The 57,531-nt window shown below is 72.0% G+C and carries 46 protein-coding genes, 1 tRNA gene and 1 riboswitch (2 of these 48 only partly in view); of the genes, 24 read left to right on the top strand and 23 right to left on the bottom strand.

Annotated elements, in window-relative coordinates; genetic code table 11:
• On the bottom strand, nucleotides 1-79 hold the 5' portion of the coding sequence (locus OG332_RS17805; protein WP_327414401.1) for a MarR family winged helix-turn-helix transcriptional regulator. Its footprint begins 419 nt before the window's first position; the window shows 79 of its 498 coding nt (coding positions 1-79); its start codon is at nucleotides 77-79; its stop codon lies beyond the left edge, outside the window.
• A gap of 161 nt (nucleotides 80-240) precedes the next feature.
• On the opposite strand from OG332_RS17805, the gene OG332_RS17800 reads away from it, so the two are divergent.
• On the top strand, nucleotides 241-1,098 hold the full coding sequence (locus tag OG332_RS17800) for a trans-aconitate 2-methyltransferase (RefSeq protein WP_327414400.1): 858 nt from the start codon (nucleotides 241-243) through the stop codon (nucleotides 1,096-1,098).
• Between the two features lie 2 nt (nucleotides 1,099-1,100).
• On the top strand, nucleotides 1,101-1,493 hold the full coding sequence (locus OG332_RS17795; RefSeq protein WP_327414399.1) for a VOC family protein: 393 nt from the start codon (nucleotides 1,101-1,103) through the stop codon (nucleotides 1,491-1,493).
• A 356-nt stretch (nucleotides 1,494-1,849) separates the two neighbouring features.
• Here the strand turns inward: OG332_RS17795 and OG332_RS17790 are convergent, their stop codons facing one another.
• Nucleotides 1,850-2,524, bottom strand: a complete 675-nt coding sequence (locus tag OG332_RS17790; RefSeq protein WP_184791550.1) for a TetR/AcrR family transcriptional regulator — start codon at nucleotides 2,522-2,524, stop codon at nucleotides 1,850-1,852.
• Nucleotides 2,521-3,501 carry an acyl-CoA desaturase gene (locus OG332_RS17785; protein WP_327414398.1) on the bottom strand — a complete coding sequence of 327 codons (981 nt, stop codon included), beginning with the start codon at nucleotides 3,499-3,501 and terminating at the stop codon, nucleotides 2,521-2,523. The genes OG332_RS17790 and OG332_RS17785 overlap by 4 nt, the downstream gene beginning before the upstream one ends.
• Before the next feature lie 347 nt (nucleotides 3,502-3,848).
• Between OG332_RS17785 and ppc the strand changes: the two genes are divergently transcribed.
• Nucleotides 3,849-6,611, top strand: coding sequence for a phosphoenolpyruvate carboxylase (gene ppc, locus OG332_RS17780; RefSeq protein ID WP_327414397.1), 2,763 nt, complete (start codon nucleotides 3,849-3,851; stop codon nucleotides 6,609-6,611).
• A gap of 76 nt (nucleotides 6,612-6,687) precedes the next feature.
• Here the strand turns inward: ppc and OG332_RS17775 are convergent, their stop codons facing one another.
• The 8 genes from OG332_RS17775 to OG332_RS17740 form a co-directional block, all read right to left on the bottom strand.
• A complete protein-coding gene (locus OG332_RS17775) occupies nucleotides 6,688-6,759 on the bottom strand; it encodes a hypothetical protein (protein ID WP_327419273.1) in 72 nt (23 codons plus the stop codon).
• A gap of 266 nt (nucleotides 6,760-7,025) precedes the next feature.
• A complete protein-coding gene (locus OG332_RS17770) occupies nucleotides 7,026-7,418 on the bottom strand; it encodes a hypothetical protein (protein ID WP_327414396.1) in 393 nt (130 codons plus the stop codon).
• Nucleotides 7,419-7,609: 191 nt separating this feature from the next.
• On the bottom strand, nucleotides 7,610-8,200 hold the full coding sequence (gene pth, locus OG332_RS17765; protein ID WP_327414395.1) for an aminoacyl-tRNA hydrolase: 591 nt from the start codon (nucleotides 8,198-8,200) through the stop codon (nucleotides 7,610-7,612).
• A 99-nt stretch (nucleotides 8,201-8,299) separates the two neighbouring features.
• Nucleotides 8,300-8,884: a 50S ribosomal protein L25/general stress protein Ctc gene (locus tag OG332_RS17760; protein WP_327414394.1), complete on the bottom strand. Its 585-nt coding sequence runs from the start codon at nucleotides 8,882-8,884 to the stop codon at nucleotides 8,300-8,302.
• A 181-nt stretch (nucleotides 8,885-9,065) separates the two neighbouring features.
• On the bottom strand, nucleotides 9,066-10,043 hold the full coding sequence (locus tag OG332_RS17755; RefSeq protein ID WP_030723354.1) for a ribose-phosphate diphosphokinase: 978 nt from the start codon (nucleotides 10,041-10,043) through the stop codon (nucleotides 9,066-9,068).
• 132 nt (nucleotides 10,044-10,175) lie between these two features.
• Nucleotides 10,176-11,621: a bifunctional UDP-N-acetylglucosamine diphosphorylase/glucosamine-1-phosphate N-acetyltransferase GlmU gene (glmU, locus tag OG332_RS17750; protein WP_327414393.1), complete on the bottom strand. Its 1,446-nt coding sequence runs from the start codon at nucleotides 11,619-11,621 to the stop codon at nucleotides 10,176-10,178.
• Nucleotides 11,622-11,731: 110 nt separating this feature from the next.
• A tRNA-Gln gene (locus tag OG332_RS17745) sits at nucleotides 11,732-11,803 on the bottom strand.
• Between the two features lie 10 nt (nucleotides 11,804-11,813).
• Nucleotides 11,814-12,725, bottom strand: a complete 912-nt coding sequence (locus OG332_RS17740) for a hypothetical protein (protein ID WP_327414392.1) — start codon at nucleotides 12,723-12,725, stop codon at nucleotides 11,814-11,816.
• Between the two features lie 131 nt (nucleotides 12,726-12,856).
• On the opposite strand from OG332_RS17740, the gene OG332_RS17735 reads away from it, so the two are divergent.
• Complete coding sequence (locus tag OG332_RS17735; protein ID WP_327414391.1) at nucleotides 12,857-14,143, top strand: sensor histidine kinase; 1,287 nt, start codon at nucleotides 12,857-12,859, stop codon at nucleotides 14,141-14,143.
• Between the two features lie 607 nt (nucleotides 14,144-14,750).
• On the opposite strand, the gene OG332_RS17730 is transcribed toward OG332_RS17735, so the two are convergent.
• Together OG332_RS17730 and OG332_RS17725 are read right to left on the bottom strand one after the other, a co-directional pair.
• Entirely contained in the window at nucleotides 14,751-15,260 is a 510-nt protein-coding gene (locus tag OG332_RS17730) for an SUKH-3 domain-containing protein (RefSeq protein WP_327414390.1), read from the bottom strand.
• A gap of 2 nt (nucleotides 15,261-15,262) precedes the next feature.
• Nucleotides 15,263-15,841, bottom strand: a complete 579-nt coding sequence (locus tag OG332_RS17725; RefSeq protein WP_327414389.1) for a YwqJ-related putative deaminase — start codon at nucleotides 15,839-15,841, stop codon at nucleotides 15,263-15,265.
• 230 nt (nucleotides 15,842-16,071) lie between these two features.
• Between OG332_RS17725 and OG332_RS17720 the strand changes: the two genes are divergently transcribed.
• From OG332_RS17720 to OG332_RS17710, 3 genes are all read left to right on the top strand, one after another.
• On the top strand, nucleotides 16,072-17,085 hold the full coding sequence (locus OG332_RS17720; protein ID WP_327414388.1) for an SMI1/KNR4 family protein: 1,014 nt from the start codon (nucleotides 16,072-16,074) through the stop codon (nucleotides 17,083-17,085).
• Between the two features lie 7 nt (nucleotides 17,086-17,092).
• Nucleotides 17,093-19,516 (top strand): SUKH-4 family immunity protein, encoded by a 2,424-nt coding sequence (locus OG332_RS17715; protein ID WP_327414387.1) that lies wholly within the window; start codon nucleotides 17,093-17,095, stop codon nucleotides 19,514-19,516.
• Between the two features lie 134 nt (nucleotides 19,517-19,650).
• On the top strand, nucleotides 19,651-20,523 hold the full coding sequence (locus OG332_RS17710; RefSeq protein ID WP_327414386.1) for a cellulose-binding protein: 873 nt from the start codon (nucleotides 19,651-19,653) through the stop codon (nucleotides 20,521-20,523).
• 207 nt (nucleotides 20,524-20,730) lie between these two features.
• Here the strand turns inward: OG332_RS17710 and OG332_RS17705 are convergent, their stop codons facing one another.
• Nucleotides 20,731-21,627, bottom strand: a complete 897-nt coding sequence (locus OG332_RS17705) for an alpha/beta fold hydrolase (protein WP_327414385.1) — start codon at nucleotides 21,625-21,627, stop codon at nucleotides 20,731-20,733.
• A gap of 81 nt (nucleotides 21,628-21,708) precedes the next feature.
• On the opposite strand from OG332_RS17705, the gene OG332_RS17700 reads away from it, so the two are divergent.
• Nucleotides 21,709-22,275 carry a CGNR zinc finger domain-containing protein gene (locus OG332_RS17700; RefSeq protein ID WP_327414384.1) on the top strand — a complete coding sequence of 189 codons (567 nt, stop codon included), beginning with the start codon at nucleotides 21,709-21,711 and terminating at the stop codon, nucleotides 22,273-22,275.
• On the opposite strand, the gene OG332_RS17695 is transcribed toward OG332_RS17700, so the two are convergent.
• From OG332_RS17695 to OG332_RS17680, 4 genes are all read right to left on the bottom strand, one after another.
• Nucleotides 22,248-22,823: a hypothetical protein gene (locus OG332_RS17695; protein ID WP_327414383.1), complete on the bottom strand. Its 576-nt coding sequence runs from the start codon at nucleotides 22,821-22,823 to the stop codon at nucleotides 22,248-22,250. The genes OG332_RS17700 and OG332_RS17695 overlap by 28 nt on opposite strands.
• A 3-nt stretch (nucleotides 22,824-22,826) precedes the next feature.
• Nucleotides 22,827-23,687: a hypothetical protein gene (locus OG332_RS17690; RefSeq protein ID WP_327414382.1), complete on the bottom strand. Its 861-nt coding sequence runs from the start codon at nucleotides 23,685-23,687 to the stop codon at nucleotides 22,827-22,829.
• Between the two features lie 127 nt (nucleotides 23,688-23,814).
• Nucleotides 23,815-25,272, bottom strand: coding sequence for an MFS transporter (locus OG332_RS17685; protein ID WP_327419272.1), 1,458 nt, complete (start codon nucleotides 25,270-25,272; stop codon nucleotides 23,815-23,817).
• Between the two features lie 473 nt (nucleotides 25,273-25,745).
• Complete coding sequence (locus OG332_RS17680; protein ID WP_327419120.1) at nucleotides 25,746-26,909, bottom strand: IS701 family transposase; 1,164 nt, start codon at nucleotides 26,907-26,909, stop codon at nucleotides 25,746-25,748.
• 355 nt (nucleotides 26,910-27,264) lie between these two features.
• On the opposite strand from OG332_RS17680, the gene OG332_RS17675 reads away from it, so the two are divergent.
• Nucleotides 27,265-28,041, top strand: a complete 777-nt coding sequence (locus OG332_RS17675) for an ABC transporter ATP-binding protein (protein ID WP_279399180.1) — start codon at nucleotides 27,265-27,267, stop codon at nucleotides 28,039-28,041.
• Complete coding sequence (locus OG332_RS17670) at nucleotides 28,038-30,623, top strand: ABC transporter permease (protein ID WP_327414381.1); 2,586 nt, start codon at nucleotides 28,038-28,040, stop codon at nucleotides 30,621-30,623. Before OG332_RS17675 ends, OG332_RS17670 begins: the two co-directional genes overlap by 4 nt.
• A 90-nt stretch (nucleotides 30,624-30,713) precedes the next feature.
• Here OG332_RS17670 and OG332_RS17665 read toward each other — a convergent pair whose 3' ends face one another.
• Nucleotides 30,714-32,165 (bottom strand): DUF2079 domain-containing protein, encoded by a 1,452-nt coding sequence (locus OG332_RS17665; protein WP_442816165.1) that lies wholly within the window; start codon nucleotides 32,163-32,165, stop codon nucleotides 30,714-30,716.
• A gap of 248 nt (nucleotides 32,166-32,413) precedes the next feature.
• Here OG332_RS17665 and mfd point away from each other — a divergent pair, with 248 nt between their 5' ends.
• From mfd to OG332_RS17650, 3 genes are all read left to right on the top strand, one after another.
• Nucleotides 32,414-35,968, top strand: a complete 3,555-nt coding sequence (gene mfd / locus OG332_RS17660) for a transcription-repair coupling factor (protein ID WP_327414380.1) — start codon at nucleotides 32,414-32,416, stop codon at nucleotides 35,966-35,968.
• Nucleotides 35,969-36,183: 215 nt separating this feature from the next.
• Nucleotides 36,184-36,810: a hypothetical protein gene (locus OG332_RS17655; RefSeq protein ID WP_327414379.1), complete on the top strand. Its 627-nt coding sequence runs from the start codon at nucleotides 36,184-36,186 to the stop codon at nucleotides 36,808-36,810.
• Entirely contained in the window at nucleotides 36,807-38,327 is a 1,521-nt protein-coding gene (locus tag OG332_RS17650; RefSeq protein WP_327414378.1) for a serine/threonine-protein kinase, read from the top strand. The genes OG332_RS17655 and OG332_RS17650 overlap by 4 nt, the downstream gene beginning before the upstream one ends.
• Here the strand turns inward: OG332_RS17650 and OG332_RS17645 are convergent.
• Complete coding sequence (locus OG332_RS17645; RefSeq protein ID WP_327414377.1) at nucleotides 38,315-40,669, bottom strand: YfhO family protein; 2,355 nt, start codon at nucleotides 40,667-40,669, stop codon at nucleotides 38,315-38,317. The two genes, OG332_RS17650 and OG332_RS17645, sit on opposite strands and share 13 nt — an antisense overlap.
• A 177-nt stretch (nucleotides 40,670-40,846) precedes the next feature.
• On the opposite strand from OG332_RS17645, the gene OG332_RS17640 reads away from it, so the two are divergent.
• Together OG332_RS17640 and OG332_RS17635 are read left to right on the top strand one after the other, a co-directional pair.
• Nucleotides 40,847-41,470 carry a SurA N-terminal domain-containing protein gene (locus tag OG332_RS17640; RefSeq protein WP_327414376.1) on the top strand — a complete coding sequence of 208 codons (624 nt, stop codon included), beginning with the start codon at nucleotides 40,847-40,849 and terminating at the stop codon, nucleotides 41,468-41,470.
• A gap of 28 nt (nucleotides 41,471-41,498) precedes the next feature.
• The gene (locus tag OG332_RS17635) at nucleotides 41,499-42,515 is read left to right on the top strand and encodes a nucleoside triphosphate pyrophosphohydrolase (protein WP_327414375.1); all 1,017 of its coding nucleotides are present in this window, start codon (nucleotides 41,499-41,501) and stop codon (nucleotides 42,513-42,515) included.
• Nucleotides 42,516-42,527: 12 nt separating this feature from the next.
• On the opposite strand, the gene OG332_RS17630 is transcribed toward OG332_RS17635, so the two are convergent.
• A complete protein-coding gene (locus tag OG332_RS17630; RefSeq protein WP_327414374.1) occupies nucleotides 42,528-43,748 on the bottom strand; it encodes a globin domain-containing protein in 1,221 nt (406 codons plus the stop codon).
• 121 nt (nucleotides 43,749-43,869) lie between these two features.
• Between OG332_RS17630 and OG332_RS17625 the strand changes: the two genes are divergently transcribed.
• The 9 genes from OG332_RS17625 to OG332_RS17585 all read left to right on the top strand — a co-directional run bounded on the left by OG332_RS17625 (nucleotide 43,870) and on the right by OG332_RS17585 (nucleotide 54,429).
• Nucleotides 43,870-45,177 carry a cytochrome P450 family protein gene (locus OG332_RS17625; protein WP_327414373.1) on the top strand — a complete coding sequence of 436 codons (1,308 nt, stop codon included), beginning with the start codon at nucleotides 43,870-43,872 and terminating at the stop codon, nucleotides 45,175-45,177.
• A gap of 70 nt (nucleotides 45,178-45,247) precedes the next feature.
• Nucleotides 45,248-46,252 (top strand): transglycosylase family protein, encoded by a 1,005-nt coding sequence (locus OG332_RS17620; protein WP_327414372.1) that lies wholly within the window; start codon nucleotides 45,248-45,250, stop codon nucleotides 46,250-46,252.
• 279 nt (nucleotides 46,253-46,531) lie between these two features.
• A riboswitch (cyclic di-AMP (ydaO/yuaA leader) is annotated at nucleotides 46,532-46,704 on the top strand.
• 3 nt (nucleotides 46,705-46,707) lie between these two features.
• Nucleotides 46,708-47,409, top strand: a complete 702-nt coding sequence (locus OG332_RS17615; protein ID WP_327414371.1) for a transglycosylase family protein — start codon at nucleotides 46,708-46,710, stop codon at nucleotides 47,407-47,409.
• A 273-nt stretch (nucleotides 47,410-47,682) separates the two neighbouring features.
• The gene (gene eno / locus OG332_RS17610; protein WP_327414370.1) at nucleotides 47,683-48,969 is read left to right on the top strand and encodes a phosphopyruvate hydratase; all 1,287 of its coding nucleotides are present in this window, start codon (nucleotides 47,683-47,685) and stop codon (nucleotides 48,967-48,969) included.
• A gap of 100 nt (nucleotides 48,970-49,069) precedes the next feature.
• On the top strand, nucleotides 49,070-49,558 hold the full coding sequence (locus tag OG332_RS17605) for an FtsB family cell division protein (protein ID WP_327414369.1): 489 nt from the start codon (nucleotides 49,070-49,072) through the stop codon (nucleotides 49,556-49,558).
• A gap of 80 nt (nucleotides 49,559-49,638) precedes the next feature.
• The gene (locus tag OG332_RS17600) at nucleotides 49,639-50,181 is read left to right on the top strand and encodes a DUF501 domain-containing protein (RefSeq protein ID WP_327414368.1); all 543 of its coding nucleotides are present in this window, start codon (nucleotides 49,639-49,641) and stop codon (nucleotides 50,179-50,181) included.
• Nucleotides 50,178-51,119, top strand: a complete 942-nt coding sequence (locus OG332_RS17595) for a Ppx/GppA phosphatase family protein (protein ID WP_327414367.1) — start codon at nucleotides 50,178-50,180, stop codon at nucleotides 51,117-51,119. The genes OG332_RS17600 and OG332_RS17595 overlap by 4 nt, the downstream gene beginning before the upstream one ends.
• A 390-nt stretch (nucleotides 51,120-51,509) precedes the next feature.
• Entirely contained in the window at nucleotides 51,510-52,886 is a 1,377-nt protein-coding gene (locus tag OG332_RS17590) for an NAD(P)/FAD-dependent oxidoreductase (RefSeq protein WP_327414366.1), read from the top strand.
• A gap of 145 nt (nucleotides 52,887-53,031) precedes the next feature.
• Nucleotides 53,032-54,429 carry a cyclopropane-fatty-acyl-phospholipid synthase family protein gene (locus OG332_RS17585; RefSeq protein ID WP_327414365.1) on the top strand — a complete coding sequence of 466 codons (1,398 nt, stop codon included), beginning with the start codon at nucleotides 53,032-53,034 and terminating at the stop codon, nucleotides 54,427-54,429.
• Between the two features lie 80 nt (nucleotides 54,430-54,509).
• Here the strand turns inward: OG332_RS17585 and OG332_RS17580 are convergent, their stop codons facing one another.
• On the bottom strand, nucleotides 54,510-57,059 hold the full coding sequence (locus OG332_RS17580; RefSeq protein WP_327414364.1) for an ABC transporter permease: 2,550 nt from the start codon (nucleotides 57,057-57,059) through the stop codon (nucleotides 54,510-54,512).
• Nucleotides 57,060-57,118: 59 nt separating this feature from the next.
• A protein-coding gene (locus OG332_RS17575) for an ABC transporter ATP-binding protein (protein WP_327419270.1) crosses the window boundary here: on the bottom strand, nucleotides 57,119-57,531 show its 3' portion. Its footprint extends 352 nt past the window's final position; the window shows 413 of its 765 coding nt (coding positions 353-765); its start codon lies off the right edge, out of view — the gene reads right to left on this strand; it ends in the stop codon at nucleotides 57,119-57,121.

The following is a 57,531-nucleotide window of genomic DNA, read 5'->3' as shown; positions in this document are numbered from 1 at the left end:
GTACCTCGAGCGGTTCCACGTCGAGGTCAGGGCGCTCCCGCCGCCATGCCGCCACCAGTCGGTCGACCTCGTCCTCCATGCGGATCAGTGTACGGGGTCTGTCGATGTGAAGTCTCTTCATAACGAGTATCTTGATCACGAGCATCTTGACGTCAAGATATAAACCGCGCGAGCATGGGGCATGGAGGGGGCCGGAACGGATTCCGCTTCCGACCGCCCCGCCAGCAGGGAGGCTCGAACATGTATTCCGATACCGCGCACTCCGGGACCCCCACGTCCACCGCGCCCTCCGCTCCCACCTGGGATCCCCAGCAGTACCTCCGGCACGCAGGCCACCGCACACGGCCCTTCCTGGACCTCCTCACCCGCATACCCGAGCTCCCCGACCGGCCCGCCCGCATCGCCGACCTCGGCTGCGGGCCCGGCAACGTCACCGCGCTCCTCGCCGACCGCTGGCCCGGCGCCCGCATCACCGGCTTCGACCTCTCCCCGGAGATGCTCCACCGCGCCACCCAGGAGCACGCCGGGCCCACCGCCGGCGGCGGCAGCCTCGACTTCCGCCACGGGGACCTCGCCGGCTGGCTCCCAGAGGAGCCCTACGACCTGATCGTGTCCAACGCCGCCCTGCAGTGGGTCCCCGGCCACGCCGGCTCCTTCGGCGCCTGGATCAACAGCCTGCGCCCCGGTGGCATCTTCGCCTTCCAGATCCCCGGCAACTTCACCGCCCCCAGCCACGCCCTGCTCGCCGAGCTGTGCGACACCCCGCGCTGGCGGGCCCGCCTCGCCGGCCACGGCGCCCGCTACATCCACATCCTCGAACCCGCCGAATACCTTGCCCGGTTCACCGCGCTCGGCTGCGCCGCCGACGTCTGGGAGACCACCTACCACCAACTGCTCCAAGGCCCCGACCCCGTACTCGACTGGGTCAAGGGCACCGCCCTGCGGCCCGTCCTGACCGCCCTCGGCGACGACAAGGACGCCGCGGACGCCTTCCTCACCGAATACCGCGACCGGCTGCGCGTGGCCTACCCGAGCGGGCCACGCGGAACCGTCTTCCCGTTCCGCCGCATCTTCGCCGTCGCCCGCAAGGAGGCCTGACCGTGCTCACCGCCGTCGACCACGTCCAACTCGCCGCGCCACCGGACTCGGAGGACCGGCTCCGCGCCTACTACACCGACGTACTCGGCATGACCGAGATCCCCAAACCGCCCGCCCTCGCCGCGCGCGGGGGCTGCTGGTTCGCCGCCGGGCCCGTACAGCTGCACCTCGGCATCGAGGAGGACTTCCGGCCCGCCCGCAAAGCCCATCCGGGACTGCGGGTGACCGGGATCGAGGCGTACGCGAGCAGACTGGAGGAGCGGGGGGCCAAGGTCGTCTGGGACGACGACCTGCCCGGCCACCGCCGCTTCTACTCCGAGGACCCCGTCGGCAACCGGCTCGAATTCCTTGAAGAGCACACCCTGGATCAGCAGGCCCTGGAAGAGTGCGGCTGACCCGGCCCGCACCACACGACGGCGCCCCGCCACCGAGGCGGCGGCATCACGGCGCCGGACTCCCGCAGCACGCAGCCGCTCGTACTCCGCCCGACCGGGGTGGCCGGGCCTGCGAGGCTTGCCGCGACCACGGACTCCGGCCCGGCGTGCCCACCCGAACGCCGTGTTGCGGTTCACTCCGACTGCACGAGCCGCAGCAGTGATGCTGCCGTTCTCCCTGTCCAGCGCCTCGAAGAACCTCGCCTTCAGCACCTCGAAATCCACGATCCCCGCAACTCCCTGAACTCCAGGGTGTTGCGTGGATCATTAGAACCCGCCGATCCGGTGACGGGGCGCCGTCGTACGCGCTGCGGTGCTCAGCTCTTGCGGCGGCCCACCAGCTGGGGCTTCGACTCCAGCCCGTCCAGCCCGTGCCAGGCCAGGTTCACCAGGTGCGCGGCCACCTCGGCCTTCTTCGGCTTGCGGACGTCCAGCCACCACTGCCCGGTCAGCGCCACCATCCCGACCAGCGCCTGCGCGTACAGCGGCGCCAGCTTGGGGTCGAAGCCCCGCGCCTTGAACTCCAGACCCAGGATGTCCTCGACCTGCGTGGCGATGTCGCTGATCAGCGAGGCGAAGGTGCCGGTCGACTGCGCCACGGGGGAGTCCCGGACCAGGATCCGGAAACCGTCCGTGTACGACTCGATGTAGTCCAGCAGGGCGAACGCCGCCTGCTCCAGCAGCTCCCGCGGATGCCCGGCCGTCAACGCCCCCGTCACCCCGTCCAGCAGCTGGCGCATCTCCCGGTCCACGACCACCGCGTACAGCCCCTCCTTGCCCCCGAAGTGCTCGTACACCACCGGCTTGGACACCCCGGCCTTCGCCGCGATCTCCTCCACCGACGTGCCTTCGAAGCCCTTCTCCGCGAACAGGGTCCGGCCGATGTCCAGCAGTTGCTGGCGCCGCTCCGCGCCCGTCATCCGGACCCGGCGGCCGCGCCTGGGCTTGTCGCTGCTGGAATTACTGCCGTCGATCGCCACGCCCCCCATCATGCCGCTTTCGCGTCGCTTTCCCTGCGCCGGGCGTCGATGCGGGCCGCCGACGGCCAGCGCACGTCCGTGGCCCAGCCCAGCTGCTCGAACCAGCGGATCAGCCGCGCGCTGGAGTCGATCTGGCCGCGCAGCACACCGTGCCGCGCCGAGGTCGGATCGGCGTGGTGCAGGTTGTGCCAGGACTCCCCGCAGGAGAGCACCGCCAGCCACCACACGTTGCCGCTGCGGTCCCGGGACTTGAACGGCCGCTTGCCCACCGCGTGGCAGATCGAGTTGATCGACCACGTCACGTGGTGCAGCAGCGCGACGCGCACCAGCGAGCCCCAGAAGAACGCCGTGAACGCACCCCACCAGGACATCGTCACCAGACCGCCCACCAGCGGCGGGATCGCCAGCGACAGCATCGTCCAGAAGACGAAGTCGCGCGAGATCCGCCGGATCGCCGGATCCTTGATCAGGTCGGGCGCGTACTTCTGCTGATCGGTCTGCTCCTCGTCGAAGAGCCAGCCGATGTGCGCCCACCACAGCCCCTTCATCAGAGCCGGCAGCGTCTCCCCGAACCGCCACGGCGAATGCGGGTCGCCCTCGTGGTCCGAGTACTTGTGGTGCTTGCGGTGATCCGCCACCCAGCGCACCAGCGGCCCCTCCACCGCCATCGAACCCATCACGGCCAAGGCGATCCGCAGCGGCCGCTTCGCCTTGAAGGAACCGTGCGTGAAGTAACGGTGGAAACCGATGGTGATCCCATGGCAGGCCAGGAAGTACATGAAGACCATCAGGCCCACGTCCAGCCAGCTCACCCCCCAGCCCCACGTCAGCGGGACGGCCGCCAGCAGGGCCACGAAGGGAACGGTGATGAACAGCAGCAGAGCGATCTGCTCGATGGACCGCTTGTTCTCGCCGCCGAGGGTCGCGGACGGCGCTGAGGAGTCGGAGGGCGCAGAGGCACCCTCGATCAGATCGGGACTGGTGGTCATGGGTGTCCCCTGGGGGGTGAGGGTGAGAGAAGTCGGCAGGCTCCCCGGTTACGAACCCTACGGACCCGTAACCTACGGCATCGTAAGTATGGCAAAGCCGGGTCGCGTGGCAAGAGGAGCGCGACCGGGGCACGACGCGCGCGCCGACCGCGCCGCCTGGTGAGACGTCTGCCCAGGCACACGCGCCGGACACCTATCCTGGTCCCGTCGGACAGCGCGGTCCGCACGGGCAGCCCGAGCTGCGCATCAGGAGCGACGATCCCCCGGACGAGTCCGCAGGGGCATCGGAGCGCGCGGCCGGCAGCCCACCGCCCAGTAGCGCTCGAACACTGCAAGGAGCCGCACCTGTGAGCAGTGCTGACCAGGCCCCCCAGGGCCAGGCCCCCGTCACCCCGGCCGCCACCGCCAACGCGGAACTGCGCGCGGACATCCGCCGCCTCGGCGACCTCCTCGGGGAGACCCTCGTACGCCAGGAGGGCCAGGAACTCCTCGACCTCGTCGAGAAGGTGCGCGCCCTCACCCGCACGGACGGCGAAGCCGCCGCCGAGCTGCTCGGCGACACCGACCTGGAGACCGCCGCCAAGCTCGTCCGCGCCTTCTCCACCTACTTCCACCTCGCCAACGTCACCGAGCAGGTGCACCGCGGCAAGGAACTGCGCGCCCACCGTGCCGCCGAGGGCGGGCTCCTCGCCCGCACCGCCGACATGCTGAAGGACGCCGACCCCGAACACCTGCGCGAGACGGTCAAGAACCTCAACGTCCGGCCCGTCTTCACCGCACACCCCACCGAGGCGGCCCGCCGCAGCGTCCTCAACAAGCTGCGCCGCATCGCCGCCCTCCTGGAGGAGCCCGTCACCGGCGCCGGCGACCGCCGCCGGCACGACCTGCGCCTCGCCGAGAACATCGACCTCGTCTGGCAGACCGACGAGCTGCGCGTGGTCCGCCCCGAGCCCGCCGACGAGGCCCGCAACGCCATCTACTACCTCGACGAGCTGCACGCCGGCGCCGTCGGCGACGTCCTCGAGGACCTCGCCGCCGAGCTCCAGCGCGTCGGCGTCGAGCTGCCCGCCGGCACCCGCCCGCTCACCTTCGGCACCTGGATCGGCGGCGACCGCGACGGCAACCCCAACGTCACCCCCGACGTCACCCGGGACGTGCTGATCCTCCAGCACGAGCACGGCATCACCGACGCACTCGAACTCATCGACTTCCTGCGCGGCCTGCTGTCCAACTCCATCCGCTACACCGGGGCCACCGAGGAGCTCCTGGCCTCCCTCCAGGCCGACCTCGAACGCCTCCCCGAGATCAGCCCGCGCTACAAGCGGCTGAACGCCGAGGAGCCGTACCGCCTCAAGGCCACCTGCATCCGCCAGAAGCTCCTCAACACCCGCGAGCGCCTCGCCAAGGGCACCCCGCACGAGGAGGGCCGCGACTACCTCGGCACCGCCGAGCTGCTCACCGACCTCACCCTCATCCAGACCTCCCTGCGCGAGCACCGCGGCGCCCTCTTCGCCGACGGCCGCATGGACCGCACCATCCGCACCCTGGCCGCCTTCGGCCTCCAGCTCGCCACCATGGACGTGCGCGAGCACGCGGACGCCCACCACCACGCGCTCGGGCAGCTCTTCGACCGGCTCGGCGAGGAGTCCTGGCGCTACGCCGACATGCCCCGCGACTACCGCGGCAAGCTCCTCGCCAAGGAACTGCGCTCGCGCCGCCCGCTGGCCCCCACCCCGGCGCCCCTCGACGCCGCCGGCCAGAAGACCCTCGGCGTCTTCCTCGCCATCAAGGACGCCTTCGAGAAGTTCGGACCCGAGGTCATCGAGTCCTACATCATCTCGATGTGCCAGGGCGCCGACGACGTGTTCGCCGCCGCGGTGCTGGCCCGCGAGGCCGGCCTCATCGACCTCCACACCGGCTGGGCCAAGATCGGCATCGTCCCGCTCCTGGAGACCACCGACGAGCTGCGCGCCGCCGACGTCATCCTCGACGAGATGCTCGCCGACCCCTCCTACCGGCGCCTCGTCTCCCTGCGCGGCGACGTCCAGGAGGTCATGCTCGGCTACTCCGACTCCTCCAAGTTCGGCGGCATCACCACCTCCCAGTGGGAGATCCACCGCGCCCAGCGGCGGCTGCGCGACGTCGCCCACCGCTACGGCGTCCGGCTGCGCCTCTTCCACGGCCGCGGCGGCACCGTCGGCCGCGGCGGCGGCCCCTCCCACGACGCGATCCTCGCCCAGCCCTGGGGCACCCTCGAGGGCGAGATCAAGGTCACCGAGCAGGGCGAGGTCATCTCCGACAAGTACCTCGTCCCGTCGCTGGCCCGCGAGAACCTCGAGCTGACCGTCGCGGCCACCCTGCAGGCCTCCGCCCTGCACACCGCGCCCCGCCAGTCCGACGAGGCCCTCGCCCGCTGGGACGCGGCCATGGACACCGTCTCCGACGCCGCCCACGCCGCGTACCGCGCACTCGTCGAGGACCCGGACCTCCCCGCGTACTTCTTCGCCGCGACCCCCGTCGACCAGCTGGCCGACCTCCACCTGGGCTCGCGTCCCTCCCGCCGCCCCGACTCGGGCGCCGGCCTCGACGGCCTGCGCGCCATCCCGTGGGTCTTCGGCTGGACCCAGTCCCGCCAGATCGTCCCCGGCTGGTACGGAGTCGGCTCCGGCCTCAAGGCCCTGCGCGAAGCCGGACAGCAGGACGCCCTCACCGAAATGGGCGAGCGCTGGCACTTCTTCCGCAACTTCCTGTCCAACGTCGAGATGACGCTGGCCAAGACCGACCTGCGGATCGCCCGCCACTACGTCGACACCCTCGTGCCCGACCACCTCAAGCACGTCTTCACCCGCATCGAGGCCGAGCACGAGCTCACCGTCAACGAGGTCCTGCGCATCACCGGCGGCAGCCGCCTCCTGGACTCCAACCCGGTCCTCCAGCAGACCTTCGCCGTCCGCGACGCCTACCTCGACCCCATCTCCTACCTCCAGGTCTCCCTCCTGGCCCGCCAGCGCGCAGCTGCCGCCCGCGGCGAGGAGGCCGACCCCCTCCTCGCCCGCGCCCTGCTGCTCACCGTCAACGGCGTCGCCGCGGGCCTGCGCAACACCGGCTGACAGCCGGCCGTACGTACGACAGGGGCCCCCGCACCACGATGGTGCGGGGGCCCCTGTCGTCGCGGAGCTACGGGGCTCAGCCCGCGGCGCCGGCCTTGCGGCGGCGGACCACCAGCACGGCGCCGGCGGCGATCAGCGCGGCCGACATCGTGGCGATCAGGCCGATCGGCGCGTCGGAACCGGTCTTCGCCAGGTCACCCCCGCCGGTGGAACCGCCGGCCGCGGCGGCCGAGCCGGACGGAGCCGGGGAGGAGGTCGAGCCGGACGGCGACGCGCTCGACGAAGCCGAGGCGGACGTGCTGGCGGAAGCCGACGCCGAGGTCGAGGCCGAAGCCGACGCCGAGGTCGAGGCCGAAGCGGACGTGGAGACCGAGGTGGACGGCGAGGCGGTCGTCGTCTTCGTCGGGCTCGGCGTCACGGTCGACGGGCAGGTGTGCGACAGTTGAACCACTCCAGCCCACCGCCCTTCACCTTGGCGACGGCCGAGGTGAGCTTGGCGCCGGGCTCGGAGGCGACGTACGCGTGGTTGTCGTTCGGCGGGCCGAAGGAAGTGATCACCTTCTGGCCGCCCGGCTCGAAGGTCACCGTCAGCTCCACGAAGGAGATCTCGTTGGGGTTGCCCGGAGCGATGAAGTGCCAGCCGTCCCGGGTCGACGGTATGTCAGCGCACTTCTTCTCCGTCGATCCGAAGGAGGCCGCGGTGATGGGCACCTGCTGGTGCAGCGGAACGGTGTACGCGTCGGTGGCGAGAGCGGGAGTCGCACCGGCGGCGAGGAGGAACGAGGTCGCGGTGACGGCGCATGCCATGCGGCGCATCCTGGAAGGGGACATGGAGTACCTCTGACACAGGAGAGGGAGATGGGCCGTGGGGCTGGCGCCGCTCAGCTTGCTGAGGGCGCCCCGCACCGGTCAAGAGGTACTCGTCAGTATGTGCGTGCTCTTGTACTCCTATGTGACGGTATGCCTGAAGTAACGATCGGCCTACGACCCCTGGTGACTCAGGAGTTGTAGGTGGACTGCGCGCGCTCCAGGCCCTCCTGGATCAGGCACTCCACCGAGTCGGCGGCCCGGTCCACGAACCAGTCCAGCTCCTTGCGCTCCGTGGACGAGAAGTCCTTCAGCACGAAGTCCGCGACCTGCATCCGGCCCGGCGGCCGGCCGATGCCGCAGCGGATCCGGTGGTAGTCCGGGCCCATCGACTTCGTCATCGACTTCAGACCGTTGTGGCCGTTGTCCCCGCCGCCCAGCTTCAGGCGCAGCGTCGGGTAGTCGATGTCCAGCTCGTCGTGGATCGCGACGATCCGGTCCAGCGGCACCTTGTAGAAATCGCGCAGGGCCGTCACCGGGCCGCCGGAGAGGTTCATGTACGTCATCGGCTTCGCCAGCACCACCCGGCGGTTCGCCGGTCCCGGCGCGCCGATGCGGCCCTCGACCACCTGGGCCCGGGCCTTGTGCGCCTTGAACTTCCCGCCGATCCGCTCCGCCAGCAGGTCGGCCACCATGAAGCCGATGTTGTGGCGGTTGCCCGCGTACTCCGGTCCGGGATTGCCGAGGCCGACGATCAGCCAGGGTGCCGCGTCGTCCGACATCAAAAGCTCCTTAAGGCCGTGAACGAAGACGACCGCCGTCCCGCTCCAGTGGAGCCGGACGGCGGTCGGTCAGCAACTGCTGAGGGGGGAAGGCGAGGCTCAGGCCTCGGTGCCCTCGGCGGCCTCGGCGGCCGGCTCCTCGGCCTGCGGGGCCACGACCTGCAGGACGGCGATGTCGCCGTCGACGGCCAGGGTGGTGCCCGCCGGGAGGACCAGGTCCTTGGCGTGGATGGTGGCGCCGGCCTCGAGGCCCGCGATGGAGACGGTGACCTCGGTCGGGATGTGGGTGGCCTCGGCCTCGACGGAGATCGTGTTCTGGAGGGTCTCCAGCATGTTGCCGCCGGCGGCCAGCTCGCCCTCGGTGACGATCGCGACGTCGACGGTGACCTTCTCGCCCTTCTTGACGATCAGGAAGTCGACGTGGGAGATCGAGCGCTTCAGCGGGTGCTTCTGCACGGCCTTCGGGATGACCAGCTCGGCGGCGTCGCCCTCGATGTCCAGGGAGATCAGGACGTTCGGGGTGCGGAGCGCCAGCTGCAGGGCGTGGGCGTCGACGTTGACGTGCTTCGGGTCGGTGCCGTGGCCGTAGATGACGGCGGGGGTCAGGGCGTCACGACGGGCCTGACGGGCGGCGCCCTTGCCGAAGTCGTTGCGGATCTTGGCGGCAAGCTTGATCTCGGACATGCTCACTCCTCGTGGGGTGACGGAAAGCGGACAGAGTCACCCGGCCGGAACGGCCTGCTACGAAGAGCGCGTCGATAACGGAGCGTCCGTACCGGAAACAGGTACGGCCTCCCTCGCCGAGCAACTCATGGAGTGTACCCGGCGGGGGAGGCCGTACCAAAAAGGATCTACCGCGGAGCGGTTACTGCTGCTCCTCGAAGAGGCTGGTGACCGAACCGTCCTCGAAGACCTCGCGCACCGCGCGCGCGATCATCGGGGCGATCGACAGCACCGTGATCTTGTCGAGCTCCAGGTCGGACGGGTCCGGCAGGGTGTTCGTGAACACGAACTCGCTGACCTTGGAGTTCTTCAGGCGGTCGGCGGCCGGGCCCGACAGGATGCCGTGCGTGGCCGTCACGATGACGTCCTCGGCGCCGTGCGCGAACAGCGCGTCGGCCGCGGCGCAGATGGTGCCACCGGTGTCGATCATGTCGTCGACCAGGACACAGACGCGGCCCTTGACCTCACCGACGACCTCGTGGACGGTCACCTGGTTGGCGACGTCCTTGTCGCGGCGCTTGTGCACGATGGCCAGCGGCGCGTCCAGACGGTCGCACCAGCGGTCGGCCACGCGCACGCGGCCGGCGTCCGGGGAGACGATCGTCAGCTTGGTGCGGTCCACCTTGGCGCCCACGTAGTCCGCGAGGACGTTCAGGGCGGAGAGGTGGTCCACCGGGCCGTCGAAGAAGCCCTGGATCTGGTCGGTGTGCAGGTCGACCGTGAGGATGCGGTCCGCACCCGAGGTCTTCAGCAGGTCCGCGACCAGGCGGGCCGAGATCGGCTCGCGGCCCTTGTGCTTCTTGTCCTGGCGGGCGTACCCGTAGGACGGGATGATCACGGTGATGGAACGCGCCGACGCGCGCTTCAGCGCGTCGATCATGATCAGCTGCTCCATGATCCACTTGTTGATCGGAGCCGTGTGGCTCTGGATCAGGAAGCAGTCCGCGCCACGAGCCGACTCCTGGAAGCGGACGTAGATCTCACCGTTCGCGAAGTCGAAAGCCTTGGTCGGCACGAGGCCGACTCCCAGCTGGTGCGCGACCTCCTCGGCCAGCTCGGGGTGGGCGCGGCCGGAGAAGAGCATCAGCTTCTTCTCGCCGGTCGTCTTGATCCCGGTCACAGCACTGTCTCCTCAGACGTGTTGAAGCTGCTCGCCCCCATGTGCGTCCGTCCCGCACACGGTGAGCCAGCCGAATTGCGTGCACTATCACGGTACGCCGTCGCGGGCGTACCTGTTTCCGGTCAGTTCACCTCAGTGGCGCTCGGAATCCTCCGAGGCCGCCGACTGCGCCGCCGTGGCGGCCGCGCTTCCCGGACGCTTGCGGGCCACCCAGCCCTCGATATTCCGCTGCTGGCCACGGGCCACGGCCAGCGCACCGGGCGGCACATCCTTGGTGATCACGGACCCGGCGGCCGTGTAGGCGCCGTCCCCGATCGTGACGGGAGCCACAAACATGTTGTCCGAGCCCGTCTTGCAGTGTGAGCCGACGGTGGTGTGGTGCTTGTGCTCACCGTCGTAGTTCACGAAGACGCTCGCGGCGCCGATGTTCGTGTACTCGCCGATCGTCGCGTCGCCCACGTAGGACAGGTGCGGCACCTTGGTGCCCTCGCCGATCGTCGCGTTCTTCATCTCGACGTACGTGCCGGCCTTGGCCTTCGCGCCGAGGTTCGTGCCCGGACGCAGGTACGCGAACGGCCCCACGGTCGCCTGCGGGCCCACGACCGCGCTCTCCGCGACGGTGTTGTCCACCCGGGCGCCCGCGCCCACGTGCGTGTCCTTCAGCCGGGTGTTGGGCCCGACCTCGGCACCCTCGGCGATGTGCGTGGCGCCCAGCAGCTGGGTGCCGGGGTGCACGATCGCGTCCTGCCCGAAGGTGACGGTCACGTCGACGAAGGTGCTCGCCGGGTCGACGACCGTCACGCCCGCGAGCATGGCCTGCTCCAGCAGGCGCGCGTTCAGCAGCGCGCGGGCCTCGGCCAGCTGGACGCGGTTGTTGATCCCGAGGATCTGGCGGTGGTCGCTGCCGACGGCCGCGCCGACGCGGTGCCCCGCCTCGCGCAGGATGCCGAGGACGTCGGTGAGGTACTCCTCGCCCTGGCTGTTGTCGGTGCGGACCTTGCCGAGCGCGTCGGCGAGCAGGGCCCCGTCGAAGGCGAAGACGCCGGAGTTGATCTCGCGGATCGCCCGCTGGGCGTCGGAGGCGTCCTTGTGCTCGACGATGGCGGTCACGGCGCCGCCGGCGTCCCGGACGATCCGCCCGTAGCCGGTGGAGTCCGGCACCTCGGCGGTGAGCACGGTGACGGCGTTGCCGTCGGCCTCGTGCGTCGCCGCCAGCTGCCGCAGCGTCTCCCCGGTCAGCAGCGGGGTGTCGCCGCAGACCACGATCACGGTCCCGTCGACCGGGCCGCCGAGCTCTTCGATGGCCATGCGGACGGCGTGCCCGGTGCCGTTCTGCTCGTACTGGACGGCGGTGCGGACGCCGGCGTCGACGTCGGCCAGGTGTGCGGTGACCTGCTCCCGGGCGTGCCCGACGACCACGACGAGGTGGGCGGGGTCCAGCTCACGGGAGGCGGCGACGACGTGACCGACGAGCGAGCGCCCGCAGATCTCGTGCAGGACCTTGGGAGTGGCCGACTTCATGCGGGTGCCTTCACCCGCTGCGAGTACGACGACGGCTGCCGGGCGGTTGGCGCTCACGGGGATGCCCTTCGGCTTCGGGGGTGGACCCGTGAAGGATACCGGGGCCCCAGTGCCCCCAAACGAACGCGGGTCCAGACCGTGACGGTCAGGACCCGAACGTGATTAAGCTCCCCCGCCAGGACTCGAACCCGGACATAAGGCACCAAAAGCCTCAGTGCTGCCAATTACACCACAGGGGATCATTATCGACTAAACCGGACATTGCGCCTTCGTGGTCGCGTCGACGGCATCTACTATGCCGCACCACCAGCCCTCAATGCGACGGTAAAGATCGGCGCCTTGGAGGACCCGCACTGCGAGGCAGCCGTTGTGCGTGTCGCCCGTCTTCTTGCGGTTCGTGCGCGGGTTGTTGCGCTTGAGTGTGGTCTTGCCGAAGGGGGAGACGTCGAGCCCCACGACCTCCCTCCAGTAGTGCTCCGATGCCGCGACATCGGCGGTCTCGCGGATCTGGAGGGCGAACCGCAGGCGGTCGTTCGTCACGCCCATGAGCCGCAGCCAGGCCAGGAAGGCGAGGATCATGTTCGGGTCGCTGTTGACGAAGCTGATCTGCGGGTGCGGCTGGTGCGGCTTTGTCTCGCCCCCCTCGGCCCAGTAGAGGCCGACTCCGAGGAGGAAGAGTTCTCGGTCGGTGAGTGTCCCGATCTCTTCTCGCGCGGACTGGCGCGTCTCCTCGTACCCGGTTTTCCTGCGCGCGTGGGCCTCGGCCCGGCCCTGTTGGGCGCGGACCATGTCCGTGCCGGTTGGGCGGTGGGTCCGCTCCGGCTTCGGGAGGTCTCTGACCCAGAGGGAGATCGAGCTCTTCGAGCAGCCCAGTTCGAGCTGGATCCGGTCGTAGGTCATGCCCTGGAGGCGGAGTTCGCGGGCGCGGGCGCGGAGGTCGTCCTTGGCGTTCGGGCGCTTCGTCCATTCGGGTGGCGCCTCGCCCTCCGGGAGGCGGTTGAGGATCTCGTTGTTGTGGACGGCGAGGCGGTCGCGGATCCGGCGGCGGCTGAGGCCCTCGCGGCGCAGGGCGATCGCCTGTTCGCGGAGGCTCTCGAAGGTCGCGGCGCCACTGCGGAGGCCGCCGGTGCCGTCGCCCGGGCGGCGCCGGATGTCGGTCATGCCGCCGATGTCGTCCGGAATGCGAGATTCAGGTCTTGATGCGTGGATGATTCAGTCGTACGTGCGATTGCCACTGGTTTGCTGGAATTTTGATCGGCTCTGTGCCGATGGCCGCCCGTACGCTGGACGGCATGACCAGTACGGGGGAAGTGGAAGGCCGCGCTGGGCCGCCTTTGTGGTGGGCGCAGCGGCGGGATGCCGTGGTGGACGTGCTGCTCGGCGGGGTGTCCGCCCTCGAGTGTGCGTGGGAGGGCGTGACCTTCGCCCGTGAGGCGGGGGTGCCGACCGCGGTCGGGGTGGCGTTCGGGCTGGCGGTGGGGAGCACGCTCGTGCTGCGGCGGCGGTGGCCGATCGCCGTGGTGCTCGTGGGGATCGCCGTGGCGCCCGCCGCGATGGGGTTCCTGCTCTCGGTGGTGGGGATGTACTCGCTCGCCTCCTCCGAGGTGCCCCGGCGGATCATCGCCACGCTGGCCTCGATGTCGCTGGCCGCGACCTTCGTGGTGATGTACCTGCAGACCCGCGGGGACGTGGAGGCCGATCCGACGCTCGTGGTCGCGCTGTCCGGGTTCGTCGCGGTGGCGCTGACCGTGCCGCCCTTGCTGCTCGGGCTCTACATCGGGGCCCGGCGGCGGTTGATGGAGAGCCTGCAGGAACGGGCGGACTCGCTGGAGCGGGAGTTGTCGCTGCTGGCGGACCGGGCGGAGGAGCGGGCCGAGTGGGCCCGTACGGAGGAGCGGACCCGGATCGCGCGGGACATGCACGACGTGGTCGCGCACCGGGTGTCGCTGATGGTGGTGCACGCGGCCGCGCTGGAGGCGGTGGTGGCGAAGGATCCGGCGCGGGCCGCGAAGAACGCCGCGCTGGTGGGTGACATGGGGCGGCAGGCGCTGACGGAGCTGCGGGAGATGCTCGGCGTGCTCAGGGCGGCGCCCAAGCCGGTCACGCCGGTGGCTGCGGCCGCTCCTGCGACCGCGGTGGCCGCCGCCGCGCCGGTGGCTGCGGTCGCGCTCGTGGGATGTGCCGAGGAGGGGCCCTCGCTCGACGAACTGGAGGCGCTGGTGGGGCAGTCGCGGGCGGCCGGGATGGTCGTCGAGATGCTGGTGCAGGGCGAGGGGGCGGCGTACGCGGCGGAGGTCGAGCAGACGGCGTACCGCGTGGTGCAGGAGGCGCTCACCAACTGCCACAAGCACGCTCCGGGCGCGCGGGTCGTGGTGCGGCTCGCGCATCGGGACGCGGAGGTGGCGATGCAGGTGGAGAACGGGCCCTGCGAGGGGCAGACGGACGGGGTCGGGCTGCCGAGCGGAGGGAACGGGCTGGTGGGCATGCGGGAGCGGGTGCTCGGGCTGGGCGGGGTCTTCGTGTCGGGGCCGACGGATGCGGGGGGTTTCCGGGTGTCGGCGGTGCTGCCGGCGCGCTAGGCGCTGGCCTTGGCTGATCGGGCTGTGCCGATTGGCTGCGCCGCTCGTGTCGGTGCGTTGGGTGCTGGCCTTGGCTGATCGGGCTGTGCCTTTGGGTCGGGCCGGCTGTGCCCATTGGCTGCGCCGGGGCGGGGGCGGTTGGCTGCGCCGCTCGTGCCGGTGCGTTGGGTGCTGGCCTTGGCTGACTGGGCTGTGCCTTTGGAGCAGGCCGGTGAACGGGTCGGCTGTGCCAGGGCCAGGGCCAGGGCCGGGGCCGGTGCCGCTGTCCGTGCCGCCCGTGCCGCCGGGGCTTGTGGGGAGGGGTGGGGCCGCTCGTGTCGGTGCGTTGGGCGCTGGCCTTGGCTGACTGGGCTGTGCCTTTGGGTCAGGTGGTGAACGGGTCGGCTGTGCCGGTGTCGTTGCCCGTGGTGCCGCGGGCGGTCGGCGGGGTGGGGCCGGGCGCGCGCCGGGGCGTCTCCTCGGGCGCCGAACGTGGCGGGGGTCGGAGGGCCGGGGCACCTTGCGTTCGACGCCCTGCGGGGAGCGCCCCGGCACACCCGTCCCTGGCTGAACCGGCCGGTCAGGTCAAGGGCGCGCCGGCACGCGCCCGACCCCGGCGGGCCGGGGGTCAGGCCGTGGTGAGGCGGGTGGGTTGGAGGCCTGTCAGGAGCAGGGTGAGGGCCTCGTCGAGGGTGGAGCCGAGGTACCAGTCGCCGGTGTGGTCGATGCCGTAGACGCGGCCTTCGCGGTCGAGGGCGAGGTGGGAGCCTCCGTCGGCCTCGACGCCGAGCGGGCAGAGCTGGGTGGACAGGGCCCGGCCGAGGTCGGCGAAGGTGCGCGCGAGGTGGAGTCCGGTGAGCGGGTCGAGGCGGACCGGGGTGGGGGCGATCTGGCGGCCGGGTCCGGGGGCGGTGACGGTGAGGCCGCCGAATTCGGCCCAGGCCTCGACGGCGGCGGGGAAGACGGTGTGCCGGTGTCCGGCGGGGGTCGTGTGGTCCCGGAGTGCGTCGGCCCAGTACTCGGCCTGCTTGATGTCCCAGCGGCCGGGTTCCCAGCCGGCCGTGCGCAGGGCGGAGTCCACGGCGACCGGGAAGCGGGTGGCCGAGGAGCGGTCGTAGGAGGCGGAGGTGGGGGTCATGGCTACTCGGCTGGGGTGAGGTCGACGGGACGTACGCCGAAGTGGGCGAGGAGGGCGTCGCAGGAGCGGCAGGGGGGTGCGTAGCTGCCGTGGAGGGGGTCGCCGTCCTCGCGGATGCGGCGGGCGGTGATCTTGGAGTGCTTGAGCGAGCGGCGGGCCTCGCTCGCGGAGAGGGGCTTGCGGGAGGCGCGCCGGGAGCGGGCGGCTTCGACGGCGGCGAGGTGGCGGGAGAGCAGGAGCGCCTCGGGACAGCGGCCGGTGAAACGTTCGCGCTGGCCGCTCGTGAGGGTGTCGATGAAGTCCTGTACGAGCGGGTGGAGCACGGGCGGCTGGTCGGCCTTGCCGGCGGTGCCGGTGAGGGTTTCGCCGCGTACGGAAAGGGCGGCGGCGATGGTGGGGAGGATGCCGTCGCGGCGGAAGCGCAGGACGGGTGCGACGGGGCGGCCGTCGGTGCTGCTCCAGCGCAGGCGGGGGTCGCCGGCGGGGCCGGTCGCTTCGCCGGCCGGGCCCGCGGCTGCCGGTGTGCCCGGTGCCTCCGGGGCGGTGTCGCCCGGTTCTGTGCGTGTTGCCGTGTGGTGCATGGTCGCGCCTTCCCTCCCGTGGCGGCGGTGGTGACCGCTGTCGCGCACGCCCCCGTGCTGCGGGGACAGCCTGTCAAATGTCACCTGTCATGCGGAAGCGGGGTCGAATATTCGTATCAATTCGGATGTTCCTGGCCCTCGGGCGGGTGCGCCGGTCGGCTGCGGGTGAGGCTCTTGCCCCAGCGCATAGGCTGTGGTGAACCAGCCAGATCCAGCAGGGGGCTACCGCCATGACGACAGGTCGGCTCGGGCAGCAGGCCGCGCCACCCAACGCCGCTTACTCGGGGCAGGTCGTGCATTTCCCGGACCCGGTCCGGGCCGCTCGGCATCCCCACGGGGTGCGGATGGACGGCAACGGGCATCCGGACTTCTCCGCGTACGCGCGTGCGGCGGTGGAGATCGCCGAGCCGCCGGAGGGCTTCGGCGTGGACGAGTTGCGGCTGACGGACTACGTGTCCGCGAACGCGGCGATGAAGGCCGCCGGGCACGAGTTGTGGGACACGGTCGGGCCGGTGGCGACCCCGCACGGCTGGACCTGGCACCACGTGGCGGGTTCGCGGCGCATGGAGCTGGTTCCGGTCGAGGTGAAGGCGCTGCTGCGGCACCACGCGGGGCTGGCGACGGCTCCGGTGGACCACGAGAAGCGCGGGACGCGGCCGTTGCAGGAGGTGCGTCCGGTGCACCTGGGGCTGCCGAAGTCGGTGGTGTCGGTGTCCGAGGAGCAGGTGCAGGGGGTCGAGGAGGATCTCGGCTACCGGCTGCCGGAGGCGTACCGCTCGTTCCTGAAGGCCGCGGGCGGCTGTGCGCCGGTCGGTGCGGGCCTGGACGTGGACCTGGGTCTGCTGGTGGACCAGCCGTTCTTCACGGTGCGTGAGGAGGCGGCGGTCAACGACCTGGTGTACGTCAACAAGTGCCTGCGGGACCACCTGACGAAGGACTACCTGTGCGTGGCCTTCGCGCAGGGCGGGCTGCTCGCGCTGAAGGTGAAGGGCGAGGGCATCGGCTCGGTGTGGTTCTCCCCGTACGACGATGCGCGCGACCAGGACGGCTGGTCGGTACAGGAGCGCGTGGAGCGGCTGTTGCTGCCGTGCGGTGCTGATTTCGACGCCTTTCTGGAGCGGCTCGCGGGCAATCCGCCGGAGCTGGAGACGGTGGCCGGTCTGATGGTGGACGGCGGATTCGCACGCTCGGTTCCCGTGGCGGGGCCGGTTCCGCCGGTGCGTCCCGGTTCGGATGAGGGGTGACGGCGCGATGGTGACCTTTGCGCAGGCGCAGGAGCGCGCCGAGGAGTGGATCAACGGGGACATGCCCGCGTACCAGCACCGCGAGGTGCGCGTACGGGAGTTCGGGCTCGGGTTCGTGGTGTGGGCGGAGGACCGTGCGGCGGGTCCGGTGTCCGGGGGCGGCCGGCAGCGGCTGGTCATCGCCCGGGACAGCGGGGAGGTGACGCTGTGGCCGGGGCTGCCGGTGGGTGAGGTGATCCGCCGGTACGAGGAGGAGTACGGGGCCGTGGCCGCCGCCGCGGCTTCCGAGGCTTCGGTTCCGCCGCCGCGGATCGACTCGGAGCAGACCTCGTTCATGCTGAGCCCGCCGGAGTGGCTGCAGGAGGCCGCGGACCGGGCGGGTATTCCGCCCGCGCCCGCGCCGGCTTCCGCTCCCCAGGAGCCCGCCGCTGCCGCGCCGGCCGCCGCCGCGGCTCCGGCCCCGCCTTCGGCGCCGGTGGAAGCGGTGCCGTTGCGGCGCGGGGGCGAGATCCCCTACGAGCCCACGGCCAACGACGGCGTACCGGTGTCCCCGTCCCCGTCTCCGGCCCCGGCCCCGGCCGTGGTGCCGACCGGTGCCACGCCGTGGGCGGGTACCGATGTGAACTCCGGTACGGACGACGCGTCCGTACCGCTGCCCGCGACCGTGTTCGCGCCGCCGCTGTCCGGTTCGGACCTGGAGGACCGGCCGTCCTCCGGGGTGGCCCCGGAGGCGAAGACCACGCTGATGCCGGGTGGCAGCCAGTTGCCGAGGACCGCCGTGGTGCCCGCGCTGGGTTCGCCGGCGGCCGACATCGCCGACGCGCCGACGAGCAAGGCACAGGTCTCCGGGCCGGGTGGCTCCGCGGGCCGGCCGCCCGCGCCTCCCGGTGCTCCCGGCACGGGCGCGGGTCAGCAGTCGACGCCGCCGGGTCCGCCCGGCGCTGCCGGTGCAGGCGGCTCGGCCGGTGGCGGGGCGCACTACGCGGCCACCATGCTGGCCGGCCCCGGTGTGCCCCAGCCGCCCGGTCCGCCCGGTGCTCCGGGCGCGGGTCAGCCTCCGGCGCCTCCCGGGCCGCCGGGTGCTCCGGGTGCGGGCGCGCCGCAGCCTCCCGGCCCTCCGGGTCCGCCCGGTGCTCCCGGATCGCTCGGCCGTGGGCTGGACCATGCGGCGACGATGCTGGCCGGTCCGGCCGTGACGGGTCAGCCTCCGGCGCCTCCCGGGCCGCCCGGTGCTCCCGGCGCCCCCGGTGGCGCGGCCCATCACGCCGCGACGATGCTCGCCGGTCCCGGCGTACCGCAGCCGCCCGGCCCTCCCGGTGCGCCCGGCGCGCCCGGTGGCGGGCTGGACCACGCCGCGACGATGCTGGCCGGTCCGGCCGTGACGGGCCAGCCGCCCGCGCCGCCCGGTCCGCCGCCGGGCGGACCCGTGGCGCAGCCTCCGGTCCCGACCGGTGCGCCCACGGTCGGCCCCGGCTACCAGGCCGTGCTGCGCTACCGCGCGCCCGACGGCTCCGAGCAGCAGCTCATCCGCCGCTCGGCGCCCGGTACCCCGCACCCGGAGTGGCAGATCCTGCACGAGCTGCGCGCCATGAACGTGCCGCCGCAGCAGGTCCTGGAGCTGCACACCGAGCTGGAGTCCTGTGAGCTGCCCGGCGGTTACTGCGCCCGGATGATCCGGGAGACCTGGCCGCAGGTCCGGATCACCAGCGTGGCCCCGTACGGGAAGGACCATGCGGGCCGTCAGGCGGGCATGCGGCACCTGATCACCCACCAGGGCGAGCTGCACCAGGTGGCGGACGGTCCGGCGCGCCCGGCGCCGGTACGGGCTCCGCTGCCGCAGGTCCCGCTGCAGCCGGCGATCCCGCTGGAGGCGATCGCGCAGGAACTGACGGGGGCCTTCGGTCCGCAGGGCGTGTTCCGCTTCGACCAGCGGGCGGTGTCCCGTCAGGGTGTGCCGGAGATCGTGGCGCAGACGCTGATGTGGTCCGGTCTGCCGGTCGATTTCGGGCCGTTCTTCTGGGCGCAGGCGGTGCCGGGCCAGCCGGTTCCGACGCTGGCCGAGATGGCCGCGCAGCGGCAGGTGCAGCCGGCGTCGGACGCGGGCTCGTACCTGGTGGTCGGCAGCGACTTCGGCAAGGCGCTCTGCGTGCAGTACGGGACCGCGCACATCGTGGCGGTGCCGGTCGAGGGCGGTCCCGGGGGTGCCCCGGTGCCGCCGCAGTTCGTGAACTCGAGCCTGCCGCAGTTCGTGCGGTCGCTGGCGATGCTGGGTCACATGTGGCGGCTGCGCCAGCATCTGACGCCGGAGCAGGCCGGCCGGTGGACCGTCGATTTCCAGGCGAATCTGGCGGGCCTCGACAGTGCGGCGCTGGCGTCGCCGGAGAGCTGGTGGTCGGTGCTGCTGGAGCAGATGTGGGACGGACTGCTCTGAGGTCGCCCTGATCGGGTGACCGGTGGAATGGCCGGGTCGGGACCCTCGGAGGGGGTCTCGGCCCGGCCATTCGGGCTTCTGGGATCAAAGGGCGCATCCTTGACGGGAATCCCCGCGAGAGAGGCGCATCCAGGATGAGTGCACCCATTGCGACCGTGCGCGGTCGCGGCTACCGCATGGAAGAGGTCGACCGGTATCTCGCCCGGCTCTCCGGGAGCCGCGACGACGCCTGGGAGCGGGTGGCACGGCTGACGGTCCTGGCCAAGCAGATGGAGGCGGAGGCGGCCCGGCTGCGGGAGGCGGTGGCCGGGCTCGCCCCGCAGACGTACGACGAACTGGGCGAGCGGGCCCGCCGGATCCTGCTGCTGGCGGAGGAGGAGGCGGACAGCCTGCGGATGGACGCGCGGGCCGACGCGTTCGCGACGCTGGGCGCGGCCGAGGCGCGGGCCGACCGGGTGGCGGACCTGGCCCGGGGCGACGCGGAGGCGGTGCGCGAGCAGACGGAGGTCCGGGCCCGCCAGGGTCTGCTGCGGGCGCAGCGCGAGGCGGACGACGTACGGGGGCAGGCGCGGGAGGACGCGGCGACCTGGCGGACGGAGGCGGCGGCGGCTCTGGCGCAGACGCGGCGGCGGGCGGAGGCGGAGCTGGCGGAGCGCGAGCAGGAGCAGGCGGAGCGGTGGGAGGCCGCGGAGCGGGGCCTGGCGGCGCGGGAGGCGGAGCTGGAGGCGCGCCACGACGAGCTGGAGCAGCACGCGGAGGCCCGCCTGGCGGAGGCCCGGCGGGGGTTCGCGGAGGCGGAGGAATCGGCGCGGCACGGGCAGGAGGACGCGGAGGCGCGGGCCGCGGAGCTGGTGGCGGCGGCGCGGGTGCGGGAGGAGCGGGTCGGGCGGGAGACGGAGCGGGTCCTGCGGGAGCACGCGGAGGCCCAGGAGGAGATGCGGGCCCACATGAACCACGTCCGCTCCAGCCTTGCGGCGCTGACGGGCCGGGCCCCGGCGGAGGGCTGAGAGATGGCCCCTCCGGCGTTTGAGGAGCGGGGTTCGGGGCGGAGCCCCGGGAAACGGTGAAAGGGCGGGGCGGGGAGCGGCTCCGCGCAGCGGCGCCGTTGCCGGGGGCCGGCCCCCGGACCCTCCCCCGGATTTCGTCCGTGGGACCCCCGGCGCCTCAAGCGCCGGCGGGGCTGAAAGAGCGGGGCCGGCCCCGGACCCCGCGCCTCAAGCGCCGGCGGGGCCGGAAGGGGTCTGCTCGGTGAGGAAGTCCTCGATCAAGGGGGCGATTTCCGGGAGGTGGGTTTCGAGGGCGAAGTGGCCCGCGCCCTCGAAGATGTGGACGGCGGCGTCCGGGGCGTCCTGGAGGTAGGCCTTGGCGCCCGCCGGGGTGAAGAAGGGGTCGCCCGCGCCCCAGACGACCAGCACCGGCACCCCCGCGCTCCGCAGCCACGCCTGCCAGGCGGGGTAGTGCGCGAAGTTCGAGGCGTAGTCGAAGGCGAGGTCGGCCTGGGCGTCGGCGCGGCCGGGCAGGCCGAGGTGGTGCACGTCGAGGGTCAGGCTGTCGGGGGAGATCAGGCCGGTGTCGGCGACGCCGGTCTCGTACTGGAAGCGGGTGCCCTCCAGGGTGAAGAGGCCGCGGATCCGCTCCTCGTTGCCGGGGACCTCGCGCCGGAGCCCCGCGAACTCGCGGGCCGCGTCGGACAGGCCCTCCTCGTACGCGTTGCCGTTCTGGACGATCAGGCCGGTCACGCGCTCCGGGCGGCGCGCGGCGAGCCGCAGTCCGACGGGGGCTCCGAAGTCGAAGACGTACAGGGCGTAGCGGTCGAGTCCGAGGGCGTCGGTGAACCCCTGCACGATGTCGGCGAGCCGGTCGAAGGTGTACGTGAATCCGGCCGGGGCCTCGGTCCGGCCGAAGCCGGGGTAGTCGGGGGCGATCAGGCGGTAGGGGGTGTCGCCGAGGGCGTCCATCAGGCAGGCGAACTGGTGCGAGGCGGTGGGGAAGCCGTGCAGGAGCAGCAGGACGGGGCCGTCGGCGGGGCCGCTCTCGCGGTAGGCGACGCGGACTCCGTCCACGTCGACGGTGCGGTGCTGGACGGTCGGGATGGTGCGGCGAGCGGTCATCACATGCCTCCTGCGGCTTCAGTTCCATTAGTCTTGCCGGTGATCACTAATGGGTCAAGTGATTGAAGTAGCATTAGTCGGGTGACAGTCACCTTCCCGCTCACCGGCGAGCCCCTCGCGCTGGACCTCCTCAACACCCTCACCGCCGAAGGCGACCTCGTCGCCGACCCGGCGGGGCTCGCGGCCTGGCTGGACGCGCAGGCCGGGCGGCTGACCCCGGTCGGCTCGGCGGGCCCGGCCGAAGTGGCCGCCGTACGGGCCGTACGGGAGGCCGCGCGCCCGGCGCTCGCCGCGGTCCGGCGCGGCGAGCGGCCCCCGGCCGGGGCGCTGGCCGCGCTGAACGGGGCCCTGGCCGCGGCGCCGTCCCACCGGGTGCTGGCCTGGACGCAGGAGGGCGGCACGACCGCGGCCGCGCACCGGCCGGCCGATCCGGCCCCGCGGCTCGCGGCGGAACTGGCCGAGGCGGTGGCGGAACTCCTGACGGACCCCCGGGTGGGGCAGGTTCGCGCGTGCGAGGCGCACGACTGCGTGCTGCTCTTCCTTCCGGCGCACCCCCGCCGCCGCTGGTGCGTCGCCTCCGTCTGCGGCAACCGGGCCCGGGTGGCCCGCTATTACGCCCGTCACAAGGGCGACTGGAAGACCTCGTAGAGCGCAGACGTGAGGAGTTGGTCCACGCCCGAGACGGTGATGAAGCACAGGAGGGCCAGCTCGCCCCGGTCCAGCCGGTCCGTCTCCCAGCCGCCGGCGCGGGTGCGCGCGAGCACCTCGTCCTCGCTGCCGGTCTCCCGGACGAGGCGCAGGTGGAAGGGGTGCGCCGTGAACGACAGGGTGCGCCCGTCATCGAGGGTGAAGCGGATGCCCCGGCGGCCGGGCAGCAGCGACCTGCCTGCGGCCCGCGCCGTGAACGGCACGCCGTCGAGGCGGCCGCGGACGCCGCGGCGCAGCCTCGTGCGGATGAGCTGCCACGGCAGCGCGGCGTCGTCGATCTCCAGGACGGTTTCCCCGCCGAGGAGGAACTGCCAGCGCTCCCGCGCCTCGGCCTCGGCGTCGGCGCTCAGCCGCGGGCCGGGCTCCCGGAAGAGCGTGTACGTGCCGTGGGGCGTGGGGATCTCGGCGTACCGGGTGCGTGTGTCCGCGGGGCTCGTCCAGGTCCTCGACGGTGCGCGCCAGGACGGCGCGATACGGGTTCCGGGCATCGCCTAGCCGGCCGGCCGCTGCCCTGCCGGGCGGGCCGGGGACGCGTAACGGTAGGGGTCGCTGCGCAGGCCCCGGGCCGTGACCGTCACCTCGAACGGGGCGGCCGCGCCCTGCGGGAGCGGGGCGCTCAGGGTGCCCGTCGCGGGGTCGAGGAAGGCCGGGGCGGCGGCGCCGTTCACGCTCACCTGGGCGGGGCTGCCGGCGGGGCCGGGGCCGAAGCCGCCGCCCTCGACGGTGAGCAGGCCGTCGGCGACGGAGACGTCGGTGATCACCGGGTTGGCGCGGACGGCCATCTTGTTCACCAGGTAGGCCCCCGCCGGGGCGCCGGTCAGGGCCCACATCTCGGCGGGCAGTCGCGGGAGCCCGCCGCCCACGTCCGCGAGGAAGAACAGCACCACGTACAGCATCGTGACCGCGCTGAGCGCGACGTACTGGAGGTCGACGAGGTCCGTGCGCCCGCTGTCGTTGGCGATCAGCTCCCGCAGCGGCCGCCGTCCCGACTCCGTCGGCTTCGCGGCCGGCTTGGCCAGGGTGCCGTTCTCCACGCGCAGGCCGACGACCGTCTTGGCCGCGATCAGCGCCACGTACGGGCCGCCGAGCAGCGGCAGGTACACCGTGGTCAGCTGGGACAAGGGGCCGTCGGAGCCCCGGAAGTACGCGACTCCGCCGCCCGAGGTGAGCCCGTAGGCGAGGATCGCGAGCAGCAGCCAGACCAGGATCACCGTCCAGGCCAGGGCGAGCGCCGTGGAGGTGGAGAGCCGGCCGTCGCGGCCGGTGACGAAGGCCGGGCTGCGGCGCAGCCGCAGGCCGATCGGCCCGGCCAGCGCGGCCAGTAACAGCAGTGCGCACAGTGCGGATGCCATGTCGTCCCCCCGGATAACGGTGCTGCGTACGAGGGTCTCCCACTGCGCCGGGCCATGACAAGTCGGGGTGGCTGCCCGGCTGTTGCTCCTCGGCTGTCGCTCCGCTGCTGCTGCCGCCCGCGCCGTGCTACTCCTCGCGCAGCTCCGGCAGGACCGGGAACCTGCGGGGCGCCACCAGCAGCAGGATCAGCAGCGCGGCCACGGCGGCCGCGCTCGCGCCGAGGAAGATGTGCTCCACGGCGGCGGCGACGGCCTCGCGCAGGTAGTCGGCGGCGGCCCGCGGGAGCAGCTCGGGGCGCTCCAGTGCCTTCGCCACGTCGTCGAGGTGCTCCGGGAGCCCGGGAACGGGGGCGCCGGCCAGGCGGGCGGCGATGGTGGCGTTGGCCACGGCCGCGAGCAGGGCGGCGCCCACGCTCTGGCCGACCTGCCGGCAGAAGAGCACCGAGGCCGTGGTGGTCCCGCGCTCGGCCCAGCCCACCGTGGACTGGACCCCGACGATCAGCGGGAGCTGGAAGAGGCCGAGGGCGGCGCCCAGCAGCAGCATGATCAGCGCCGGCTGCCAGGGCCGGGCCGGCTGTGGCAGCAGGGTGAAGGAGTAGAGGATCACCGCGGCGAGGCCGATCCCGACGGCCGCGGTGTTCCGGAAGCCGATGCGCCGGTAGACGTGCTGGCTGAGGGCGGCGCTGATGGGCCAGCTCAGGGTCATCACGGACATCACCAGCCCGGCGCCGACGGGCCCGAGGCCGAGCACGGACTGGGCGTAGGTCGGCATGAACACCATCGGGGCGACCATCAGCAGCCCGAGCGCGGCCAGGGCCAGGTTGACCGCGGCGATGGTGCGCCGCCGCCAGACCCAGCCCGGCAGGATCGGTTCCTCGGCCCGGCGTTCCACCACGACCACCACCGCGGCCAGCACCGCGCTCGCGCCCAGCAGCCCCAGCGAGGGCGCGGACAGCCACGGCCAGGCGACCCCGCCCTGGACGAGCGCGAAGAGCAGCAGGCCGCCGCAGGCGAAGACGGCCAGGGCGCCCGCCCAGTCGACGGGACCCCGGCGCCCGGGGGACCGTACGGGCTCCACCAGGTGACGGGCGACCATCCACAGGGCCAGGGCGGCCAGCGGCAGGTTGAGCAGGAAGATCCAGCGCCAGTGCGCGTACGAGGCGAGGAGCCCGCCGAGCGCCGGGCCGGCCACGGCCGAGGTGGCCCAGACGCTGGACATCCGGGCCTGGATCTTCGGGCGGTCCTTCAGCGGGTAGAGGTCGGCGGCCAGGGTCTGGACCGTGCCCTGGAGGGCGCCGCCGCCCAGGCCCTGGACGATCCGGAAGGCGATCAGGGCGGCCATGTTCCAGGCGAGCGCGCACAGCAGCGAGCCGACGAGGAAGAGGCCGATGCCGAAGAGGAGGACAGGCTTGCGGCCGAAGGTGTCGGACAGCTTCCCGTAGACGGGCAGGGTGACGGTGACGGCCAGCAGATAGCCGGAGAAGAGCCAGGAGAAGACGGAGAAGCCGCCGAGGTCGCCCACGATCTGCGGGACGGCGGTGGCGACGATGGTGCTGTCGAGGGTGACGAGGGCCATGCCGAGCATCAGTGAGGCGACCACGGGGGCAGGTGGCCGGCCGCCGGCCTTCCGGGCCTCCCCGGCGCCGCCCGCACCAGCCGCGCCGCCCGCACCGGCACCGCCCGCACGGGCACCGGCCGGTGCCTCCGGGCCCGTGGCCGAAACGGCCGCCCCCGCCGCCGCCGGCACGTGGTCCGCACGCCCCTCGGGTATGCCGTCCTGGCCTCCGCCCGTGCTCTGCGCTGCGGCCACCGAGATTCCTTCCCCCTGCACGTAACTGCGGGGAACACCTTCTCACCGCCCCCGTGTCCCGCGATATCCCCCAGGCCTTCTGCCTCGAAGGGTGGACATCCCCTAGTACTGCAACCGCATGTGTGGGTCGTGGCCTCGGCGTTGGTAATGGCAGCGGCGGGCTCGGGCCTGGCTGCGGCGCCGGAAGCGTGACCAGTGCAGACGGTGCTCGTTGCTGTGGCAGCGGGGCGTGACGACGACGTGCCCGATCATCCGGCGGATCTCCGGGACGCTGAGGGGTATGAGGTCTTGCTCGTCATCTCCGCTGCCCCTTTTGCGGCTTCTGCGGCACGGATGGCCGTGAGGTAGGCCAGGACGGCCATGGCCAGGGTGATGTGCCGGTACCAGGCCCGGTAGAGCCGCACCTGGTAGTGATCGAGCCCGCATTCACCCTTCGCGGTCTGGAAGCATTCCTCCACCGCCCACCTGGCTCCGGCGGTCCTGACCAGGTCTTTCAGCCGGGAAGTGACGGGGCCATAGCAGACGTAGTAGGCGATGTCGGTGGGGTCGGACAGGTTGCGGCGGGCGAGCACCCAGTGCCCGGATCCGCCCTCCCAGGTGGGCCGGATCGCGACGCGGGCCCAGTGGTAGATCCGCTGGCCGTGGGCGCCTGCTCCGGCGGAGATCCGTTTCCATGCCTGCTTCGGCAGGGCCGCGATCAGCTCGTCGACGCGGGCGTCGCGGCCGTCGGCGGTGATCACGGTGTCGTTGACCTTGGTGGCCAGCACATACGCGGCCTGGCGTTCTTCCAGCCAGGCGCGGAAGTGTTTGACCTGCCCGTATGCCTCGTCCGCGGTCACCCAGGCGAAGGGAACAGCCGCGTCGATGGCGCGTTGCAGCATCCACTTGAGGTGCTCGATCTTCGTGGCGAACGGCACGGTGTCGTCGATCCCGGCTGCCCGGCAGCGGTCGCGGTCGTCCGTCCAGGACTTCGGGACGTAGAGTTCCCGGTCGATCAGCGCCCGCCCTTTGGCGGATGCGTAGGCGAGGAAGGTGCCGATCTGGCAGTTCTCGGTGCGGCCAGCGGTGCCGGAATACTGCCGCTGGACCCCTGCTGACCTGGTGCCCTTCTTCAGGAACCCGGTGTCGTCCCCGATGAGCACGCCATCCTTGGCGCCGATGGTCTCCACGACGAAGTCCCGGACATCGTCGCGGACCGCGTTCTCGTCCCATTCGGAGTGGTTGAGCAGGCGTTGCACACCGTCCGGGCGGAGCTGGCCGACCTGCTCGGCCAGCGTCCACCCGTTCTTCTTCTCTAGCGGCGCAAGCAGGCCCGTCATGTAGTCCAGAGCCCGATCACGTGGCTCCGACCTGCCAAAACGATGCCCGAACCGGGCATGCAACCCCGCTACACCCTCGGACCACGACTCGATCTGCTCAACCGTCAGCGATTCATCACACAGTCACAACAACGAGCAACCTCACCGACCGTCACGCCACATGCGGTTGCAGTACTAGGGGTGCCTCCACACAACGGGCCAGGGGCGGTTCCTCCCGGCGGAGGAGGTGAGGGCCCCCGGCGCCTCCTTAACTGGAACATACGGACCGGGAGGTGGGGGGTGGGGATAACCCCCGGGTGGATACGGCGATGGGCACCAGCGTGCCCGGACCCCCACCCGCCGCAGACTTCATGACGACGACGCACGCAGCACGCAGACGCACGCGGCACGCAGACAGACGCAGACAGACGCACACAGGCGAAAAGGGAGAAAGACCGTGACAACGGCTATGACCGAAACCAGGCACGGGGGTACTGGAGGGCATGCAGCCGTCGCGGCCCGGGCGCGCAAGGTCGTCAAGGCCTACGGCTCCGGGGAGACGCGCGTCGTCGCCCTCGACGACGTGGACGTGGACATCATGCGCGGCCAGTTCACCGCGATCATGGGCCCCTCCGGCTCCGGCAAGTCCACGCTGATGCACTGCCTCGCCGGTCTCGACACGGTGACCAGCGGCCAGATCCACCTGGACGACACCGAGATCACCGGGCTGAAGGACAAGAAGCTCACGCAGCTGCGCCGCGACCGGATCGGCTTCATCTTCCAGGCCTTCAACCTGCTGCCCACGCTCAACGCCCTGGAGAACATCACGCTCCCCATGGACATCGCGGGCCGCAAGCCCGACGCGGAGTGGCTGAACCGGGTCGTGGAGACCGTGGGCCTCGCCGGCCGGCTCAAGCACCGCCCGACCGAGCTCTCCGGCGGCCAGCAGCAGCGCGTCGCGGTCGCCCGCGCCCTCGCCGCCCGCCCGCAGATCATCTTCGGCGACGAGCCGACCGGAAACCTGGACTCCCGTGCCGGCGCCGAGGTACTCGGCTTCCTGCGCCGTTCGGTGGACGAGCTCGGCCAGACCATCGTCATGGTCACCCACGACCCGGTCGCCGCGTCCTACGCGGACCGCGTCATCTTCCTCGCCGACGGCCGGATCGTCGACGAGATGTACGGGCCCACCGCCGACCAGGTCCTGGACCGCATGAAGGACTTCGACGCGCGCGGGCGGACGTCATGAGCAACACCGTCCTGAAGACCTCGCGGCGCAACTTCATCGCGCACAAGGGGCGGATGGCGCTGTCCGCCGTCGCCGTCATGCTGTCCGTCGCCTTCGTCTGCGGCACGCTGGTGTTCACCGACACCATGAACACCACCTTCGACAAGCTGTTCGCCGTCACCAGCGCCGATGTGACGGTCAGCCCGAAGTCGGCGAAGGGCGGGGAGGACACCCCGGACAGCGGCAAGCCCGAGATGGTGGCCGGATCCACCGTCGATCAGGTGAAGAAGGCCGAGGGCGTCAAGAGCGCCGAGGGCGCCGTCATGTCGATGTCCGTCACCGTGGTCAACTCCAAGAACGAGAACATGGGCTCGACCACCGGTGCCCCGACCATCGCGGGCAACTGGAACGACAACGAGCTCAAGTCCATGAAGATCACCGCCGGTCAGGCGCCGCGCGGCCCCACCGAGGTGATGGTCGACGCCGACACCGTGGAGAAGCACCACCTGAAGCTCGGTGATGAACTGCGCACCATCGCCATCACCGGCGACATCCGCGCCAAGATCACCGGCATCGCCACCTTCACCGTCACCAACCCGGGTGCGGCCGTCGTCTACTTCGACACCGCCACCGCGCAGCAGGCGCTGCTCGGCTCCCCCGGCTCCTTCACGCACGTCAACGTCACCGCCAAGGACGGGGTGAGCGACGAGCAGCTCAAGCAGAGCATCGCTTCCGCCGTCGGCGCGGACACGTACAAGCTCCAGACCGCCAAGGAAGCCGCGGACGCCAACCGCAAGGACGTCGGCTCCTTCCTCAACGTCATGAAGTACGTGATGTTCGGCTTCGCCCTCATCGCCTTCCTCGTCGGCATCTTCCTGATCTTCAACACCTTCTCGATGCTGGTCGCCCAGCGCACCCGTGAGACCGGCCTGATGCGCGCCATCGGCGCCGACAGCGGACAGGTCCTCAAGTCCGTCGTCGTGGAGGCCTTCCTGCTCGGTGTCGTCGGCTCGGTCCTCGGCGTCGGCGCGGGCGTCGGCCTGGCCATCGGCCTGATGAAGCTCATGGGCCAGATGGGCATGCACCTGTCCACCGACGATCTGACCGTCGCCTGGTACACCCCGGTCGTCGGCATCTTCCTCGGCATCGTCGTCACCATCGTCTCCGCCTACATCCCGGCCCGCCGCGCCGGCAAGGTCTCCCCGATGGCGGCCCTGCGCGAGTCCGGCACCCCCGGCGACAAGAAGGCCGGCGTCCGCCGCGCCGTCATCGGCCTGGTCCTCACCGGCATCGGCGGCGCCGGGCTCTTCCTCGCCGCGGCCGCCGACGAGGCCGCAGCCGGATCGCTCTGGCTGGGTCTGGGCGTCGTCTTCACCCTCATTGGCTTCATCGTGATCGGCCCGCTGCTCGCCGCGGGCGTGGTGCGGGTGCTCTCCGGTGTGGTGCTGCGGCCCTTCGGGCCGGTGGGCCGGCTCGCCGAGCGCAACGCCCTGCGCAACCCGCGCCGCACCGGCGCCACCGCCGCCGCGCTGATGATCGGCCTCGCGCTGGTCGCCTGCCTGTCGGTGGTCGGCTCCTCGATGGTGGCCTCCGCCACCGACGAGCTCGACAAGTCCGTCGGCGCGGACTACATCATCAACTCCGAGACCGGCCAGCCCATGCTGCCGCAGGCCGAGCAGGCGCTGCGATCCACCGGCGGCCTCGACCACGTCACCGCCTACCGGGAGGTGCCGGCCAAGATCACCGCCCCCGGCGGCGCCGCCGAAGAGGTGGGCCTCGGCGCCACCGACCCGACGTACGCCAAGGACATCCGGCGCAAGATGGTCGCCGGGGAGCACGCGGCGGCGTACAACAAGGACTCCATGTCGGTGGGCTCGGAGTACGCGACCAAGCACGGCATCAAGCTCGGCGACGAGCTGACGGTCGCCTTCACCGGCGGCAACACCGTCAAGCTGAAGGTTGCGGCGATCACCAGCGACGGCGGCAACATCGACAAGACCATGAAGTACATCAGCACCGATATCGCGCGGGCCAACGTCCCGGCCGACCGGCTGCCGCTGCCCTTCATGCTGCTGGCCAGCGCGAAGGACGGGCAGTCCGACGCCGCCGCGTACAAGGCGGTCAAGGCGGCGATGGCGGAGTACCCGCAGTACGCGGTGCGCAACCAGGCCGACTACAAGCAGTCCCTGAAGGACCAGGTCGGTCAGCTGCTGAACATGGTCTACGGGCTCCTCGGCCTCGCCATCGTCATCGCGGTCCTGGGTGTCGTGAACACCCTCGCCCTGTCGGTGGTCGAGCGGACCCGCGAGATCGGCCTGATGCGCGCCATCGGCCTCTCCCGCCGCCAGCTGCGCCGCATGATCCGCCTGGAGTCGGTGGTCATCGCCCTCTTCGGCGCCCTGCTCGGCCTCGGGCTGGGCATGGGCTGGGGCGCCAGCGCCCAGCAGCTGCTGGCGCTCCAGGGCCTGAAGGTCCTGGAGATCCCGTGGCCGACGATCATCGGGGTGTTCGCCGCCTCGGCCTTCGTGGGCCTGTTCGCCGCACTGGTCCCGGCCTTCCGGGCAGGGCGGATGAACGTTCTGAACGCGATCGCGAGCGAGTAACCGCTGCGCGGTCGTTCGGGGGAGGGCGCCGGCCCGGGACCTTTGGTTCCGGGCCGGCGCCTTGTCGTCCGCCAGCCGTCCGGCCGTCCGTCAGCCGCGCTGCAGGAGGACGATCCCGGCGGCCTCGCCCACCAGGGTGTACCGCTCACCGGGGTGCAGCTGGCCGGCGTAGACGACCGGGTCGCCGGCCCACCGGGAGGAGTTGTCGATGGTGATCCAGTCGGGGACCACGCCCTTGCTGCCGCCGATCCACAGGACGCGGCAGCGGGAGGTCAGCCGGGTCAGCGGCGTGGTGTCGGCCTCCACGGTGGCCCCGTCGGGGATCCGGTCGAGGAGCCGCTCGATGGCGGTGACGCGGTCGGGCTTCTCGTACGTACGCGCCTCCGCGAGCTTCGCGGTCGGCATGGCCGTCGCGGCCAGGGCGAGGCCTGCGGCGAGGACGGCGGTGGGCAGCTGGAGGGAGTACGCGCGCAGTCGGGGCCGCTCGCTGCGCCGGAACGTGTCGATGGCGTCGACGAGGGCGAGGGAGACGACGGGCATGAGCACGGCGCTGTAGTGCCAGTCGGTGGACCAGTAGTGGTCGTCCCCGGACAGGAACCGCCAGCCGAGGGTGGGCGCGGCGACCAGCAGCAGCGGCGAGCGCAGGGCTAGCAGCCCGGTGGTGGGGATCAGCACCCACGCCAGGGTGGCGAGCTTCGTGCCGGTGCCGGCGAACGGGCCGCCGCCGTCGATCTTGTGCCAGTAGCCGTAGCCCTCGGTGGCGAAGGCCGGTATGAAGACGGTGAACACGAGGACGGCGAAGACGGCGCCGAAGGCGGCGACGCCGAGCGCGGTCCACGCGGTCCGGCGGTCGGTGGTCCAGGCCCGCCAGGCCACGACCACGGCCAGGGCGGCGAGCGTGAAGCCGAGGTCCTCCTTGACGAGGACCAGCGCAAGCGCCCACAGCAGAGCGGCCCGCCAGCGACGGGTGAGCACCGCCTCCAGGGAGAAGGCCAGCAGGGGCATGGCGAAGGCGATCTCGTGGAAGTCGAACTCCACCGCCCGCTGGACGCCCCAGGACAGTCCGTACGCGATGCCGATCGCGATCCCGCGGGCCCGGCCCAGGAGCCGTCCGGCCGCCCTGGTGACGGGGACGGCGGAGAGCGCGAACAGCGCCGCCTGCACGACGAGCAGGGTGAGCGGGCCGGGGAAGAGCCGGTAGACGGGGGCAGCGAGCGCGATGATCGGGCTGAAGTGGTCGCCGAGGATGTTCGCCCCCGGCCCCTTCAGGTCCGCGACGGGCTCCTGCAGGTGCGCGTACGCGCGGATCGCCTGCTCGAAGATGCCCAGGTCCCACGAGGCCCAGTCCATCCGCCGGAACCGCCCGACGGAGAGGGCGAGGTACACGAGGAACAGGCCGCCGGCGACCGCGTACGGTCCGGCCCACCGGCTCCCGACCGGCTTCGCCCGAACCGGCTTCGCCCGAACCGGTTTGGCCCGCACCGGGTCCGGACGCGCCGGATCCGCCGCGGCTTCCGGCCGGACTATGGCATCGCTCGTCACGGCCTTCGTGCCCCCTCGGCGTACTCGGACGTCAGTACCTCGACATCGTAGAGGGGTGCGAACGCACGCCCGGTTGCTCCGGTGAGCCCTCCGGTCCGGGCCCGTCCGGGCGCCGGCCCCGTCACCCGCACGGGCGACCTGAATCCCCCGCGCGTGGCGGCGGGGCGCGTCGTATGGTGGGAACCCCCGGCCCGTGCGACGTGTCGGGCCCTTCGCGTTGCCCCTTCACCGGACGGAAAGCCTCCTTCATGAGCCTGCACGGACTGCTCGACGCCGTCACCCGGGACCCCGCCCTCGCCGAGGCGGTCACCGCGGCCGGGGACGGCAACCGCATGCACGTGGACCTGGTCGGCCCCGCCGCCGCGCGGCCCTTCGCGATCGCCGCGCTGGCCCGGCGGACCGAGCGGACGGTGCTCGCGGTCACCGCCACCGGGCGCGAGGCCGAGGACCTGGCCGCCGCCCTGCGCTCCCTGCTGCCGCCCGACGAGGTGGTGGACTACCCGTCCTGGGAGACGCTCCCGCACGAGCGGCTCAGCCCGCGCAGCGACACCATGGGCCGCCGGCTCGCCGTCCTGCGCAGGCTCGTGCACCCCAGCAAGGACGATCCGGCGGCCGGGCCGGTGAGCGTGATCGTCGCCCCCATCCGGTCCGTGCTCCAGCCGCAGGTCAAGGGGCTCGGGGACCTGGTGCCGGTCAGCCTGCGCCAGGGCGGGAGCGCCGACCTCGGGGAGATCACGGCGGCGCTGGCCGCCGCCGCGTACGCGCGCGTCGAGCTCGTCGAGAAGCGCGGGGAGTTCGCCGTGCGCGGCGGCATCCTCGACGTGTTCCCGCCCACCGAGGAACACCCGCTGCGCATCGAGTTCTGGGGCGACGAGGTCGAGGAGATCCGTTACTTCAAGGTCGCCGACCAGCGCTCCCTGGAGGTGGCCGAGCACGGGCTGTGGGCCCCGCCCTGCCGCGAGCTGCTGCTGACCGACGCCGTACGGGAGCGGGCCGCGGCCCTCGCCGAGGCCCATCCCGAGCTCGGCGAGCTGCTGAACAAGCTCGCCGAGGGGATCGCGGTCGAGGGCATGGAGTCCCTGGCCCCGGTCCTCGTCGACGACATGGAGCTGCTGATCGACGTCCTGCCCGCCGGTTCGATGGCCGTGGTCTGCGACCCCGAGCGGGTACGCACCCGGGCCGCCGACCTGGTCGCGACGAGCCAGGAGTTCCTGATGGCCTCCTGGGCGGCCACGGCGGGCGGCGGCCAGGCCCCCATCGACGTCGGCGCGGCCTCGCTGCGCGGGATCGCGGACGTCCGCGACCGGGCCCGCGAGCTGAACATGATGTGGTGGTCGGTCTCCCCCTTCGCCGCCGACGAGACGGTGGGCGGCCCGGCGACATCAGCCGGCGAGCCGGCGGTCCTGAAGCTCGGCATGCACGCGCCGGAGGCCTACCGCGGCGACACCGCCCGGGCGCTGGCCGACACCAAGGGCTGGATCGCCGACGGCTGGCACACCGTCTACCTCACCGAGGGCCACGGTCCGGCCGCCCGTACCGTCGAGGTGCTCGGCGGCGAGGGCATCCCGGCCCGGCTGGAGGCCGAGCTCCGCACCCTGGAGCCGTCGATCGTCCACGTCGCCTGCGGCTCGGTCGCCAACGGGTTCGTCGACCCGGCCCTGAAGATCGCCGTCCTCACCGAGACGGACCTGACCGGCCAGCGCACCGCCACCAAGGACCTCGGCCGGATGCCGACCCGGCGCCGCAAGACGATCGACCCGCTGACCCTGGAGGCCGGCGACTACATCGTCCACGAGCAGCACGGCGTGGGCCGCTACGTCGAGATGGTCCAGCGGACCGTGCAGGGTGCCACCCGCGAGTACCTGCTGGTGGAGTACGCGCCGGCCAAGCGCGGCCAGCCCGGCGACCGGCTCTACATCCCCACCGACCAGCTGGAGCAGGTCACCAAGTACGTCGGCGGCGAGGCCCCGACCCTGCACCGGCTCGGCGGCGCCGACTGGACCAAGACCAAGGCGCGCGCGAAGAAGGCCGTCAAGGAGATCGCCGCCGACCTCATCAAACTCTACAGCGCCCGGATGGCGGCCCCCGGCCACACCTTCGGCCCGGACACCCCCTGGCAGCGCGAGCTGGAGGACGCCTTCCCGTACGCGGAGACGCCCGACCAGCTCACCACCATCGCCGAGGTCAAGGAGGACATGGAGAAGTCCGTCCCCATGGACCGGCTGATCTGCGGCGACGTCGGCTACGGCAAGACCGAGATTGCCGTGAGAGCCGCCTTCAAGGCGGTCCAGGACGGCAAGCAGGTGGCCGTCCTCGTGCCGACCACCCTGCTCGTGCAGCAGCACTTCGGCACCTTCTCCGAGCGGTACGCGCAGTTCCCGGTCAAGGTGAAGGCGCTGTCGCGCTTCCAGAGCGAAACGGAGTCCAAGGCCACCCTGGAGGGGCTGAAGGAGGGCTCGGTCGACATCGTGATCGGCACCCACCGCCTCTTCTCGCAGGAGACGAGGTTCAAGGACCTGGGCCTGGTCATCGTCGACGAGGAGCAGCGCTTCGGCGTGGAGCACAAGGAGCAGCTGAAGAAGCTCCGCGCCAACGTCGACGTGCTCACCATGTCCGCCACGCCGATCCCGCGCACCCTGGAGATGGCGGTCACCGGCATCCGCGAGATGTCGACGATCACCACCCCGCCGGAGGAGCGGCACCCGGTGCTCACCTTCGTCGGCCCGTACGAGGAGAAGCAGATCGGCGCGGCCATCCGCCGCGAACTGCTGCGCGAGGGCCAGTGCTTCTACATCCACAACCGGGTCGAGTCCATCGACCGGGCGGCCGCCAAGCTGCGCGAGATCGTGCCCGAGGCGCGGATCGCGACGGCGCACGGCCAGATGTCGGAGCAGGCGCTGGAGCAGGTCGTCGTCGACTTCTGGGAGAAGAAGTTCGACGTCCTCGTCTCGACGACGATCGTCGAGTCCGGCATCGACATCTCCAACGCGAACACCCTGATCGTGGAGCGCGGCGACAACTTCGGCCTGTCCCAGCTGCACCAGCTGCGCGGCCGGGTCGGCCGTGGCCGCGAGCGCGGTTACGCGTACTTCCTCTACCCGCCGGAGAAGCCGCTCACGGAGACCGCGCACGAGCGCCTGGCCACCATCGCCCAGCACACCGAGATGGGCGCGGGCATGTACGTGGCCATGAAGGACCTGGAGATCCGCGGTGCGGGCAACCTGCTCGGCGGCGAGCAGTCCGGTCACATCGCCGGCGTCGGCTTCGACCTCTACATCCGCATGGTCGGCGAGGCCGTCGCCGACTACCGGGCCGCCGTCGAGGGAGGGGTGGAGGAGGAGCCGCCGCTGGAGGTCAAGATCGAGCTTCCGGTCGACGCGCACGTCCCGCACGACTACGCGCCCGGCGAGCGGCTGCGCCTGCAGGCGTACCGGTCCATCGCCTCCGCCGGTTCCGAGGCGGACATCAAGGCCGTACGGGAGGAACTCACCGACCGCTACGGCAAGCTGCCCGAGCCGGTGGAGAACCTGCTGCTGGTGGCCGGACTGCGGATGCTCGCCCGGGCCTGCGGGGTCGGGGACATCACCCTCCAGGGCAACAACATCCGCTTCGGCCCGGTGGAGTTGCGCGAGTCGCAGGAGCTGCGCCTCAAGCGCCTCTACCCGGGGACGGTGCTCAAGCCCGCCACCTCGCAGGTGCTGATCCCGCGCCCGAAGGCGGGCAAGATCGGCGGCAAGCCGGTGGTCGGCCGGGAACTGCTGGCCTGGACGGGGGAGTTCCTCACCACCATCCTCGGCTCCTGACCGTCGTGGGGGCCGGGAGTCCGCGATGCGGACTCCCGGCCCGTTGCGACGCTGCACACGTCCAGGACGATTCGCCCGTCGGGGGTCGTTCCGGGCGCGGGTGAGGTGCCGTGCAGCGAGCGTGCAACGGTTGCGCGCATCCCCTCACTCATGGCCGGGAACGCTGTATACCCTCAGAGCCGAAACTTCTTCCGCACGGCCCGTCAGGAGCAGCGATGCACGGCCACGGCCTTCCGCCGCAGCACGCCCCCCAGTCCACCGACGGGGGCGTGGTGGCACTGCGCGTGGTGTTCATGCTGCTGCCCATCCTGAGCTGCGGCTTCCTGGCCTGGGGCTCGATGCTGCGGCTCGCCCTGGTCACCCGCAAGTCCCGTGACTGGGTGCTGCTGGTGGTCAGCGGTGCGCTCGCCGTCCTGTGGATGACGCTGATCCAGCTCGACCCCACCCCCGACGTCAACGGCTGGCAGGGCAACCTCGGCGCCGGTGGCTCGATCTTCACCGGCTTCGCGATCTGCGTGTACTTCCTCGTCGCCGACATCAAGCACCACGAGGCCCGGAGGGCGGCGCTGCCCGCCTACGGGTACCCGTCCGCGCCCTACGCCCACCCGCAGCAGGCCTCGCCCGCCTACGGCTACCCGCACGGCCAGACGCCCGTGCCCCAGCAGCCCGCTGCCGCCCCGGCCCCGCCGCAGGTGCCCCCGCAGCCGACCCCGCCGCCGCGCATCGGGCAGGTCCGCGCCGAGCTCGACGAGCTCAGCGAGCTGCTGCGCAAGCAGACCCCGCCGCCCGGCGGCCCTTACCAGGACCCGAACCAGACCGCGATCCAGGACCCGAATCAGTGACCGACCGGCTCATCGGAGACCGCTACCAGCTGGCCTCCATCCTGGGACAGGGCGGCATGGGCCAGGTCTGGACCGCGTACGACAAGCGCCTGGACCGCCGGGTGGCCGTCAAGCTGCTGCGCCCCGACAAGGTCGCCGGCCCCGGCACCGTCGCCGAGGAGCTGCGCCGCCGCTTCGTGCGCGAGTGCCGGGTGACCGCGCAGGTCGACCACCCCGGCCTGGTCACCGTGCACGACGCCGGCAGCGACGGCGACGAACTGTTCCTCGTCATGGGCTACGTCGAGGGCACCGACCTCGCCGACCACCTCGCCGAGCACGGCCCCTACCCCTGGCAGTGGGCGGTCGCCGTCGTCGCGCAGCTGTGCTCCGTGCTCTCCGCGGTGCACGCGGTGCCGATCGTGCACCGCGACCTGAAGCCCCGCAACGTGATGATCCGCCCGGACGGCACCGTGCTCGTCCTGGACCTCGGTGTGGCCTCGGTGATGGACACCGACACCACCCGTCTCACCAGCACCGGCACACCCATCGGCAGCCCCGCGTACATGGCGCCCGAGCAGGCCATGAGCGGCGCGGTCGGCCCGTACACCGACCTGTACGCGCTGGGCGTGCTGCTCTACGAACTCCTCAGCGGCAACGTCCCCTTCGCGGGATCCACCGCCCTCGGCGTGCTCCACCGCCACCTGTACGAGCCCCCGGCCCCGGTCCGGCCGGGGCGCCCGGAGATCCCGCAGGAGCTGGAGACGCTCCTGATGCGCCTGCTCGCCAAGGACCCGCAGGACCGCCCCGGCTCCGCGCAGGCCGTCTACGAGGCCCTCGCCCCGCTGCTGCCCGCCAGCGGCAGCCGGGCCCCCGCCGGCCCGCTCGACCCGACCCGCCCCTTCCTGCGCCCGCACGCCCCCTGGCCGGACCGGTCCACCGTGATCCCGCCGCAGCCGACCTCGCCGCCGACCCCGGTCCCGACGCCCGCCCGGCCCGACATCCCCGGCGCCGTGGACGAGGCCCGCAAGCTGCTGGACCAGGGGCGGCTCACCCAGGCCGGGGACATCCTCGGCGGCATCCTGCCGGCGGCGGCCGCCGAGCACGGGGAGCACTCCCCGGTGGTCCGCTCCCTGCGCAAGCAGTACGCCGCCACGCTGATGGACGACGGCCAGTACCGCCGCGCCCTGCCGGAACTGCGCCGCCTCGCCGACGAGTTCCCGGCCGGTGACCCGCAGTCCCTGCGCTTCCGCTACGACGCGGCCCAGTGCCTGGAGCAGCTCGGTGAACCGGCCGCCGCCCTGGCGGAGTACCGCTCGCTGCTCCCGCTCTTCGAGAACCACTACGCCAACCCGGACCCGGGCCTGCCCCTGGAGGTCCGCCGCCGGATCGCCCACCTGCTGCTCTCCCTCGGCGACCGGCAGGCGGCCCACGAGACCCTGGCCCGGCTGCTGTTCGACGCGGACCGCCTGCACGGCCCGGCGCACCCCTTCCCCGCCGAGATCCGCCGGACCCTGCAGTGGCTGGGTCAGGTGCGCTGACGCCGCCCGATCGCCAGGCCCACCAGAACGACCAGGGCCAGTCCCGCCGCCGCGGCGCCCGGGAGCAGCCCCGGGGGGCGGAACGAGCAGCTGAGCGTGGTGGTGCGGCCGTCCAGGGGCAGGGCGACCAGTCCCAGATGGGCCGCGGCCGGGCGGCCGTTGCAGGTCCAGCCGGCGATCGCGGGGACGGAGAGGACCGCTGTGCCCGTGGCCCCCGCCGGCAGCTCGGCCCGGATCTGCGAGGAGCCGACCCGCAGGGAGGTCGCCGCCGTGGCGCGCAGGCCGGCCACCGCGGTGTCGAGGCGGGCGCGGTCCAGGCAGGACAGGGTCCACCGCGGGGGCGGGGCCGCGTCGAAGACCAGGGCCGAGGAGGCCCCGCGGGAGACGCCCATCGGCTGCAGGGCGGCCCGGTTGCGGGGGGCGCTGCCGTTCAGGCGGAAGGCGGGCCCGTCCGCGAGGCGGGCCGTCGCGTTGTACTCCGGGGCCCACAGGTAGGCCTCCGTGCCCGCGCGGCAGACACCGGGCGCGAGCGGGTCCTCGTACACCCGGGCGCCCAGCAGCAGTTCCTGGTTGGCGAAGGGGGAGTCGCCGTAGGAGACGGGTGCGCCGGGCGGGCGGGTGGTCACCAGCGGGGGCACCTCGGCGCGGCGGACCGTGCCGTCGGGCTGCAGGCGCGCGCCGACCGCGAACAGGGCGTCCGTCACCGGGTTGTCGATGCTCTGGACGTTGCGCCCGCGGGAGGTCCACCCGGCCCCGAGGGCGACCATCGTGTGCGTGAACACCTCCGGGGTGTGGCTGCTGTAGTACGAGCCGCCCTCCCCGCCCAGCAGCATCGGGTCGTTGCCCGACAGGGCGGGCCGGCTCGGGTCGGTGCGGTACGCCGGCCAGCCCTCGGCGCCGGCCAGGGCCTCGGCGCGCGCGGTGTGGGCCGCCCCCCAGGACGGGTAGTCGTCGAGCCCGCCCAGCTTCCCCCTGTGGCCGTAGGCGGTCGTCGCGGCCGCCTGGGCCAGCAGGACCACCGCCAGCAGCCCGGCCGCCGGGAGCGCCAGCCGGCGGTGGCGCAGCGCCCACCAGGCGGCGCCCGCCAGCGCGAGCCCGCCCGCGAACAGTGCGTACCCCCAGTCCGTCCCGAGCGTGCTCCCGCGCGCCCACAGCACGGCGGCCGCGAGCAGGCCCGCGCCCGTCGCCAGGGCCGGCAGCCGGGGCGGGCCCGCCGCCAGCCCGGTCCAGGCGGCGATCACGGCGATCCCGGCGAGCACGAAGGTCTGCCGGTACGGGCTGCCATTCGGGGTCGCGAAGAGGTGCCAGGCCAGGTGGGTCGGGGCCCACTGGAGCGAGAGCGCCACGGCCACCGTCAGCCCCGCCCACCACAGCCGGGTGCGCACCGGCACGGCCCGGTGGAACGGCAGCGCGGCCACCAGCAGCAGGGTCCCGGTGCCCACGAAGACGGCGGGGGAGGAGAAGGAGTACGTCGCGGGCAGCAGCCGCGCGAAGAGGTCCGCCCAGGACACCGGCCGGAACTCCTTGGCCCACCCCGGGTAGGCCCGGCCCGAGCTGAGGAAGAGGGGAACGAGCACCGGCGCCGCGAGCACGATCCCCAGCAGGGTCGTCCCGGCCGCCCGCGCGATCACCGCCGCCCGGGCCCCCAGGCCCTCCCGGGTCAGCACCACCCGTACCACCAGCACCAGCGCCGCACCCAGCGTCGCCATGTAGGCGGTGTAGAAGTTCGCCGTCCAGCAGACGGCGACGACCAGCGGCGCGAGCAGGAGCCGGCGCCCGCGCAGGGCCCATTCGCCGGTCAGGCACAGCAGGGGGAAGGCGATCAGCCCGTCCAGCCACATGGGGTTGTAGGAGGCCTCGATCACCGACCAGCCGCACAGCGCGTACGAGGCTCCGAGCAGCCCCGCCGCCCACCACGGCCCGCGGCGCTGGGTGCGCAGCAGCCAGGCCGTCGCCGCCGCCGCGACCGTCATCTTGAGCACGGTGACGACGTACACCGCGAGGTCTATGTCCGCGCGCGGGAAGAGCCCGACGAGGACGGAGAGCGGGCTGGTCAGATACGTGCCCAGGTCGGGAAGGAAGCTGGTGCCGTACCCGGACTGCCAGTTGAACAGCAGCCCGCCCTCCGCGCGGCCGTGCAGGAGGTCCCACAGGTGCGCGTGGAAGGGCACGAACTGATTGCCGAGGTCGTTGATGCTGCGGTGGCGCGGTCCGTACGGGAAGACGCGGGCGGCGGCGTCCCCGGCGCACACGGCCACCGCCGTGAGCAGGGCGGCGAGCGCCGAGCCGGACAGGCTCAGGCGGCGCGGCGAGCGGTGCTGTGAGCGGTGCGGTGTCGACATGGTGGGCCGACCCTGGCACCACCGGGGGACCGAAGGATGGCCGCCAGATGAACGCGCACCCCGACACCTCGGGAATCGTTGGTCGAACCGGTGGCTCCGACCACTCCGACTGCATACCATCGATCACCGCACGGCCCTTGTGCACCGACGCACAATCTCCCGGCCCTGGAGGCTCCTTTGCACCGTCGCACAGCGCTCTCCGTCTCAGCCGCCCTGCTCCTGGCGACGCCCCTGCTGTCCGCCTGCTCGGGCGAGTCCCGGCCCGGCACCGCGGCCGTCGTCGGCGGCGAACGGATCACCACCTCCGCCCTCCAGGCCCAGGTCAACGACGTCCGCGCGGCGCAGAACCGGACCGGGCAGGCCGCCGCCGAACTCATCGCGAGCACCCCCAACCTGGAGCGCCAGAAGCTCGACTCGATGCTCCAGAGCCACGTCATCGACAAGATGGCCGGGACCGCCGGGATCTCCGTCTCCGCCAAGGAGATCGAGGACGAGCGCGAGGCGTACGTGGAGGAGAACAAGGGGACCGAGCAGTTCGAGGCACTGCTCCTGCAGAAGGGCGCCATGGCCCCCGGCCAGGTCGACCGCTTCCTGCGGGACCGGGTCCTGCTGACCAAGCTGACCGCGAAGTACGGCCAGGGGAAGCTGGAGGAGCCCGCCCGGGCCGCCGCGACCGACCTGCACATCGAGGTCAACCCGCGCTACGGCGCCTGGGACGTCAAGCAGATCAAGCTCGGCGCCGGGGAGACCCCCTGGATCGCCCAGCGGACCCAGCCCGAGCAGGCACCCGCCGGAGCCTGACGCGCCCGGCCGGAGGTAGGTTCGGAGGGTGACCGAGCACTCCGAGCCCACCGCCGCCGAGCCCACGGGCCGCATCGTCCTGCTGACCACCAGCCACCGGGTCGCCCCCGGCGTGCTGTCCTGGCCGGCGTGGCAGACCCTGCACGCCGCGGACCGGGTGCTGTGCGCCGACCCCGGCCACCCGCAGCTGCCGTACCTGCGGGAGGCGGGCATCGAGGTCGCGTTCGGGACCCCGGACGCGCACGAACTGGTCGAGGCCTGCGCGGGCGGCCGTACGGTCGTGCTGCTCCCGAGCGGGGAGGGCGACCGGCGCCTCACCGACGGGCTGGCCCGGCTGGCCGGCTCCGGCCGCGTCTCCATGCCCGACCTGGAGCTCCTGCCCGGCTCGTACGACCTGCCCGGCGCGCGCCTGCTCGACCTGGTCCAGGTGATGGACCGGGTCCGGCGCGAGTGCCCGTGGACCTCGCAGCAGACCCACAAGGGCCTGGCCAAGTACGCCATCGAGGAGGCGTACGAACTCGTCGAGGCCATCGAGGACGGGGACCGGGAGGAGCTGCGCGAGGAGCTCGGCGACGTCCTGCTCCAGGTGGTCTTCCACGCCCGGATCGCGGAGGAGGGCGGCGGCGGGGACGGCGAGGACGGCGAGGACGCCGCCGGGGCCTTCTCCATCGACGACGTGGCCGGGACCCTCGTGGAGAAGCTGATCCGCCGCCACCCGCACGTCTTCGGCGACGCGGAGGCCGAGACCCCGGAGGACGTGAACGCGCACTGGCAGCGCACCAAGGCGGTGGAGAAGCAGCGGGAGTCGGTCACCGACGGGATTCCGGTGGGCCAGCCCGGACTGGCGCTCGCGGCCAAACTCGCGGGCCGGGTCCGTACGGGCGGTGTGGCCGTGGAGCTGCCCCGCGGCGAGGGGATCGGGTACGAACTGCTGGCGCTGGCGGCACGTGCCGAGGCGGCGGGGACCGACCCCGAGACCGCACTGCGCGCGGCGGCCCGCGTCTACCGGGACGCGATCCGCGCCGCCGAGGGCGTCGGCGAGTAGAACCGGCGGGGTTCAGCCGGTCCCGTGGTCCCGGGGCGCGCGGCCCGCGGGGTTGTGCCAGTGCGGCGACGGACGGTTCAGGAACCACTCGCCGAAGCCCAGCGGGCGGCCTCCGGGCCCCTGGCCCTTGCCGGCGGCGGGTACGGAGTCGTGGAAGAGGCGGCCGGGGCGGGCGCCCAGCTCCTGGAGGAGGTGGGCGGTCTCCTCGATGAACGGCGGCGGGCCGCTGAGGTAGACGTCCTGGTCCGGCCACATGCCGCGGTGGCCGAGCGCGGTCGCGAGCCGGGCGGTGGCCTGGTTGCGGTGCTGCCCGGGGGCGGGCGTGATGTAGGTGACGCCGAGCCAGCGGCAGGAGGCGGCGTACGCGTCGATGAGCGGGCGGTCGTAGAGGTGTGCGCCGTCCCGCGCCACCACGAAGAGCCGTGCGTCCTGATCGGGAGGGTGTTCCGCGAGGTCCTCCAGCATGGCCCGGATCGGCGCCCAGCCGGTGCCGGCGGCGATGAAGCTGACGGGGCGGTCGGCGCGGCGGAAGGTCAGCCGCCCGCCGGCGGCGCCGAGCCGCAGGACGTCGCCCGGCTGCGTCTCGCGGACCAGGGCGGTGCTGAGGCGCCCCTGGTCGATCCGGCTGACGTGGAGGTCGACGGTGCCGTCGGGGCGTGGGGCGTTGCCGATGGAGTAGGTGCGCCACGTCGTCGGGACCCGCTCGCTGCTCACGCTCGTGTACTGGCCCGGGAGATAGGGGAAGGGGGCGTGTGGCCGCAGCGTCAGCACGCCGATGTCCGGCCCGTACCGGAGGTGGCGCACGACCTCCGCATCCCACCACGGCGGGTCCTCGCTCGCGTCGGCGCCGGCGATCATCGCGTCGGCGATCACCTGGTAGGCCTCGGCCCAGGCCTTCTCCACCCGCGGGGTCCAGGACTCCCCGGAGGTCTCGGCGAGGGCGGCGAGGAGGCTGCAGCCCACGGCCGCGTAGTGCTCGGGGCGGGCCAGGAACCTGCGGTGGTCGCGCCCCAGGTCGCGTAGATAGGGGAGGAGGCTCTCGTCGTCGAGATGGGCGATCACGTGGGTGAGCGCGGCGAAGAGACGGTCCCGCTGCCGCTCCATCTCCTCGAAGGAGGCCGGGAAGAGGTCACGGATTCCGGGGTTGTGCCAGAAGAGGTGGGAGTAGAAGAACTTGACTGCGTGCTCGGCCCGCCTCTCCACCACCGCGAAACTGCTTTTCAAGATCCTCACGTCCACAAAACCGAAAGTAGGAATGTCGGAGGAGGTGAGGTCAAGTGATGGGTGATCTGCGGACAGTCGCGACGAACGGGCCATATGGGATGACGGTCCGGCGCCGGGATACGGTCGTGCCGTGCATGAGCAGACCCCCGCAGATCCCGCCGACACCCCTTCCGCCGAGGGCCCGACCCTCTTCGACTGGGAGTTCGCGACCGACCCCTACCCGGCCTACGCCTGGCTGCGCGAGCACTCCCCGGTGCACCGCACCAAACTCCCCAGCGGGGTCGACGCCTGGCTGGTCACCCGGTACGCCGACGCCCGCCAGGCCCTCGCCGACCAGCGCCTGAGCAAGAATCCGGCGCACCACGCGGAGCCCGCGCACGCCAAGGGCAAGACCGGGATCCCGGGTGAGCGCAAGGCGGAGCTGATGACGCACCTGCTCAACATCGACCCGCCGGACCACACGCGGCTGCGCCGGCTGGTGTCGAAGGCCTTCACCCCGCGCCGCGTCGCCGAGTTCACCCCGCGGGTGCAGGAGCTCACCGACCACCTGATCGACGCCTTCGCCGCGAAGGGGGAGGCGGACCTCATCCACGAGTTCGCCTTCCCGCTCCCCATCTACGCCATCTGCGAGATGCTCGGCGTACCGCGCGAGGACCAGGACGACTTCCGCGACTGGGCCGGGATGATGATCCGCCACGGTGGCGGTCCGCGCGGCGGGGTCGCCCGGTCGGTGAAGCAGATGCGGACCTATCTCGGCGAACTCATCCACCGCAAAAGGGATGATCTGGGCAATGACCTCATCTCCGACCTGATCCGGGCGAGCGACCACGGCGACCACCTCACGGAGGCCGAGGCCACCGCCATGGCCTTCATCCTGCTCTTCGCCGGCTTCGAGACGACCGTGAACCTCATCGGAAACGGGGTCCACTCCCTCTTCGTGAACCCCGGCCAGCGCGAGCGCCTCCAGCGCTCCCTCGCCGCCGGCGAGACCGGGCTGCTGGCCACCGGGGTCGAGGAACTCCTGCGCTACGACGGCCCCGTGGAGCTGGCGACGTGGCGGTTCGCCACCGAGCCGCTGACCCTCGGCGGGCAGCGGATCGAGGCCGGGGACCCGGTCCTGGTCGTCCTCGCGGCCGCCGACCGCGACCCCGAGCGCTTCGCGGAACCGGATACGCTCGACCTCTCCCGGACCGACAACCAGCACCTCGGGTACGGGCACGGCATCCACTACTGCCTGGGCGCTCCGCTCGCGCGACTCGAAGGACAGACGGCACTCGCGACCCTGCTGACGCGTCTGCCCGATCTGGAACTCGCTGTTCCGCCCCAAGACCTGCGCTGGCGCGGGGGGTTGATCATGCGAGGGCTACGTACTCTTCCCGTTCGGTTCACGGATCAAAACACTTGCACGGCTTCTGATGAAAAGTCAGATCCCGCTTGAACTTGTGACAATCGTTCCGGGGCCGCTAGGTTCTGCCGTTGCCCCGCTGTTATGCGAAAGGTGCACCCTCATGCGTTCCGGGAACGGCCGCCACAGACGCCCCCGCCAGGTCCCCGCGCTGGTAGTCACAGCCGGAGTCACTGGCTCCGCGCTGGCTCTGCCGCTGCTAGCCGCCACCAATGCCACCGCTGCCGACACCGCGACCTGGGACAAGGTCGCCGAGTGCGAGAGCGGCGGCTCCTGGAGTGCCAACTCCGGCAGCGGCGCGTACGGCGGGCTGCAGTTCACACAGGAGGAGTGGAAGGACGCCGGCGGACTCGACTTCGCCGAGCGGGCCGACCTCGCGAGCCGGTCCCAGCAGATCGCCGTGGGCGAGCGGGTGCTGGCCTCTCGGGGGCCGCAGGCGTGGCCGCTGTGCGCCACCTCGGCCGGTCTGGAGCAGCAGGGCCCCGCCGCCAAGGTGGACCCCGGTCTGCCCGGCACCTCCGGCCCGATCGCCCCCTCGCCGTCCCGCCCGGACGACGCCGTGCCGTCCACCACCGGCGGCGAGCCGGCCAAGGACTTCGGCGCCCCGACCCACGCGGCGCCCAGCCCGACCGGCAGCCCCTTCCTGATCCCCGACGCGCCGTCCGTCGGACTGCCCGTCATGCCGGCGCCGGACGTCCCGACGACGCCTCCCGTCGACCCGTCCCAGCCGGTGCTCCCGGGCACCCCGGGCACCACGCCGCTGCCGCCCGTCGACCCGACGGCTCCGACCCTCCCGGTGGACCCCTCGTCGCCCACGACCCCGCCCGCCACCCCGGGGGCGACCCCGGCCGACCCGGCCGCCCCGGGTGCGACTCCGGGTGAAGGCGTCGGCAAGCACCGCGGCGCGCCCGCGGCCGAGGCCCCCGTCCCGTCTGACGCCGCGTCGAAGCCCACGTACACGGTGCAGGAGGGCGACAACCTGGCGACCATCGCGGTTGCCAAGGGAGTCAAGGGGGGCTGGAGCGGGCTCTACGAGGCCAACGAGCAGGTCATCGGCGAGGACGCCAACCTGATCAAGCCCGGACAGAACCTGGATCTAACCACGTAATAAGGACACTTCAGGCACCCGGAAAGAGCTGATTGTCGGTTATCTGTAAGTGAGACATGTGTCTCTTCCGGTCAACTGGCGTGTCCCACCCCGGGGCTTCCGCAAACCCCGCCCTCACCTGCGCAAACACCCCTGCGGGGCGCGCAAGTAGGGGCCCCCTCTCCCCGATGTTCCTCGTTGAACATCGGGGAGAGACCTGTCTACCTTCTGAATCGCCCGCCACCGCGGGCTCCTTCGACCGCATCGCCGAATCCTGCCGGCGGACGGGGGGAACAGTCGTCGCGTCAAGCGCCGAAGGCAGGAGCGGGGGAACCAAGGTAGGTGCCGGGAGCGGCCGTTGAGAGACGGTCACGCCACCGGCTAGGGGTTAAGACGTGCGCTAGGTCGCACGGCCGGGCAACTCACTCGCCCGAACCCGACAGCTCACCTCGCAGGCGTCGGTGAGGAGAAACTCCATGCTGCTTTCCGGCAAGGGCAAGCACCGTCGCGGTTCCAAGGCCGTCCGCATCGTCACGCTCGCCGGTGTCGCCGGTGTGGCCGTCGCCGCCCCCCTGATGGCCGCGGGCACCGCCAGCGCCGCCACCGCGTCCGAGTGGGACAAGGTCGCGCAGTGCGAGTCCGGTGGCAACTGGTCCATCAACACGGGCAACGGCTACTACGGCGGACTGCAGTTCTCGTCCGGCACGTGGGCCGCGTACGGCGGCAAGTCGTACGCCGTGCAGGCCAACCAGGCCTCCAAGTCCCAGCAGATAGCCGTCGCCGAGAAGGTCCTCAAGGGCCAGGGCAAGGGCGCCTGGCCGAGCTGCGGCAAGGGTCTGTCGAACTCCTCCTACACCGGTGGCGGCACGGAGGGCTCGACGCAGAACAAGCCGAAGGCCGACTCGAAGAAGACCGAGCAGAAGGTCGCCCCCAAGGCCGCGCCGAAGAAGGAGACCAAGCGCTCCGAGGCCCCGACCACCCGCTCCGAGCGCCCCGCCGTCCCCGAGGCCCCGAAGACCGGCAACGGCTCGTACGAGGTCAAGCCCGGCGACACCCTGGGCACCATCGCCGAGGCCAATGGCGTCAAGGGCGGCTGGGAGAAGCTCTTCGAGCTGAACAAGGACATCGTCTCGGACGCCGACCTCATCTTCCCGGGTCAGAAGCTGAAGCTCAGCTGAACACTGCGGCAATAGCCGCAGGAGCGTGCGCAACGCACAGCATCACCCCCGCCCGGCGCGTCTGCCCCCACGCGCCGGGCGGCGGTGTGTGTGCCGGATGACGGGCGAAATCGCGAGACCTATGTCCCGGAAGAGGGGTATTCGGTCCCTTTTTCGTCCCAGGGGTCGGGCGGTCGGGCGGTCGAGTGCTCCGGGCCGGTTAGGCTCTAAGCGGCAAGGCCGTCCCACGGCCTGACACGCCACCGCACACCCAGCGTCACATCCCAGAAGGAGATGCTCGTGCCGTCCATCGACGTCGTCGTAGCCCGGGAAATCCTGGACTCCCGAGGCAACCCCACGGTCGAGGTCGAGGTGGGCCTCGACGATGGCAGCACCGGCCGTGCTGCAGTTCCGTCCGGCGCCTCCACCGGTGCATTCGAGGCCATCGAGCTCCGTGACGGTGACCCCAACCGTTACTTCGGCAAGGGTGTCGAGAAGGCCGTCCTCGCCGTCATCGAGCAGATCGGCCCGGAGCTCGTCGGCTACGACGCCACCGAGCAGCGCCTGATCGACCAGGCCATGTTCGACCTGGATGCCACCGACAACAAGGGCTCGCTCGGCGCCAACGCCATCCTCGGCGTCTCCCTCGCCGTCGCGCACGCCGCGTCCGAGGCCTCGGACCTTCCGCTCTTCCGCTACCTCGGCGGTCCGAACGCGCACCTGCTGCCCGTTCCGATGATGAACATCCTCAACGGTGGGTCGCACGCCGACTCCAACGTGGACATCCAGGAGTTCATGATCGCCCCCATCGGCGCGGAGTCCTTCTCCGAGGCGCTGCGTTGGGGTGCCGAGGTCTACCACACCCTCAAGAAGGTCCTGCACACCAAGGGCCTCTCCACCGGCCTGGGCGACGAGGGCGGCTTCGCGCCGAACCTGGAGTCCAACCGCGCCGCGCTCGACCTCATCGTCGAGGCCATCAAGCAGGCCGGCTACACCCCGGGCAAGGACATCGCGCTCGCGCTCGACGTCGCCGCGTCCGAGTTCTACAAGGACGGCAAGTACGAGTTCGAGGGCCAGTCCCGCTCGGCCGCCGAGATGGCCGAGTACTACGAGGAGCTCGTCTCCGCGTACCCGATGGTCTCCATCGAGGACCCGCTGTACGAGGACGACTGGGCCGGCTGGAAGACCCTCACCGACAAGCTGGGCTCCAAGGTCCAGATCGTCGGCGACGACCTCTTCGTCACCAACCCCGAGCGTCTGGCCCGCGGTATCGAGGAGGGCTCCGCGAACGCCCTGCTCGTCAAGGTGAACCAGATCGGTTCGCTGACCGAGACCCTGGACGCCGTCGAGATGGCCCAGCGCAACGGCTTCAAGTGCATGATGTCCCACCGCTCCGGTGAGACCGAGGACGTCACCATCGCCGACCTCGCCGTCGCCGTGAACTGCGGTCAGATCAAGACCGGCGCCCCGGCCCGCTCGGACCGCGTCGCCAAGTACAACCAGCTGCTGCGCATCGAGGAGATCCTCGACGACGCCGCGGTGTACGCGGGCCGCAGCGCCTTCCCGCGCTTCAAGGGCTAATCACCCCCCTGAGGGGCTGGCCTCCGTACGTCCCCGCACTCGGTCCCGTACCGTGTGCGGGGACGTATTTGCGTAGTGCGTACACAGGGGAGGCGGACCAATGGCCGGGAACCGGGATCGGTTCTCCACCTTCTCCACCGCGACCAGGCTCAAGCAGCTCGGTGAGCGGACCGCCGCCCACGTCTACCGCTCGCAGTCGCGCCGGCAGGTCCGCCGCAGCCGGCTCACCGGCCGGGCCGCGCTCCTGGTGCTCGTCCTCTGTACCCTGGTCGTCGCCCTCGCGTATCCGATGCGCCAGTACGTCTCCCAGCGCACGGAGATCGCGGAGCAGCAGCGGGCGGCCGCCACCGCGCGGGTCCGCCTGGAGCGGCTGCGCGACGAGAAGGCCCGCTGGCAGGACGACGCCTACGCGGAGCAGCAGGCGCGCAGGCACCTGCACTTCCTGCGCCCAGGGGAGATCGGCTACATCATGAGCGACCCCGGGGCCCAGCCCCCGGAACCGCACCGGACGGGCCAGGCCGGCTCCGACCGGCCGTGGTACTCGAACGTCTGGGACGGCGTCGACAAGGCCGACCGGCCCGGCGACTGAAGCGCACCCCGGCGCGCCGGCGCGCCGGCACCCCAGCACCGCAGCACCCATCCACGAGAACGAAGAGACTTCCTCCAGGCATGCAGACGCCCCCGCCCCAGACCGACCGGACCGAGCCGACCGACGCGGACATCGAGGCGTTCGAGCAGCAGCTCGGCCGCCCGCCGCGCGGGCTGCGCGCCATCGCGCACCGCTGCCCCTGCGGGCAGCCGGACGTGGTGGAGACCGCCCCGCGGCTCCCCGACGGCACCCCCTTCCCGACGCTGTACTACCTGACGTGCCCGCGCGCGGCCTCCGCGATCGGCACGCTGGAGGCCAACGGCGTGATGAAGGAGATGCAGGCCCGGCTCGCCGAGGACCCGGAACTCGCCGCCGCCTACCAGGCCGCGCACGAGGACTACATCCGGCGCCGCGACGCCATCGAGGTGCTCCAGGGATTCCCGAGCGCCGGCGGGATGCCCGACCGGGTGAAGTGCCTGCACGTGCTGGTCGGGCACTCCCTGGCCGCGGGCCCGGGCGTGAACCCGTTCGGCGACGAGGCCCTGGCGATGCTGCCGGAGTGGTGGGCCAAGGGCGCGTGCGTCACCCCGTGCGGCGAGAAGAAGGACGAGGAGTCCCGGTGACCCGGGTCGCCGGCATCGACTGCGGTACGAACTCCATCCGGCTCCTCGTCGCGGACTGCGACCCGGCCACCGGTGAGCTGGTCGAGCTGGACCGGCGGATGACCATCGTCCGCCTCGGCCAGGGCGTGGACCGGACCGGGCGCCTCGCCCCGGAGGCGCTGGAGCGCACCTTCGCGGCCTGCCGCGAGTACGCGGCGGTCATCAAGGAACTCGGCGCGGAGCGGGTGCGCTTCGTGGCCACCTCCGCCTCCCGGGACGCCGAGAACCGCGACGAGTTCGTCCAGGGGGTCCTGGACATCCTGGGCGTCGAGCCCGAGGTGATCTCCGGCGACCAGGAGGCCGAGTTCTCCTTCACCGGCGCCACCAGGGAACTCGTGGCGCACGACCACCTGGAGCGGCCGTTCCTGGTGGTGGACATCGGCGGCGGCTCGACCGAGTTCGTGGTCGGCGAGGACCACGTGCGCGCCGCCCGCTCGGTGGACGTGGGCTGCGTCCGGATGACCGAGCGTCACCTGGTGGTGGACGGGGTCGTCACCGACCCGCCGGACCCGGAACAGATCGCCGCCATGCGGGCCGACATCGAGACCGCCCTCGACCTGGCGGCCGAGACGGTCCCGCTGGCCGAGGCGCGCACCCTGGTGGGCCTGGCCGGCTCGGTGACCACGGTCGCCGGGATCGTCCTCGGCCTGCCGGAGTACCTCTCCTCGGAGATCCACCACTCGCGGATCTCCTACGAGCAGGTCCGCGAGGTCAGCGAACGGATGCTGACGGCGACGCACGCCGAGCGCGCGGCGATCCCCGTGATGCATCCGGGCCGGGTGGACGTGATCGGCGCCGGCGTGCTGGTCCTCCTGGCGATCATGGAAAGGACCGGCGCCACCGAGGTCATCGTGTCCGAGCACGACATCCTCGACGGAATCGCCTGGTCCATCGCCTGAACGACCTTCGAACCAGGGGTTGAGGGGTCTTCGGACCCGTGATCCACATCAACTTCGTGAAGTTCTTCACAAGGAAAAGGGGTCTGCGGGGTCGATGGAAGGGCCGTTTGGGTCCTTCCGGAGGCCCTCAGGTCCTTTTCTGCGTGTGTTCGTGCGATCGGCGGACGCTGCGGGTTCCGTGTCAGAGGTACCGACGAACCCCGGTGGTCCAGTCCGGTTGAAGCCTTGGAGGCCAGTTCAGGACGGGTGAACAACGACTCCCGTTACACGGTGGTTCCCGTTGCGCGCCATGACGTCCGTCACGTGGGCGGCGGAGTGTAGCAGAGGCCCCCCGACTCCTTGTGAAGGGGCTCACGAGCGGCACCCCTTTGGGTGCTGGATACTCGTTCCATGAGCACCACGGAGCGTCCCAGGATCCTCGTTGTAGGAGGTGGGTATGTAGGCCTGTACGCAGCCAAGCGCATCATGAAGAAGATGCGCTACGGCGAGGCGACCGTCACGGTCGTCGACCCGCGCTCGTACATGACCTACCAGCCCTTCCTCCCTGAAGTGGCCGCAGGCAGCATCTCGCCTCGGCACGTCGTCGTCCCGCTGCGACGCGTGCTGCCCAAGGCAGAGGTTCTCACCGGCCGGGTCACCAGCATCGACCAGGACCGCAAGGTCGCCGTCGTCACGCCGCTGGTCGGCGAGGCGTACGAGCTGCCCTTCGACTACCTGGTGATCGCGCTCGGCGCCGTCTCCCGCACCTTCCCGATCCCCGGCCTCGCCGAACAGGGCATCGGCATGAAGGGCGTCGAAGAGGGCATCGGTCTGCGCAACCACGTCCTCGAGCAGCTCGACAAGGCCGAGTCCACGACGGACGAGAACGTCCGCCGCAAGGCCCTCACCTTCGTCTTCGTCGGCGGCGGCTTCGCCGGTGCGGAGACCATCGGCGAGGTCGAGGACATGGCCCGCGACGCCGCGAAGTACTACTCCACGATCAAGCGCGAGGACATGCGCTTCATCCTGGTCGACGCGGCCGACAAGATCCTTCCCGAGGTCGGGCCCAAGCTCGGCACCTGGGGCAAGGAGCACCTCGAGTCCCGCGGCATCGAGATCTACCTCAACACCTCCATGGACTCCTGCGTGGACGGCCGCGTGGTGCTGAAGAACGGCCTCGAGGTCGACTCCAACACCATCGTCTGGACCGCCGGCGTCAAGCCGAACCCGGTGCTGGCCCGCTACGGCCTGCCGCTGGGCCCCCGCGGCCACGTGGACGCCCAGCCGACCCTCCAGGTCACGGGCACGGACTACATCTGGACCGCCGGCGACAACGCCCAGGTTCCGGACGTCGCCGCCCGCAAGGCCGGCGTCGAGAACGCCTGGTGCCCGCCGAACGCCCAGCACGCGCTGCGCCAGGCCAAGGTCCTCGGCGACAACGTCATCTCGGGCATGCGGGGCTTCCCGCAGGCCGAGTACTCGCACTCCAACAAGGGTGCGGTGGCGGGCCTCGGCCTCCACAAGGGCGTCGCGATGATCGTCATGGGCAAGACGAAGATCAAGCTCAAGGGCCGGCTCGCCTGGTACATGCACCGTGGCTACCACGGCATGGCCATGCCGACCTGGAACCGCAAGATCCGCGTCTTCGCCGACTGGACCCTCGCCATGTTCCTCAAGCGCGAGGTCGTCTCGCTGGGTGCTCTCGAGACCCCGCGCGAGGAGTTCTACGAGGCCGCCAAGCCCGCCCCGGCTCCGGCCGCCACGGCCCAGAAGGCCAAGGCTTCCTGACCCGGCGCCAGCCGGCAGGACCCTGAGCAGTACCTGCACGTCCCCGAAGGGGCCGCCCGCCATCCGTGGTGCGGGCGGCCCCTTCGGCGTACTCGGGCCCCGGGATGGGTAGACGGAGGGGTCGGAGCTTTTGTGGAGGTGCGCCATGACCGACGCCGCGCCGCGGCTGGCCGCTGTTGCCGAGACCCTGCTGGGTGCCCCGCTGCCGGTGCGCGTCCGGGCCTGGGACGGCAGCGAGGCCGGTCCGCCCACCGGCCCCGTGCTCGTCGTCCACGACCGCCGCGCCCTGCGGCGGGTGCTGTGGAAGCCCGGCGAGCTGGGCCTGGCCCGCGCGTGGGTGGCGGGGGAACTGACCGTCGAGGGCGACCTGTTCGCCCTGCTGGACCACGTGGCGGGGGTCCTTTGGGAACGGCCCCCGCAGGACGGTCCGCCGCCCCCCGCCGGCCGCAGCGGGCCGCTCGCGGCCCTGGGGGGCCTCGCCCGGCGCGTCGGACCGGCCCGCCCGCTCGCCGTGCCGGAAGCCGCCCGGCTGCTCCGGGACCCGGCGCGGCGGGCCGCCATACGGGAGCTGATCGCGCTCGCCGGACCGCTGCCGCCGCCCCCGCCCCCCGCCGAGGAGGCGGCCCGGCGCGGCGGGCCGCGCCACAGCAAGGGCCGCGACCGCCAGGCCATCAGTCACCACTACGACGTCGGCAACGACTTCTACGAGCGGGTGCTCGGCCCCTCGATGGTGTACTCCTGCGCCTACTGGAGCCCCGGCTCCACCCTGGAGCAGGCCCAGCGGGACAAGCTCGACCTGGTCTGCCGCAAGCTCGCCCTGCAGCCCGGCGGCAGCCTCCTCGACGTCGGCTGCGGCTGGGGCTCCATGGCGCTGCACGCCGCCCGCGAGTACGGGGTCCGGGTCACCGGCGTCACCCTTTCGCGGGAGCAGGCCGCGTACGGCCGCAAGCGGGTCGCCGAGGAGGGCCTGGCCGATCTCGTCGAGCTGCGCATCCAGGACTACCGGGACGTCAAGGACGGCCCGTACGACGCGATTTCCTCCATCGGGATGGCCGAACACGTCGGCGCCGACCGCTACCGGGAGTACGCCCGCACCCTGCACGCCCTGCTGCGCCCCGGCGGGCGGCTGCTGAACCACCAGATCGCCCGCCCGCCGGAGCCCGACGAAGAGGTGTACCGGATCGACGAGTTCATCGACGCCTACGTCTTCCCCGACGGCGAGCTCTCCCCGCTCGGCACCACCGTGGGCGAGCTGGAGCGGGCCGGCTTCGAGGTCCGCGACGTGGAGGGGCTGCGCGAGCACTACGCGCTGACCCTGCGGGCCTGGGTGGCGCGGCTGGAGGAGCACTGGGACGAGGCGGTACGGCTCACCTCGCCGGGCCGGGCCCGGGTCTGGCAGCTCTACATGGCGGCCTGCGCGCTCGGCTTCGAGCACGGCCGGCTCGGGGTCAACCAGGTGCTCGCCGTGAAGCCCTCGCCCGCCGGCAAGTCCGGGCTGCCGCTGCGGCTGCGCACCTGGGGGGTGCAGGGCAAGAGGGCGTAGCGGAAACGTATGCGCACAACGGGACAGGGCCCCGGGGCTTGTCGCCCCGGGGCCCTGTCCCCCCGCCGTCCCGCGTCCCGTTACTCGGTCTTGATGGCGGTCAGCATGTTCAGGCGGGCGGCGCTGCGGGCCGGCCACATGGCGGCCAGCACGCCGACCACGGCGGCCAGCAGGAGGAAGATGCCGATCCGGTCCCACGGGAGGACCAGCTCGTAGCTGGGCATGGCCTTGGCCAGCGTGGTGCCGACCGCCCAGGCGAGGAAGACGCCGATGGCGACGCCCAGGACCGCTCCGAAGAGGGAGATCACCACGGCCTCCAGGCGGATCATGTTCTTGACCCGGCTGCGGTCGAGGCCGATCGCCCGCAGCATGCCGATCTCCTGGGTCCGTTCGAAGACGGACATGGCCAGGGTGTTGACGACACCGAGCACCGAGATGATCAGTGCCATGCCGAGCAGGCCGTACATGATGTTCAGCATCGTGTTGATCATGCCGCCCATCTCGTTGCGCATGTCCTGCCGGGTGGCGACGTTGATGGCCGGGTTCTTGCCCAGGGCGTCGACGACCTTCTGCTGGCCGGCCTTGGACGCCCCGCCGTCGACGTTGACGTACACCTCGCGGATGTACGGCTCCTCGCTGTGCGGGCTGAGGATCTTGTCGTCGATGACGTACGGGGAGAGCAGGCCCTCCATGTCCGTGTAGACCGCGCCGACCTTCAGGGAGCCCTTCTCCCCGTCCTCGTACTGGACCTGGAGCGTGGAGCCGACGCTGAGCTTCTGGTCCTTGGCCGTCTTCTCGGCGACCGCCAGCTCACCCCTGCCTAGGCTGTCGAGCGAACCGCTGAGGACCTCCACGTTGAGCAGCTGGCCGATGGTGGCGGGGTTGACGCCGGAGGCCGACCGGAAGCTCTCGCCGACCATGAAGTAGCCGGCGGTCTGCGGGGAGACGGCCTTGATCCCGGGGGCCTTGGCCAGGGTCTCGGCCACCGACTTGTCGAGGCCGCCCACGTCGCCGGCCATGGAGACCCGGTAGTCCGCCTTGAGCTTCTCGGTGCTCATGCGGTCGACGACCTTGCCCACCGTGATGCCGAGCACCGACAGGGTCGTGACCAGGGTCAGGCCGATCGCGAGGGAGGCGGCGGTGACGGCGGTGCGGCGCGGGTTGCGGACGGCGTTCTGGGAGGCCAGCTTGCCGGGGACCCCGAACACCTTCTGCAGCAGCGGGCGGACGGCCCCGATGACCGGCTTGGAGAGCAGCGGCAGCAGCACGATCATGCCGATGAGCATGAAGAAGGCGCCCGCGCCGATGGTCATGCGGCCGGAGTCGCCGCCCGAGGACACGCCGAGCAGGACGAGGCCGATGCCGAGGACGCTGATGATCGAGCCGAGGACGTTGCGCACGACCAGGGACTTCGCGGTGGCCGGCAGGTGGGCGCTGCCCATGGCGGCGACCGGGGCGATCCGGCCGGTGCGCCAGGCCGGCAGCAGGGCGGCGAGGGTGGTGACGAGGACGCCGATGACCAGGGCCGCGATGACGGTGCCCGGGGCGATCACGAGGTCGCCGCCCGGCAGCTTGGCACCGAAGGAACCGATCGCGGAGCGCATGGCGACCGCCAGGCCGACACCGCTGATCAGGCCGATGACGGCGGACACGACGCCGACGACCAGGGCCTCGGCCAGCACCGAGCGCATAACCTGACCGCGGTTGGCGCCGACGGCGCGCAGCAGGGCCAGCTCCTTGGTGCGCTGGGTGACCAGCATGGTGAAGGTGTTGTAGATCAGGAAGATGCCGACGAAGAGCGAGATGCCGGCGAAGACGAGCAGCATGGTGCCCATCTGGCCGAGGCCCTTCTCGATCTGCTTGGCCTGCTCCTCGGCGAGCGCCGCGCCGGTCTGCGCCTTGGTGTGCTCGTCGATGAGCGGCTTGATGTCGGCGAGCAGCTTGTCGGCGGAGGTGCCGTCCTTGGCGCCGACCGACAGCTCCTGGAAGTAGCCGGGCTTGAGGTAGAGCTCCTGGGCGACCTTGGTGTCGAAGAGCACCAGGCTGCCGCCGGCCTGGACGGCGCCGTCCTCGGTCGTGAAGACGCCGGCGAGGGAGTACTCCTTGACCGGGCCGTTGGTGGCCACGCGGACCTTGTCGCCGACCTGGTACTTGCCCGCGTCGGCGGTGGCCTTGTCGAGCGCGACCTCGTCGGCCTTGGCCGGGCCCGCGCCCTGTATGAAGGCGTAGCGCGGGTCCTTGCCGTCCTTGACGGGGGTGTAGTTGCCGCCCTTGTTGGACCAGCCGGAGCCGATCAGCTTGCCGTTCTCGTCACCCACGCCGGCGAAGCCGGAGACGCGGCCGGAGACGGAGTCGACGCCCGGGAGCGCCTTGACCTTGTCGAGGGTCTGCTGGCTGAGGCCGGGCTCGCCCTCCTTCTGTCCGTTCTCGTCGCGGCCTTGGCCGTACGAGGTGACGGAGACGGCGACTCCCTCGTAGTCCTTGGCGCTCTGGCCGGAGAGGGACTTCTTGAGGGTGTCGGTGAAGACGAGGGTGCCGGAGACGAAGGCGACGCCGAGGGTGACGGCGAGCACCGTCATCAGCAGCCTGGCCTTGTGCGCGAGGACGTTGCGCAGGGCGGTACGGAACATGGGGGATCTCAGTCCTGGGGCTGGAAGTCTGGAGGAGGGCCGGGGAGGGAGATCCCGGGTCAGCTGGTGCGGCCCTTGGCGTCGAAGGCCTTCATGCGGTCGAGCACGCCGTCGGCGGTGGGCCCGTACATCTCGTCGACGATCCGGCCGTCGGCCAGGAAGATGACGCGGTCCGCGTAGGAGGCGGCGACCGGGTCGTGGGTGACCATCACGACGGTCTGGCCGAGCTCGCGCACCGAGTTGCGCAGGAAGCCGAGTACCTCGGCGCCGGAGCGGGAGTCCAGGTTTCCGGTGGGCTCGTCGCCGAAGATGATCTCGGGGCGGGAGGCCAGGGCGCGGGCGACGGCCACGCGCTGCTGCTGGCCGCCGGAGAGCTGGGTGGGGCGGTGGGAGAGGCGCTCGGAGAGGCCGACCATGCTGATCACGTTGTCCAGCCACTGCTTGTCGGCCTTGCGGCCGGCGATGTCCATGG

The organism is Streptomyces sp. NBC_01233, from assembly GCF_035989305.1.
Classification (GTDB): domain Bacteria; phylum Actinomycetota; class Actinomycetes; order Streptomycetales; family Streptomycetaceae; genus Streptomyces.
This window is presented reverse-complemented; position numbering and strand designations above follow the sequence as displayed.

Excerpts from the sequence above, each read along its gene's own strand:
- OG332_RS17760 (WP_327414394.1), bottom strand. The coding sequence starts at position 8,884 with ATGTCCGAGATCAAGCTTGCCGCCAAGATCCGCAACGACTTCGGCAAG.
- OG332_RS17590 (WP_327414366.1), top strand. The coding sequence starts at position 51,510 with ATGAGCACCACGGAGCGTCCCAGGATCCTCGTTGTAGGAGGTGGGTAT.
- OG332_RS17720 (WP_327414388.1), top strand. The coding sequence starts at position 16,072 with ATGACGACAGGTCGGCTCGGGCAGCAGGCCGCGCCACCCAACGCCGCT.
- OG332_RS17645 (WP_327414377.1), bottom strand. The coding sequence starts at position 40,669 with ATGTCGACACCGCACCGCTCACAGCACCGCTCGCCGCGCCGCCTGAGC.
- eno (WP_327414370.1), top strand. The coding sequence starts at position 47,683 with ATGCTCGTGCCGTCCATCGACGTCGTCGTAGCCCGGGAAATCCTGGAC.
- OG332_RS17740 (WP_327414392.1), bottom strand. The coding sequence starts at position 12,725 with ATGACCGACATCCGGCGCCGCCCGGGCGACGGCACCGGCGGCCTCCGC.
- OG332_RS17605 (WP_327414369.1), top strand. The coding sequence starts at position 49,070 with ATGGCCGGGAACCGGGATCGGTTCTCCACCTTCTCCACCGCGACCAGG.
- OG332_RS17655 (WP_327414379.1), top strand. The coding sequence starts at position 36,184 with ATGCACGGCCACGGCCTTCCGCCGCAGCACGCCCCCCAGTCCACCGAC.
- OG332_RS17800 (WP_327414400.1), top strand. The coding sequence starts at position 241 with ATGTATTCCGATACCGCGCACTCCGGGACCCCCACGTCCACCGCGCCC.
- OG332_RS17585 (WP_327414365.1), top strand. The coding sequence starts at position 53,032 with ATGACCGACGCCGCGCCGCGGCTGGCCGCTGTTGCCGAGACCCTGCTG.
- OG332_RS17685 (WP_327419272.1), bottom strand. The coding sequence starts at position 25,272 with ATGCTCGGCATGGCCCTCGTCACCCTCGACAGCACCATCGTCGCCACC.
- mfd (WP_327414380.1), top strand. The coding sequence starts at position 32,414 with ATGAGCCTGCACGGACTGCTCGACGCCGTCACCCGGGACCCCGCCCTC.
- pth (WP_327414395.1), bottom strand. The coding sequence starts at position 8,200 with ATGTCGGACGACGCGGCACCCTGGCTGATCGTCGGCCTCGGCAATCCC.
- OG332_RS17620 (WP_327414372.1), top strand. The coding sequence starts at position 45,248 with ATGCGTTCCGGGAACGGCCGCCACAGACGCCCCCGCCAGGTCCCCGCG.
- OG332_RS17600 (WP_327414368.1), top strand. The coding sequence starts at position 49,639 with ATGCAGACGCCCCCGCCCCAGACCGACCGGACCGAGCCGACCGACGCG.
- OG332_RS17580 (WP_327414364.1), bottom strand. The coding sequence starts at position 57,059 with ATGTTCCGTACCGCCCTGCGCAACGTCCTCGCGCACAAGGCCAGGCTG.
- OG332_RS17710 (WP_327414386.1), top strand. The coding sequence starts at position 19,651 with ATGAGTGCACCCATTGCGACCGTGCGCGGTCGCGGCTACCGCATGGAA.
- OG332_RS17770 (WP_327414396.1), bottom strand. The coding sequence starts at position 7,418 with ATGGCATGCGCCGTCACCGCGACCTCGTTCCTCCTCGCCGCCGGTGCG.
- OG332_RS17725 (WP_327414389.1), bottom strand. The coding sequence starts at position 15,841 with ATGCACCACACGGCAACACGCACAGAACCGGGCGACACCGCCCCGGAG.
- OG332_RS17730 (WP_327414390.1), bottom strand. The coding sequence starts at position 15,260 with ATGACCCCCACCTCCGCCTCCTACGACCGCTCCTCGGCCACCCGCTTC.
- OG332_RS17690 (WP_327414382.1), bottom strand. The coding sequence starts at position 23,687 with ATGGCATCCGCACTGTGCGCACTGCTGTTACTGGCCGCGCTGGCCGGG.
- OG332_RS17785 (WP_327414398.1), bottom strand. The coding sequence starts at position 3,501 with ATGACCACCAGTCCCGATCTGATCGAGGGTGCCTCTGCGCCCTCCGAC.
- OG332_RS17615 (WP_327414371.1), top strand. The coding sequence starts at position 46,708 with ATGCTGCTTTCCGGCAAGGGCAAGCACCGTCGCGGTTCCAAGGCCGTC.
- OG332_RS17735 (WP_327414391.1), top strand. The coding sequence starts at position 12,857 with ATGACCAGTACGGGGGAAGTGGAAGGCCGCGCTGGGCCGCCTTTGTGG.
- OG332_RS17705 (WP_327414385.1), bottom strand. The coding sequence starts at position 21,627 with ATGACCGCTCGCCGCACCATCCCGACCGTCCAGCACCGCACCGTCGAC.
- OG332_RS17695 (WP_327414383.1), bottom strand. The coding sequence starts at position 22,823 with ATGCCCGGAACCCGTATCGCGCCGTCCTGGCGCGCACCGTCGAGGACC.
- OG332_RS17790 (WP_184791550.1), bottom strand. The coding sequence starts at position 2,524 with ATGATGGGGGGCGTGGCGATCGACGGCAGTAATTCCAGCAGCGACAAG.
- OG332_RS17675 (WP_279399180.1), top strand. The coding sequence starts at position 27,265 with ATGACCGAAACCAGGCACGGGGGTACTGGAGGGCATGCAGCCGTCGCG.
- OG332_RS17670 (WP_327414381.1), top strand. The coding sequence starts at position 28,038 with ATGAGCAACACCGTCCTGAAGACCTCGCGGCGCAACTTCATCGCGCAC.
- OG332_RS17715 (WP_327414387.1), top strand. The coding sequence starts at position 17,093 with ATGGTGACCTTTGCGCAGGCGCAGGAGCGCGCCGAGGAGTGGATCAAC.